The following is a 57,671-nucleotide window of genomic DNA, read 5'->3' as shown; positions in this document are numbered from 1 at the left end:
TCTATTTGCATGCAAATTACAAAAAGTTTCATGATTTGGGTAGGTAGTTTTCCTTTTGTCATATCTAAAAAGCCCCGGTTCAGTGACGAACCAGGGCTTGTAAGCTTTTATTGAATTGGTCTTATCGGAAATTAACCACCTCTATTTCAAATATCAGAATACTATTTCCTGGTACGGTTACTTTACCATTACCATCGTAGCGATCGGAGCTTCCGTAACACATTTGAGAAGGACAGTAGAATTTTGCTTTACTTCCTTTTTTAAGCAAAGGAACACCAACTTTCCACGCTTCAATTAAATTAGATAAAGACGCTCCACTTAATGTTCTCTCATCAAACACTTCGCCATCAAGGAAAGTACCTTTGTAACTGACATCAATTAAGGCTTCATCAGGAACATTTTCACCTTCACCATCTACAATGATTTCATAATATAATCCACTCTCGTCTCTTACAGCCTCAATTTGGTTTTCAGCAAGATAATCAGCGAGAATATCCTCGTCAATTTCCGATTGATCTCTAAGTGTGTTGATGTGGTAAATCATCACAGTATTTTCTTCGCCATAAATGTAACCATAGGCATCGCGACATAGTTGCGAGGGAGTATACAATATTATTTCACCCTGCTTATTTATTTGTGACAAACCAATTTGAAAACCGTAAGGTAAGGTACTCAGATAGGCTGTGTGGTTTTTATCATTCTCATAAAAATCTTTGCCGTTGATGGTTTTGCTGTTGAACGAAAAAGTAACCTTTGTGTCAGTGTTATCTTCATCACCAATCGGGTCGCCAATGCCCGGATTAATTACTTTATAATATAAACCAGACGAATGTCTTTCAGCCTCAATATTATTGGCAGCCAGGTATTCGCTGATAAGTTCTTCATCAAGCGCCGCGTAATCTACATAATCATCATCATTTAAACATCCTGCCAATAGGGGCAACAGCATTGCAAATAATAAAATCTTTCTCATCCTAATCACTATTCAATTATTGTTTTCAATTAAATTATAAACTACCATCAGGTACCAAATGGTTTTAAAAAACCATTGTACGGCTAATATCTTGTATAAGTTATTATCGGTTTTTCCCGATGCTGTTCGGTTGTTAGATACATTTTTGTATTAAGGGTTGCTTCATTTAAGAAAAAAAAGTGATTTTTTATTTCCAGCGTTGCTCAAGGTGGTGGTATGCTGATATTTATAGTTTATAACAACACATCGTTTTTCATTGAAAAATTCTTGAGGCCATTACAAAATCTATTAGATAATTCAAATATTTTACGTTAATTAAAGGAGTGTAATAAATCAAAAAATAATCACTATGGTTAAACTAAACTTCATTTCAAAGTTCATTAAGTTACTATTGGTCAATGATAAACACTTCAAGTGGGACAATAAGGTAAAGAAAGTCTTTTTACTGTTAATGAGTGTCTTCGTTATTGTACCTGCAATGGCAAAAGGATTTACTCCACCGGCAGAAGGGAATGCAGTTGTTTATTTTACCCGGGTTAGTTCCTTCGGTGGAGCTGCTTCCTTTGAATTTTTTCATAACGAAGAGTTTGTTGGGATTTTTAAAAATAAGAACTATATGCGTTATGAGGTAAAGGCTGGAGAACACCTTTTTTGGGCATCGAGTGAAAATAAACAATTTGTTAAAGCGAACCTTGAAGCCGGTAAAACATACATTGTTTTGGTCAATATAAAAATGGGTGCATGGAAAGCACAGGTTGGCCTGGAACCTCAAAATGTAGAAGATCCTCTGCAGGAAAAAGAACTTAAGAGAGCTATAGACTTGGTTAATTCAAAAGAACCAATTGTTACGCCTCAATCTTTAATTGATAAAACGACCAAGAAGTTACAAAAAAGGGGATTTGTTCAGAATATGATGAATCGGTATGAAAATGAGTGGCAATATAAAGATAACTACGTCAAAGTTTTAAATATTGATATGTTTATACCTGAAGAGAAGCTCATTAGTCTATAATCTCAACTTAATATTTAACTTTCATGAAAACGAAATTGTTGTTGTTATCTGTTTTGCTAATTATCTCAATGAGGATGTTTGCTCAGGAGGATATAGTTATAGATGTAAAACAGGAAGAGACTAAAAAGGTCAATTTTGGTATTGGCGTTGCATATGGTTTCTTCAATCCTAAAGAAATAAATGATCTAGTGGATAATGCATTTCCATCTGAAGATATGGAATATGGATTCAGCGAACTGATATTAAATATTGTAGGAAAAGTGAATCTAAACTATAATGTTTCTGAACGCTTCTTTATTACAACATATATGGAATATGCCTGGGCTCCCAAGTTTATGACGGATGAAAGTAGTGATGAAACGTTTTACTATTCATTTAACAGGTTTGCGCCAGGGCTGTCACCTAAGGTACTATTCCCATTCGGATCGGGTAAACATTCATTCTTTTTTTCTCCGGGAGTAAGTTACAACTTTATGAATTTTAAATTTGATGATGCCGATTTCGAATCTACAGCCAGCAACATTGGTATGAAAATACAAGGAGGAGTTAATCTGCAGGTGGGAAAAGTTAAGATGCAGCCTTATATGGCATATGATTATGCCAATTCAAAAGATGACAAGTACGATTTAGAATTGAACTATTCGGGTCTTCAAATGGGTATCGACTTTTTCTTTTAAGTACTAACAAAAAATGGCTGCTCAATTGAACAGCCATTTTTTGTTAGTTATTTGTTGCTTATTTCTTGTTGTCAAGAATTGCTTCTATTTCATCCATAATGCCATTCATAGCTTCAATGGTCTTATCAAATGGCTCTGACGATGTCATATCAACACCGGCATTTTTTAGTAGCTCAATAGGGTAATCTGAACCACCTGCTGAGATAAACTCAATATAACGCTTAGTGGCTTCTTTATCACCTTCAAGTACTTTGGCAGCCAGAGCCTGCGAGGCAACAAAAGAAGTACTGTATTGGTACACATAAAAGTTCATGTAGAAATGAGGAATAGCAGCCCATTCAATAGCAATGTTGTCCTCAACAGTGCAAATTCCCTTGTCATGACCATAATACTTACGTGTAATATCACCATACATCTGGGTTAACACTGTTCCGGTTAAAGGTGTACCTTTTTCAGCGGCTTCGTGAATGGCCAGTTCAAATTCGGCAAATTGAGTTTGACGGAACAAGGTACCTTTAAAACCATCAAGCATGCTCATTAATAATGAAAGACGTAAATCATCGTCTTTAAGTTTTTTCTGCATCATATCATTCAGCAAAACCTCATTAAAGGTCGATGCTACTTCAGCTACAAATGTTGCATAATCGGCCGTAGCAAAAGGCTGTGTTTTATTTGAGTAATAGCTGTGCATAGTGTGGCCCAACTCATGTGTCAGTGTGCTTACTTCGTTATACTGGTCGGTGTAGTTCATTAAAATATAAGGGTGAACATCATATGCAGCACCGTTTGAGTAGGCACCACTTCTTTTACCAGCATTAGGATATACATCAATCCAGCGGTTGTTAAAAGCGTGTTCAACTACCTCGATATATTCTTTACCAAGAGGCTTAAGCGATTTTAAGATCAACTCCTGAGCTTCTTCATATGTATATTTCAACTCAACGCCTTTAACAGTCGGAGCATACATATCAGAATACATTAGCTCATCAACACCTAACATGCGTTTTTTAAGCTCCAGGTAACGGTGGAATGTTCCAAGGTTGTTATTAACATTCTCAACCAATGATTTATATACTTCAACAGGAATATTGTTTGGTTTCACAGCAGCTTCAAGGGCTGAATTATAGTTACGAGCCTTGGCACGAAATACATTTACCTTTACTTGTCCGTTAAGCATTTCACCAAAAGTACCTTCATATTTCAGGTAGTTATCCCAATATAGTTTGGTTACTTCCTGGCGTAACTCACGATCGGCCGATGAACGTGCTAAGCTGAAGTTTGCTGAAGTCAGCTCTTTTTCTTCACCGTTAATTGCGGCTTTAACACGTGGCATTTCAGCATTGCTGAATACGCTGAAAGCCGAGTTGGCAGTTCCGGTAATCATACCTGTTTTGGCCATCACAGCTTCTTCAAGTTCTGACAATGTATGCATTTTCATGCGGTAAACATCCATCAGACCCATTTTATAGATTTCAAGCTTAGGCTCTTCATTAATGTATCGCTTCATGGTTGCTTCAGGAATGGCAGCCAGTTCAGGGGTAACAAACGATGCTTTTTGACCATAGTCAATAAACACCTGTCTGATCTCCTTAACACGACCCATATTTTCCGAATCACGTACGTCAGCATCTGATTTTAAAGAAGCATAAATGTACAGACGATAACCATCTTTCATTAACTGCTCAGAATATTGCATGTAGTCCAGTAATACAGCAGCCGATGAGCCTAACTTGCCTTTAAAGTCGGATACTTTTTTCATATCCTCTACAAGAACGTCCTTAGCAGCCGACCAGCTTGCATCACTTTCATACAGGTCAGTGAAATTCCATTTGTATTTGTCATCAATTTCTGATCGCTCTTTTTGAGCAAATGTAGTGCAAACCGTTGCCAGCATCATAACTAGCATCAGCAGTTTAGTAGATGTTTTCTTCATGGTTTAATTGTTATTGTATTATTAATTGTGTGCTGCAAAATAAAGAAGAAAACAGAAATTTTAAAAAAAAATGAAAAAAGGATAAGGGAAAACATTTATGTGACCTGTCCTTATGTTGACAATGCGATTAATAAACAGTTAAACCTACAATATCATGAAAGCAAACAGAAACATATTTAAAATCAAAACACGCTTTTTCCTACTTCTGCTAATTGGAATGATTTCATCCTCCCTTATGGCCAATGACGCCTTGAAAAAAGAAAAACGAGTATTTGAAGAGGGTACTTACAAAGAATTTAAAGGAAAAGTGGTAGCGGACGACAGTGGTGATGAATTGGTTTTCGCCAATGTTACTATTGAAGGTACAAACATTGCCACGGTAACTAACTCAGAGGGATATTTCGCACTGAAAGTACCGAATGACATGCTTAATAAGAATATTACTTTCTCTTACATCGGGTATCAGAAAAAATCAGTGCCAGTAGCTAAGCTGAAAGAGGATAAGAATAAAATTAAACTGGAGATCTTATCGGTATCCTTAGATGCGATTACAGTGTTTCCCAAGGATCCGGACCTACTTATAGAGGCAGTCTTAAATCAACGTAAGAACAATTACGTGCAGGATGAGAATATGATGACAGCCTTTTATCGTGAAACAATACGTAAAAGACGTGCATATGCGTCATTGTCAGAGGCCGTAGTTGAAGTGTATAAGCAAGGCTATAACAATCAAAAGAATGATGCTATTAAGCTATTAAAAGGCCGTAAGAGCGTTGACTATAGCAAGCTTGATACACTTTTATTTAAATTGCAGGGAGGTCCATACTCAACATTAATGCTTGATATCATGAAGAGCCCATATATGATATTGCGATATGACCTGCTTGATCAGTACGATTTTGAAATTGGTAATATTACCCGTCAGGATGACCGTATCCTGTATATCTTAAACTTCAAGCAAAAGAGCTGGGTTCCTGAACCATTGTTCTACGGTAGTCTTTATATCGATTCTGAAACCATGGCTATTGTTAGTGCATCGTACAATGTTAATACAGAGGATAAGAAAGCTGTTGGTGATTTATTCATCAAGCGCAAGCCAGCCGGCGCCGAAGTTTATCCAACCAAAGCTTCATACCTGGTTACCTATCGAGAAAAAGATGGCAAATGGATATATGGATATTCACGCGGTGAAATAACATTTAAAGTAAACTGGAAGAAGCGCTTGTTCAATACCTACTACCATACCGGCATTGAAATGGCAGTAACCGATTGGGAAAAAACCGACGCCAAGACATTCAGAGGTACCGACCGCATGAAAACCAATATTGTAATGAGTGATACAGAAATGGGATTTAGCGATGCTGACTTTTGGGGAGCTTATAACGTTATTGAGCCTGAAAAATCAATTGAATCAGCTATTAAGAAAATTCAGAAGAACATCGAAAAGTTAAAGAACTAACAATTTAACATCTGAACCAAAACTATATACTAATTGATTAAGCTGATAGCCTCTGTGTTATCAGCTTTTTTTATTTCCAACACACCATGTATTTTAACTAATGCCGAAGGGAATAAAGAAAATGGATCTTTATGTGCCGGCTGACTCAAGGCTTTGAAAGCACTATAAAACTTAGCTTGATAGGACTGGGGTACTATTCTTTTCTTTTTGCTGAAAGACAATTGCCTTATTAAGTCGTTTTAATTCACGTACCAGAAAAACAGAAGTGATAACTGCCGAAACAGTATCGGCAATGGGTCCTGCCAGCCATACGCCATCCAGCCCAATATGTTTGGGTAATATCAGCAAAATAGGCACCAGAACAATAACCTGCCTTAGAAGCGATATTAACGCAGACAGTCCAGCTTTTCCGGTCGATTGAAAATAGTTACCAGTAATAATTTGAAAACCGACAAGGGGCAAGGCTAGTAAAAACAAGCGTAAACCTCTTGTGCCTATGTCAAGCAGATCTGCACTGTCGGTATTAAACGCTTTAATAATTGTTCGTGGAAATATTTCACTGAGTCCAAAACCGATAATGGAAATGATGGTCGCAAATATAAGACCAATAACAAGCGTTTGTTTCACACGGCTATAGTCTTTAGCTCCATAATTAAACCCAATTATGGGTTGTGCAGCCATATTAATGGCAATTATCGTCATTACAAGCAGCATCGCAACACTCATTACAACACCCATTGCACCAACAGCCAGATCTCCTCCATATTTGACAAGCTGAACGTTAAAAGTACCAAAAACAAGACTTGATGCCATTTGCATTGAGAATGGTGCGAATCCAATGGATAAAATGTACCAGACTATATCCTTTTTCAGTTTAAAGTTGCGCAATCGCAGTCTGATTACCGATCGTTTACTTCTGAAGTGTGCGATCACCCACAACATTAATACAAACTGGGAAAGTATTGTGGCATATGCAGCTCCTGCAACACCCATGTCCAGAACAAAAATAAATATGGGATCAAGAATAAGGTTTAAACCTGCACTAATCAGCATAGAGATCATAGCCACATTGGCACTCCCCTCAGAACGTATCAGGTTGTTGAGGGAATATCCCACAATATTAAAGACCGTACCAAGTAGTATGATATTTAAATATTCATTGGCGTAGTCAAATGTTTCATTGTTAACGCCAAAGAAATGCAAGAGTGGGTCTTTAATAGCGAACCCTACCAGCATAATAAAGAGAGCTACTATCACCATCAGGACAAAAGCATTTCCCAAGACCTTTTCAGCTCTCACAAAATCTTTCTTTCCCAGGTTTAACGATACCCGAACACCGGCCCCCATGCCTATGAGCATTCCAAAGGCCATCATAATTACCATAATTGGAAAAACGGCACTTAATCCTGACAGGGCCATTGCACCAACTCCCTGACCAATAAAAATGCGGTCGACTATATTATATAAGGAGTTGATAATGACACCTGCAAAAGCCGGCAGGAAATATTTCCAAAGCAATTTTGGGATGTGCTCAAATTCAAGCTCTCTGACGTTTTGTGCCTGTTTTGACATGGAATGTGTTACAATTAGAAGGACAAAAGTATAAAAAGGTGATGATTCTATTGGTTAAAAGTGGTGATTTGGCAAAAATTAACATTCAGTTGTGAGTAGCAAGGCATATATCTCTTTGACATGAATTTCTTCTTAAGCATGCTTTTTTCAAATGAAATACATAATTTGGTAAAGCATTTTTAAAAACAAACCTCTCTTATGAGATTAACTCTGTTCTTATTATTTGTTTTATCTGTTTCACAGGTTTTTGCTCAGGATGCCCATTACTGGACCGAACAATATGGTACTAATTCGATGCTTTTGAGTAATTCAGTGACAGGTAGTGTTGAAGATCTGGGTGCCGTATTTTATAATCCAGCCCGTTTAAGTTTAATTAAAGACAATGCCTTTATAATCAGTGGAAAGGTATACCAGCTTAGTAGCTACAAGTTTAAAACCTCTGCAGAAGAAAAACGAACATCACCCAATAGCCAATCATCTTTTGGAGGTGCACCCAGTTTGCTTGCCGGTACATACCGTGTTAAAGGATGGGATAAACATTCCTTTGCCTATTCATTTTTAGGTCGCAACCGCATGGATGTCGATATTCAGGAAAGCAATAGTTCATATGGTAATATACTTCCCGGAATACCTGGTGAAGAGTATTTTAGTGGTGATGTTTATCTTAAAAAGAGATTTAATGAAGAGTGGTTGGGCCTGAGTTGGTCCTATACTCCAAACAACCGCTTTAGCATTGGAGTAAGTAATTTTGTATCCATTCGAAAGCAAAAAGCCACCGATGAGACCCAATTGTATGCTTATAGCGAGGCACAGGATGTTGAGTCCTTTAAGAACAACAATCAATACAGCTATTCGCATGCCGGTATATTATGGAAAATTGGCTTTGCCTGGGATCACGACCCGATAACATGGGGGATCACTGTTACTACACCAACTGTTTCATTAAGCGGGAAAGGTTCGTTTACATACGATTATGTGTATACGGGAATCAATAGTTCAAGCCCTACCTATGAACGCAATAAACAAACTGATCTGGATATGAAGCTAAAAACGCCCTTTTCAATAGCTGCAGGTCTGGGTTACAAAACCAAAAGGGGCTCACTGCATGCCAGTGCTGAATATTATGGACCTGTGAAGTATTATACTTTAATGAGCAGTGATCCTTTTATAGGACAGAGTACTAATAATGAATACCAGTCATTTTTGGTCAATGAACTGAATTCGGTATTTAATTTTGGGGTGGGTTGTAACGTTATTTTTAATGAGAACCTGTATGGTTATCTCAGTTATTCAACGGATTTCTCTGCTGCCGTAACCGGCTCTAATTCTGATGGTTTTTTTAAAGAAGAAATTTATGCATCCACATTTAACTCAGACATTAGTCACTTTGGTGGAGGAGTGGTATTACATCTGAAGAGGGCTGATATAACTTTTGGTGCAACGCTGGCAACAACTGAATACAGAGTTAACAGTGGCCTTGGCTTTCCCGAAGATGATAGTTCACATATCTTTGATCCTGATGCTTATACTGATGTACGCTGGAACCGATGGCGCTTTATAGTAGGTATATCCATCCCGTTTTTAGATGAATTTACAAAAAAATGGGAAGATAAATTGTTGAATAGAGAAGGAGAGTCAGGACAGTAATCAACGACAACGTTTCATTGCCGCCCTTGGCAGACTAATACTGCTATACTGCAGAAGTTTTTGAAATTGGTTCCGAAAAAACAAAAAAGGGGAAAAGAAAAACTTAACCCCTTAATAAAATTTTACTGCCTTGAAGTTTACTTTCAATATAGAAGACACCCTATTTATTATTAGAACTTACCGAATTTCATAACCAGCCCAAAATTGAATCCTCTGAGCATATCTTCTGAACCAATATTGCCTAAAGTCTCATCTTTATAAGACATATTGATATTGCTGGTGTAACGATAGCTTACAGATAGACCCATGCGCATGAATTTAACCATGTTAAACTCCAGTTCAACGCCTGGCTCCAGTACAAAGAAAGCATCGCTGTCCTCGTAATTTTCCTTGTATTCATTGTCCTCCTCATACTCTTGCCAATGTTGGTTGTAGGTAACACCTCCTGCACCAATTAAAATAGGAAAAGACAGGTGAACCGGTGATTTGGCTCCAACGATCGGTTCAATTAATATACCTCCGTAACCACCGCTGATCTGGTACTCCTCGAAATTTAAGTAAGCATCTTTCTTCGGATCAGTCATAAAGCCGTAACCACCAAGGCCTAAGCCAAAATTATGATCGATTACCCAGGCGCCCCGGGCACCAATTAAAATAGCATCACGGTTATTGATCTCGCTGTAATTAACCATCAGGGCCCCGTACCCGCCATGTGACTGGTCTTTTGAAGTACTGAAAATAGTTCGCACTTCATTATCATTATCTTGCGCACTGGTCAGTGATATGACCATGACTAGTGCTGTTGTCAGGATGATTGATCTCATATCTTTAATTTTTGATTTTTCAATTTTATATATGTGCTATAGCGTGTATTCTAAAAAACAAAAGCTGCCGTAACGGATACGGTATTCAAATTCACCCGAAAATACCCTGGTCCGAAAAATTCGAAATTGGGCATCAGGTCAGCCGAGACCGTGAAAGGATACTTTAAAAAACGGTACTCAAGCCCTAAATAGCCATCAATACCAGGTGATATAAAATGTCCTTCATGTACAATGGCAGGTGCAAAGGGACGAAACAGGTTGCGGTTCTTGATCTTTGTACGGTAAGCCATATGAACACCGTAACCATATGAAAAAAACCACTTGCTCGATGTTTCAGGAAAGGCAGGTGTTTCAAATACCCTCAATCCGGTAAGAATCAAACTGTTTTCACCATATTGAACAGAAGCCATGGCTCCCTGTTCCTGGTCAAACATGCGCTTGTATGAGATGCCCAGGTAGTTTCCATATGATAAGCGGATGGCATTATTATAGTCTTGCCCCATACTGTTTGATGCCAATGCCAGAAGCAATATCAGTGTCGTATACAGGTGAATGGATTTCATGGTCAGGTTATTTGTGGTCAATCTTTAAACTGGCATTATTGATGAGTATCTGCACCTTTTCTTTAGCTGATAAGTCATTGTAATTAAAGGTTATTGCTTCACTTTCAATCTTTTCTTGCCAGTCGGTTGTTTTTGCTTCTAATTCTTTAGGTATGCTTATTTCACCCTTGGGAGCCATAATGGTACATGTATAACTTTGTGGTTGCTTAAGTTCTACGGTACAATTGGCATATTTAGAGTTGATTTTTAACAGGTCAAATGCCGGGGCCATACTTAAATGCTTAAGTGCTCCATACTGCATGACCATGTTGAATTCTTTTTTCAAGTCCAAAACCGATAGCTTAGAGAAATAGGTTTCTCCAAATAAATGGCTCAATTCATCAATCTGGTACTCATCACGTTTTGACTGCAGTTTAATTAAATCGCATTTGTCAATTTTTACTTCTGATGATTTGGAAACAATGTCGAGCTGCTGGCCTGAGCTAATGGTAACTTTACTAAAGTTAAGGTTAAGGGTAGATTGCTGCATTGATTCAATCAGCACGTCACCAAAAGCTAGTGTAAGGTTATTGTTACCTGTGATTTTATTCGCCTGAAAATCGCCATTGGACAGATTGATATTCAGGTTGCCTGCAAAGTTGGGAATAAATATATTTCCATAGCGGTTGTTTACCTTCAGGTTAATATGCGCCGGTACTTTAATGAAGTAATCGATACGTGTACGTGAATTATCGGCTAGCTGCAGGTTGGTAGCTTCTTTGATGTTTTTAAAAAACGATGCATACTTACTGCCAAATACTGTTTCGGCAAGCATATAGGCCGAATTACCAGTTATTTTGAATGTCACATTGTCTTTTATCTTTTTAAAGCGAGCTTCATTCTTCTCTGAGATAAAAAAGTTAATGTTTATTTCCACCGAATCCTTATCCCATGTAGAAAAGTGGATGTTGCCGTATTTGTTATTTATTTCAAGCGTTGATGAGGGCAGGACATAAAAGTTTTCATGTCGTTTTATTTCATCGCTTATAATTTGCGCCTGAGTATTGATAAACAGCATTAAAAAGCCGGAAATCATGTATAATATTCTATAAGGCATATGATGTGTGTGTTTGTTCGTTATTCTCCTGTTGTTCTTCCAGGAACTGCATTATGTCTTCCAAAATAGACAACTTCATTCGGTAGTTCTGAATCATAGCTTCAACTACTTCAGCGTTATCAACATTGTCTTTTAGGTCTCTTTTTATTTCCGCCATAATGGTATCCAGCTCTGCCAGATCATTGTCCATTTCAGTTTGTAACTCTGGGTACTGGGCCGACATTTGATAAACAAGAGCTCTTTTCTGATTGACTTCTGTAGAATAATACAATTCTGTTTCATTCATGTAGCTCACTTCAGACACCTGGCTTGTATTACCTGGTTGTAATACGGCTACATAGATCATGATGCCTGCCAATGCGGCTGCTACTGCAATGCTACTGTAACGAAGGATTGTGAGGCGCTTATGTTTGTGCCCATTCAATTGTGTATCGATGGCATCCCAGGCTCGCGCAGGAGCGTCAAGGCTATCAAAAGCTTCTCTGTTTTGGTCAATGTATTCTTTTAGGCGATCTTTCATAACACATTAATTTAATTAAGCTTGTATTGCATTGAGCTGGCTTTTAATATTTCAGTTAATTTTCGTTTGGCCCTTGCCAATTGCGATTTAGACGTTGATACAGTAATATTCATTATCTCGGCAATTTCCTGGTGATCATAGCCCTCCAGCATGTAAAGTGTAAAAACAACCCTGTATCCGTCAGGCAACATACTCATGGCTAATTTTATATGTTCCACCTTTAGATTAAGTTCATCATCGTCTTCTTTTTCATCGCTATGGATATCCGGTGTTATCTCTTCATTTAATTCAAGGTTCAGTTTGCGTCTTTTTAATTCATTAATACAGCGATTGATCGTTATGCGTTTGATCCAGGCCCCAAAGGTTGATTCAAATCTGAAACTACCTAATCGTCTGAATGCTTCACAAAACACTTCCTGTAACATATCCTCAGCATCTTCTGTGCTATTCATCATGCGGAAGCAAATATTGAACATTGCTTTAGCATAGAGTTCATAAAGTTTCCTCTGCGCTTTAGCATTGCCTTTTGCCGCTTTCTCAATGATGGGTTTATGTATGTCAGTTATGTGTTGTGTCAATTTTTAGCTAATTGTCGGTTTAAAGACAGGGAGTGTTTAAAAAGGATGCATCGGACCAATAAAATTTCATTTCTTTTTTTCCAATGGAGGAGAGGAAAGGTGATAAATCTGATTTAAGCAGTTGTGAAACAGTTAAATAAAGATGAAGTATTTTTAGCTTTTTTCTTTAATTAAATTAAGGATTTTTTTTGCCCTGTTCACTTCACCTTTACTTCCATAAGGGAGTAAGTTCTCCAAAACGGCTTTTAATTCAGGAATAAGCTCAGGATATGGAACGCTAAGGTCATAGATTATTTGCATGCAGTGTGCCTTAACCGCTATTGGTGTTTCCTCTGTCTGTAGCCATTCAAAGCAACAGTCGAGCAGTTGTCCGTCTGCTATTTCAGCTAAGTCGTGTTGTGATAAAATACGCAGGTAATGGCGTTTAATGCTTTGATTGTTTAGCTTCGGCGTACGTTCCATGATTAATTCCAGGTAATCATTCAGAATGTCTTGTTTGATGTCATGGGCCAGGTCAAGTAAATAGGCACTTCGCCAGGCGATTTTAGGATCTGAATGTTCATTAAGCTCGAATAATATGCTAATATCTTGTGGTGAGTGGTGGAGTTCATTGGCCAGCTCCTTGAAGTTATCACTGCTCCATTCGCCATTAACATAGTCTATGAGTTGCTTTTTACGATCAGGCATAGGTTAATTGTTTAGTGCAAAGATAATAGCGACAGATCAGTAATGAAAATAGTGTGAAATTTAAATCGAACTCAGGCTATTGATCACAGGCAAAGAATCAATTTAACAAAAGAATGATCAGCCAAATGTTATATTTTTCTATCTTCGGAAAAAAATAGTTTATGCGACCATTATCCATTATTGTTCTGTTGGTACTTACGCAATTGGCTGGCATAGCACAGCAAAAATTGTCTCAGGAAGCTCAGATATCTCTCTTAACCTGTTCGCCGGGTAATGAGCTTTACTCATTATTTGGACACAGTGCAATACGAGTAAATGATCCTGTTGCAGGTTTTGATCTGGTATTTAATTATGGCACTTTCGACTTTGATACGCCTAACTTTTACATGAAGTTTGCCAATGGTAATCTTAATTATATGCTTAGGTATGGTAATTATCACACATTTCTGAGAAACTACGGGTATGAAAAACGTAGTGTATGGGAGCAGTTGATCAACTTCTCAGATAAAGAGAAGCAACAGTTTTTTAAAGCTTTAATGGAGAATGCCCAACCTGAAAACAGGTATTATCGCTATGATTTTCTGTTTGATAATTGCGCAACCCGCATTCGTGATATTATAGAGGATAATATAGATGGCGAGTTGCAATACAATGAAGCTGCAGCTGATAAATATACCTATCGTGAAATGTTGCATTTGTATGATTCCCACTTGCCCTGGATTGGAAATGGCCTTGATATAATATTGGGCATGAAAACGGACTACGATGCTAATTTGTACAATCAAATGTTTTTGCCCGATTACCTGATGAAGCATTTAATTGGAGCCTATAAAACTGAAACATCACAACCTTTACTGGGGGAAACTAAAACACTTCTGTCATTTGAAAACTCAACAGATAAACAATTTTTTACGCCTGCCTTGCTGTTTTATCTCTTATTCATTGTTTCCTTGATTTTTTCATACTTTGAAGTGAAGAGGAAAAAGGAATTTCTATTTATCAATCGCCTGTTTTTATTCCTGACAGGAGTAGTCGGATGTTTAATATTCTTTTTATGGTTTCTTTCGCGTCATAGTGTAACAGGTGAAAACTTTAATATGCTATGGGCTATTCCTTTTAATGTATTTGTAGCCTTTTTTGGAACATGGTTCTTTAAGGCCAGGACTTTTCATCTGTACCTGCTGTTCCTGATTACCTGCAGTGCTGTGCCACTGGTTTTTGGCTGGCTGATACCACAGTATTTACCTGCTGTTGTTTATCCCTTGTGTTTGCTTCTTATCAGTCGATATCTTAGCTGGTATTACATCTTAACAAGGCATTAACATCGGTCTTTAAACCAAATGCAATCATTTCTGTTTCACTTGTTATGAAGCAGATTACTTTATTCCTGTTCGCCTCAGTGATGCTTATAGCACCATTGAAATCTCAAGAGGTGGAAGATGTATCTATCAAGCAATTGCTCAATCGTGTTAATTTGTCAGAGGATACTGTTTATGTGGTTAATTTCTGGGCTACATGGTGTGCACCATGTGTAGAAGAATTGCCCGTTTTTGAGTCAGAAGAATTATTGCAATCCGAAAAAAACATAAAGGTATTACTTGTTAGTCTTGATTTTAAATCTCAGAAAGATAAGCAGTTATTGCCATTTCTGAAGAAAAATAAGATCAGTCAGGAGGTTTTGCTTTTGGATGAGCGCAATCCCAATGAATGGATCGATCAGATAGACAGCCAATGGACAGGAGCTATTCCGGCTACAGTAATCTATCATCAAAGCAAGAAGCAATTTCATGAAGGTGAGATTGATTTACCTCAGTTATTGAATTTATTATCAGGTATTAATCAATAAAAACAACAATTATGAGAAAGAACTTATTGTTATTGGCAATGATATTTGGTGTATTTGCATTGAAATCACAAGTAAAGGTAGGAGATACCGCACCGGATTTTAAACTCACCAATACAGATTACAAAATGGTCGCCTTATCTGACTATAGTGATCAGGAAGGTGTCATAGTAATCTTTACCTGTAACCACTGTCCCTATGCTAAGTTTTATGAAGAAAGGATTAACCTGTTGCATAAAAGTTATGCACCACAAAAATTTCCTGTTGTAGCCATTAACCCCAATGACTCGGTTAAATTCGAAACGGACGGCTTCTCACATATGGTTGCCAAAAATTATAAATTCCCCTATTTGCTGGATAATGAAGGGGTATACAAAGCTTATGGAGCGACAAAAACACCACATGTCTTTTTGCTCAACAATACCGGCAAGGGATTTAAAGTAGCCTACATTGGAGCCATTGATGACAGTCCCCAGGAAGCATCGCAGGTAAAAGTAAAGTACCTTGAAGATGCTATCAATGCTGTAAAAGCAGGGAAAGAAGTGAGTCCTGCAATGACCAAAGCCATTGGTTGCAGTATTAAACCGTTTCAATAAGATATATAACAAAAGTTTAATAATGGTTTCATCTAAGAAATGAAACCATTATTTTTGTACCTGTTATAGTAGAATGATGAAGTTTGTATATAAATCCCTTGCTGCAATTGCCATAACCGGAACCTTATGGATTACCTCTTCCATGGTTGATCCTGATTCTGAATCTTATGGTAGTGATTTTAATCCTCCAGGCACCAAAGCCAGTTCCTTTCATGTACCGGGATTTATGTCGGATAATCCGGAGTTTGAGTATCTTGAGAAGCAAATAGACCGCTTTATGCGTCGTGAGTTGCTCGAAGGAGGTTCAGTAGCGATAGCAAAGGATGGTGAGTTGGTATATGCCAAAGGGTTTGGAAATGCTGATAGAGAGACCGAGCAGAATGTAGAACCACATAATCTGTTTCGTATTGCCAGTATTTCTAAACTCATAACTGCTGCCGGAATAATGCGCCTTCAGGAACAGGGAGGTATAACACTCGACTCAAAGGTATTTGGACCATCAGGTATATTAAATGATTCCATTTACCTAAACTATCGTGACAAGCGCGTGGAGCAAATCACAGTTGGTCACCTGCTTGAACATAGTGGTGGATGGACAACACGTTGGGGCGATCAGATGTTTATGCCGACTATTGTATCCCGTTCTTTGAATAAGCCATTGCCTGTAACAAAAAGTGATATTATTCAATTTGTGCTGAACAAGCGCCTGCACTTTACTCCCGGGCAGGCCTCTTATTATTCTAACCTTGGATATATGATCCTGGGAGAGGTTATCACAAAAGCTTCCGGAATGGAATATGAAAAATATATCCAAACCAACCTACTATACCCACTTGGTATTTTTGATATGCGTATTGGGGGGAGTCACCTGCATGAACGTGCTGAGTTGGAGGTGAAATATTACGAGCCCACACCAACATTTTATGTGGCAGATTATAAAGGTGACACAACAGAGGTGCTGAGAACCTATGGTGGTAACGATATGTATGCACTGGGGGCTGCAGGTGGCTGGATAGCTTCTTCCACTGATTTGATGAAATTAATGCTCGCTATTGATGGATTTGATACATATCCTGATTATTTGAATGAAGAAAGCATTGACAGGATGGTCAGTAAAGAAGATAACAATTACGGACCGCTTGGCTGGAGAAGGATTCGTTCTAATACATGGTATCGAACCGGTACTTTAGCAGGTACCTCGGCGTTAATGGCACGTAAAGATAATGGCATATCATACGTGGTCCTGTTCAATACCGGAAGCTGGAAAGGTCCTGCATTAGCCAATGATATTTCAAAGGTGATGGAAAGAGGTATCAAATCAATTGAAAACTGGCCTGAGTACAATTTATTTGAAATGGACCATACATGGGCTTCAACGCGCCGGCGTCCGCAGGTTATTTATTAAGCATACAACAATAGCAGGTGTTTGTAAAGGCTATTCTGAACACTCTTTAACTTTATTGAACACATCATAGTTTCGGATTGGATCGATTTTGGTGAATTTTATCAGTGATAATAAAAACCAAAGTATGAATTCAATAAAGCTCCTATTTATTACTATTTCAATGGCTATGTTTACTGCATGCGTTCAAACGCAATCAAGTACAGCTCCATTGATCCCTCTGCCAAACAGTATTAACAGTAACTCTGGTGTTTTTTCACTAACTGACAAAACAAGCATTGTTGTTGAAGATAATTCTCTGCTGCCTGGTGTCTTGGTGTTTAATGAAACGATTAAAAAACACAGTGGAAACGCCTTGAGTATATCTGAAAAAAGTAAGGTAAAAGATGCAATAGTTGTAAGTCTCAACAATAAATTGCCCAAAGAAGGATATATATTAAACATCAATGAAAAGTTAATTGAAATAGAGGCATCGGAAGCAAATGGTGTCTTTTATGCTTTGCAGTCACTCTTGCAACTTTGTTCACCTGAAATTCATGTACCGGCTAAAAAGAAAAACTTTGTTTTTCAGCTGAATGGAGTATCTATAGAAGATGCTCCTCAATTTAAATGGCGGGGTATGATGCTTGATGTTTCGCGTCACTTCTTTTCCAAAGAAGAAGTCAAGGAGCTTATCAATTACCTGGCATTTCATAAGATTAATGTCTTTCATTGGCATCTGGTAGACGATCAGGGATGGCGTATTGAAATAAAAAAATACCCTAAACTGACCGAGGTAGGCGCATGGCGCGTTGACCGTGAAGACCTTCCATGGGATGCCCGTCCACCTATGAAGCCAGGTGAAGAAGCAAGTTATGGAGGATTCTATACCCAGGATGATATACGTGAAGTTGTTGAGTATGCTCAAAAAAGATTTGTGACAGTGGTCCCTGAAATAGAGATGCCAGGACATACTACGTCTTCATTAGCCGCTTATCCTGAATATTCATGCACTGGTGGTCCTTTTAATGTGATGCCGGGCGGTTTATGGCCAATAACGGATATCTATTGCGCAGGTAATGATGATACATTCACATTTCTTGAAAATGTGTTAACGGAAGTGATGGAGCTCTTCCCATCCAAATATATACACATTGGAGGCGATGAAGCCAATAAAGCTGAATGGGAAAAATGTTCAAGATGCCAGGCTCGCATACAAGAAGAGAATCTGGCTGATGAGCATGCGCTGCAGAGTTACTTTATTAAGCGAATTGAAAAGTTTTTAATGGCCAATGATCGCATATTAATTGGCTGGGATGAAATATTGGAAGGTGGTTTGGCACCCAATGCAACGGTAATGAGCTGGCGAGGTTTCAAAGGAGGCATTGAAGCGGCGAATGATGGTCATGATGTTATCATGTCACCTACTTCGCATTGCTATCTTGATTATTATCAGGGACCTATTGATTCGGAGCCCATAGCCTTTAATGGCTTTATTCCCTTGCAAAAGGTGTACGAATTTAATCCTGTTCCAAAGGAATTGAGCCCTGAAAAAGCCAAACATATACTTGGAGGACAAGGAAACTTATGGACTGAGCAAGTGCCGGATAAAGGTCATATGCAATACATGGCATTTCCGCGTATGGCAGCAATGGCAGAGGTGCTTTGGACAAACCAAAGAAATCGTGAGTGGAATGATTTCAGTCAGCGAATCAGGCAGATCGGCAGTACCTACGATGCCATGGGTTTAAACTATGCACGTAGCATGTATACTGTGCAGTTTGAAAGCGTATTCAATGAAAAAGAGAAACAGATCGGCCTTGAGTTAAGCACGGAAATGCCGGGCATGGATATTTACTATACTACTGATGGAACTGAACCTTCAACTTCATCAATAAAATACGATGGTGTAATTAACATTGATTCGTCAGTTGCCATTAAAGCAAGCAGTTTTGAGAACGGGAGAAAGGCCGGTCATTCTTCCGGAATTAATTTAAGTATCCATAAGGCTACGGCCAAACCGATCAACTACTCCAGTAAGCCAAGTGAGAGATATAAGGGCGATTCAGAGATTACCCTTGTTAACAGTTTGCGTGGCAGTCGTAATTTCAGTGATGGTAATTGGCAGGGGTTTCAAGGAGATGACCTGGAGATAATAATTGACCTTGAGGAAGTGAAAGAGTTATCTCAAATTACAGTCGGAAGTCTTCATCAAACCGGGTCATGGATATTCCTGCCGCAGGAGATAAAGGTGCATACTTCACTGGATGGTAAGCAGTACGCACTTGCTGGCTCCACTATAAATAATATCCCTTTACAGAGCGAAGCTTTGGTAATGGATTATAATGTTGATATTTCTGGCACAACAGCTCGTTTCGTAAAAGTAACAGCTGTTAACCAAAAAGAAATACCTCAATGGCATTCAGCCGCCGGTAACAAAAGCTGGTTGTTTGTTGATGAGGTTATTGTTGATTAATTGGATGAAAAAAAGCGCAAATACAACGGTGTTTGCGCTTTTTTCTTTTGCTTTTATCAGAATAGACTTCCCTGCACAGCCTGGTCAGTTACATCCACAATCTCATCCTTCTCGCGCAGATACCATAAGTAGCCTTTTACATTGTGATAGCCCATTTTCTTAAGCAGATCCATGTAGCGCTTTACCTGTAAGGCATATTTTTCCTGTTTTAGCTCACCAAATTTATAATCCACAATAATTACCTTGTCATCGCTGATAATAACCCGGTCGGGACGATAAGTACCTGTGGGAACCATAATAGTTCCCTCGTTGATAATTTTATTTCCTGGTTGAAACCAGTCCTGAACCTGTTCCTGGTTTATCTTCTGCTCAATGAACTGCTTAACGCTTTCTTTTTCAGAGGTCTTTAGCTGACCATTTAATACCAGTTTGGTAATGGCTGTATCAACGTCATCAATTGTTTCAATCAATTCAAATAAACGGTGCATCAGTTTACCATGCCTCAGGTGTTTTAAACTGTCAGGAGAACTCATAACCACACTTTCGGGGTGGATCTTTATACGTGAGCCTAATTCGGTGGTTTTAAACTGATCCAATGTCTGGGCTTCGGGATGTTCTTTAGCTTTCTGTGAAGGAATTGAGCCAAACTCAAAAGTGTGTTCCTCATCATTCCAGCCTTCAATCAGCGTTTCCATAAGGTTTTCATCAAGTCCTGAAAGCATATTGAACTGGTTGATCAGGCGGAACAGCAGGTGCGAAACATTTTTTAAACCGCCTGTTTTAGCAGGCTTTTCCGCCATAATGATCAGGCTTTCTTCAGCTCGTGTTAAAGCAACATACAATAAGTTCAGGTTGTCTACAAACTGGTGCAGGCGTTCGCTCAGGTAATCTTCAATAAAGATAGAGTGCAACAACGTGTCAGAATAATTAACAGGTACCAGTTCAAGTTCATTGAAAGGTTCTTCTTGGGGTTTACTCCATATCAGACTGCCACGTCCCTTGTCATCAATATTCCAGTTGCAATAGGGTATGACGACTGCTTTAAACTCCAGACCCTTTGATTTATGAATGGTCATGACATTAATGGCATTCTGCCCCTCCGGTACAGAAATAGCAGTGCTTTGTCCTTTATCGTCCCACCAGGTAATAAAATCATGGGCATTTACCGAATAGTTTGTAACATAATCACGCACAGCATCAAGCAGACCCTGCAGGAATACAAATTGATCATGATGAAGGTCATCGGGTAGCTGTCGTACCAATGCCTCGGTCATTTCAAATAAAGGCTGACCTTTAAGAGCTAATAGCTGTTCCGAAAGTTCTTCATACCAGGAAGTGTTGTCGTCATGCAATATATTGGTGTCACAATAAATAGCTTCGTCACTTGCGTCGCTCTGGTAAAAATGGCTGTATAGTTTAATAAATGCCTCAAAAACAGCATTGTCGGGCTCCTGAATGTATTTAATCTGTTGAATTACCAGGTTAACAGCCGGAGAGCTGCTTAACAATAGTGTTTCGTTTGAAATAACAGGATGTTTACGCTCACTTGGTGAATAATTACCAGAAAGCAGGGCTTCCGTTATTTCCTGACCTTCGCTTTTACGACGCACTAGTATGCATATGTCCTGATAGTTATATCCTTTATCCAGTAGTCGTTCAATTTGTAAAACGGTTTCTTTAGTGGCATTGGCTCTGAACTCCGCATTTTTACCATCTGTAAATCCAACATGAATAAAGCCTCCCGATCCAATGGATTTCGATGAAACCTGCTGAATGGTATCATCATAAGCCATACTTATTTTTGTATGAAGATCGCCGGGTATGCTGTCTTCTTCAACGGCTTCTTTTGATGAGTTAATAAACTCTGTTTGCAGCATTCTGGAAGCATTGGCAAACACAATATTATTAAAGGTTATTATATTCTCGGTACTTCGCCAGTTGGTGTCAAGTGTCATGGGGTTAATGCCATGACTTGCAAAATCAATATTGACCTGATCACTCAATAACTTCCAGTCCGAATTTCGCCAACGGTAAATAGACTGTTTCACATCGCCAACGATCATCGCCATATTGCCATCACTCACACTGTTTTGAAGTAATGGCTTAAAGTTATTCCACTGCAGACGTGATGTATCCTGAAACTCATCGATCATATAATGTTGAAAACGGGTGCCTGTTTTCTCGTAGATAAAAGGGGTGTCGTTTTCGTCGATAATTTGTTGCAGCAATCTGTTGGCGTCGGCCAAAAGAAACAAGTTCTCATTGCGTGCCAGTTCATTAACTTTCAGCGCAATGTCGGTTGTGATGCCTAGGGCGTTCAGATTAGAAAGGATGGCCTTAGCCGTGAAATAATTGGTTCTTTGCTCAGCAAATGTAGTGCCAAGCTGTAATAAGGCATCGTTAAGTCCACCATTAAAACAGTCGATTATCAGGCTGTTATCCGACTCCGTGTTTTTACTGTGAAAACATATCTCCGGATTATTGGCCAGGGCTTGCAACTTCAAAACCTCAAGGTAGTCAGCCGCTTTTGTTACATTTGCCAGTTTCTCAAGTTTTTTTAGCGGCGAACGCGATTTACCTTGCAGTATGTCCCAATTCACCGCAAAAGTTTTTAATGCATCCAGGCCTTTTTGCGCAGCTGCTTGAATGTTTTCCTCAAAAGCATCGGTAATTTTCTTTAGTGTATAACGATAACTATTGAGCAGTTTCTTATCGCGCAGCTTTTGCAACACTTCAGGTTTAAGGCTTTGAAACTCCTCCTTAAATACTTCCCGGCCAAGTGTATTGAGTTCCTGGGCGATGTTCCAGTCCTTTCCTTCTTCAATTTTTGACAAGGTATGCTTGATCAACCATTCCTTAAGGTCCTCATTGCCCTTTAGCTCCAATTCACGCAATAGGTTATCAACGGCCTGCGATAATATACGCTCTGAGTCCAGTTCAACCTTGAAGTTGGCGGGCAGGTTAGCTTCATAGGCGAAGGAGCGTATTACTTTTTGAAAGAAGCTGTCTATTGTATTAATGGAGAATTTGGAAAAGTCATTAAGGATATTGATCAACAGGCTTCTGGCCACTTTTCTAATGTAGGCCTCAGGCTTATTGTGGATTTTCATTAAATCATCCAGGTAATCGGGTTTGGATGCTGTTGCAAGGGCGAATAAATTCTCCAGGATACGGTTTTTCATTTCGGCCGTTGCCTTATTGGTAAAGGTCACAGCCAGTATGCTTTTATAACTTTGTGGTTCGTTAAACAGTAGCTTAATAAACTCGCCCGACAGGGTATAGGTCTTACCAGAGCCGGCCGAAGCACGGTAAATCTTTAATTCCGACATGTAAACTTTTTCTTTGTAATCAAAAGTAATGATAAATTGTCGAATTGTTTCTACTCACCGGAAGACAAGAAGTCATCCGGTGAGTGATGCTTTTTAATTATGGTTCTCAAGTGTCATTAAGTGAGAGTTGTTGCTTCCCAGAACACCCGCCCCGCCTTTGATATTACTGTATACCCGAACGGGCTCACTAAAGGCATAATCTTCATAATAATCACGCATTTGAACGGTGTTGTAATACCTGTATAGGTTCTCATCCAATTGAATGATCTCAATATCTGCATCATCAGTCTTTTCACCCCGGATAGAAAACTTTAGTTCATATGTTTCCCCATCAAATAACTCATCATCAAATAGCAGGTAAACATTGTCGGGGTAATCGGTAAAAGAGTCTTCATCAATTATCCTGTTAAAACTCAATACCGGGTCCTTAGTAGAGACGCTGTGGTAGCCAAGATATGTACACCCTGTCTCATTAACACCGTTAATGGTTTGATAGTCATAACATCCCTTAACCCTTAAGCGATAGAAGTTCTTACCTGGTTCGTCCTTAATTGCAACAGTGTAATTGAGGTTTCCGTTTTCACTTTCAATATTTTTTATCCAGGCATCAGCCTTTGAAGGTACCTGTGTACTTGCACTAATGTCATTATAATCGGAATGCTTTATTTTTATTGTGTAGGTTGAACCAGCTTTTACCGATTCAGTATTGTATAAATAATAATATGCTTCTCCACTATAGTGTTCTTGATTGTAATTTGGAGCATCCTTGAAAAAATTATAAGCTTGTAGTGTTTCAACATATTCACCGTCTATAAACAATTGCACATCTGCATCGCCTATAGTTTTAATAGCCTTGTTTTCAAAAATAGTGTTGCTACGAGTTAGTTCAATGCGAATAGTTTCTCCTTCAGTCAGTTTTGCATTTAGTACTAAAAAGTTATTGAGCTCTTTACCTTTGTATTCGATTTCTTTTTCGCAGCTGCTTAACGTACCAAGCAACATGACCAGTAATAGTGTATTTCGTAACATAATTTAAAATTTATAAGTGTATGATACAGATGGTAATATTGGAAACAGTGTTATCTGCTTAAGTACTTTATTCCCCTCATCATTATGTCCCGCATAGAGGAAGAAGGGATTTTGCCTGTTGTAAACATTATAAACACTGATGTTCCAGGTGCGCATACCTCTCTTTTTCTGTTTATGGAAATTTATACCAAAATCAAGCCTGTGATAGTCGGGCATGCGATAGTTATTGCGATGTTCAAAGTAGGGTATGTTTGATTCATACCACACTCTGTCATGTTCTGCTGCTGGTAAAAGCCGTATCTCATGTGTAGGAAGGGTAATGGCATTACCTGTTCCGTATACCCAGGTTGCACCAATATCTATTCTATCATTGAACTTGTGGCTGATGACAATGCTGGCATCATGCCGGCGATCGTATCGTGCCGGAAACCAGTTGCCGAAATTAAGCTTATCGAACTGTCTGCTGGTTTTAGACCAGGTGTAACCAAGCCAGCCTGTTGTTTTGCCAACCTCTTTGCGCAGCATCAGCTCCAGACCATAAGCCTCACCACGACCTGTCTCTACCATGTCTTCCCAGCCAACTGAGGAGCCAAAGAATGAAACGCCTTCTTTATACTCAATCAGCTTATCCATTGTTTTATAAAACGTTTCGGCCGATAATTCAACATTTTTAATGCCGTCATAAACCGCGCCCAAGGCATACTGATCCGACACTTGTGGTTTGATGCGTTTGGTGGCGGGTAGCCACAAATCTGTTGGTAGGCCAATGGTTGAATTGGATAACAAATGCAGGTATTGCTGCATTTTAGAATAGGCCGCTTTTAAGGTAATATCATCTGTTATTAAATAGCGTATACTGGCTCTGGGTTCAATGGAATGGTACCAGGTGTTTTCGACATAAAAAGCAGAGGTGTGTATTCCCAAGTTGGCCTTTAGGAGAGGGGATAGGCTAAAGTTATCCTCAATATACATATTCATTTCACTGGCATAAGTGTTATTGCCGCCAAATGTTTTAATAATATCATCGGCCGTGCTATCAGTTTCTTTTGTTGTTTCTACTCCGGGCTTAAAGGTGTGGTAGGTATAGTTGGCGCCAAACTTAAGTTCATGCCCGGGAGTTGGATACCAGTCAAATTCGACTTTAGCACTCCAGTCCATTATACCTGAACTGTATTCATAAATAAATGCATTGCTGTCAGTTTGATCATTTTCCTTATAATGTGAATCGACATTAAAATTATAATCACTGTATGTTACAGTTGCATTCATAAACAGTTTGTTGCTAAACATATAATTCCAACGAAGGGCTGTTGTTAAATTGCCCCAATACATATAATCGTTATAGCTGCTTGAGTTGGCTTCCCATTCATCATCGTATTCGTTGTAGGCCTTGTCGCGCCCCGTATAGACACTAAGATATAAGCGGCTCCTGTCAGAGAATTTATGGTTGAGCTTAGCATTTATGTCGTAAAAAAAGTAACCGGTGGTTTCTTCTGTGCTCATAAAAGGCCGGGCCAATAAATCGATATACGTGCGACGAGCCGATAAATGAAAGGCTGTCTTATCTTTTTTTATAGGGCCTTCTATGAAAAAGCGCGATGAGATAAGACCAAGTTGTGCACCGCCGTGTATTTTTTTCTCATTACCTTCTTTCATGCGAACATCAATAACTGACGACAATCGACCTCCAAAACGAGCAGGAAAGCCGCCTTTGTAAAGTGACACATTTTTTACAGCATCCGTATTGAATACAGAAAAGAAACCAAAGAGGTGATTGGCATTGTACACGGGCACTCCATCGAGCAAAATAAGGTTTTGATCGGGACCACCACCGCGCACATATAAACCACTTGAACCTTCGCTGCCCGATTGAACACCGGGCATCAGCTGAAGGGTTTTCATTATATCGGCTTCTCCCATAAAGGCAGGTAAGCGCTTAATGGTTGATACACTGAGTATTTCTTTACTCATTTGTGAGTCTTTTAGCTTGTTGTTGACAGCACCACCTAGTACGGTTACTTCTTCAATGGCAGAATCGTATTCTAACGCGACATTTAGCTGAATATCAGCATTGAGTTCAATGGTTTTAACCTGACTTTTAAAGCCTACGTAAGAATAAATGATCTGATAGGTACCTGCCGGCAGGGTAAGGCTGTAAAAGCCATATAAATTAGTGGCTGAACCACGATAATCAGCCGGTTCGTAAACATTGGCATTGATTAGTTTTTCACCTGTTCCACCATCGCTGACATAGCCACTGATAGTGTACTTGTTTTGTGCTTGTAGTGGCCCGTAATATAAAGTCAGGCATAAAAGAAGTAGTGTTAATCTTATGGCTTTATTCATTTGTAAAGGGTTTAATGTTCTTATTGATGTCCACTGAAGGCACCGAACGATACAGAAAGATTGTTGGCTATAATCCCAACGTATGCAATGCATTCAGTGGATAACTAATGAGTTTTAAATTTGCCGGTACAAGCATCAATACCTCAGATACCATTTTAAACCAGCCTGTACCTGAAAAGCATACAGGTCATAATCCAAATTCTGTTTGGTGGGAGATTCGTAATAAACAACATTCCCTTGTATCCATTCCTCTATTTTAAGCTCGCGGTGGGTATTGCTGGTGTTGTTACCCATTATTGAAATGTTGCAAAAAGGCACCAGGGGCCTTGATCTGTTCATTGATGGTCGTGGCAACAATTCCAAATATATATTACCACCGTACACCAGGCTGGGGTTCAATTCATAAATATCTGTACGAAGTGCTCGTTTATTATAATTGACATATTGCCCCTGGGGAATAATGGAAGATTGAGATTTAAACGGTTCCGTTTCTATGCCCCTGGCTTTTGCCATTATCCTTATTGTGAGACGTTCAAATAGTTTGTTTTTATAGCTTAAACCGCCATAATACTGGGTTATTCCAATATTTTCTTCCGCATACTCATTATAATGATAACCATAGTTATCACTTTCAATAGTCACTGAATGTATTGCTGTGCTAATGCCTGCCTCCAATCCAAAATTTCGAAAAAAAGTATAGTTCAGTCTTCCTCCTAAGTAATTAAATCCAAGATCGATGCTTGCCTCCGTGTTTTTGTGTTGGGCATACAAACCCACCAATTGCGGAATAGGGGTAATAGAATAGATATAATCGTTTTGGGCGTTCTGATCTATGCTTTGAATTTGAAGAGAAGCTGTTAACCCAAACCGGGTATTAAGTTCCTGCTGTTTCTCCTGTGCATTGTACACATATCCATGATTGTGCAGGGGTAGTACACGATTTTTTTTGCTTTTATTCATAATGTTAAGGTTGTCACCCAAGGGTGGATTATTCTCTGGAAACCTTATCCTTTAGCAGAAGTCTTTCATTGTTTTCAATGAAGATTTACTCCATGAAAATAATATGTAGCCTCTGTCAATTTGGACTTGTTTCAGTGTCGCAAATTAGATACTAGGATTGATTTTTATATGGGAAAAACTACTACCTTTTTAAGGAAATTTCACCTATTTAACTACGTATTATTAGTAGTGTGAAATGGCACATTTAGGCTTATGTTGCACAAATACAGTGGGATATGGCGTTTGGTATCAAGGTATGACATCTTACCTTGTGATCAATTGCGTTTCAAACGATGTTACAAGATATTGGCGACCCAATGACATCAAATGAAGGTGGGAAAATCGGCAGGGAAGGACTTTGGCTTATGTTTTTTTTAATGCACATCTGGAGTGCTTTCCAATTGCCATTGAAAAAGAGTAAATGGGAAACCATTAAGGCTATTACTACCTATAAGCTCGAATGTTGTGACAATAAAAAAGCCCGGCAAACAGCCGGGCCTTCAATATCATAATCTGCCAAACGGCAGTATGTGTATGTTTAGTTCTTTAGCGAGCGGTTAAGGGCAACCATTTTAATAGCCGTTACTGCTCCCTCATCACCTTTATTACCATGCTTTCCGCCACATCGATCCAGCGCCTGTTGCTGGTTTAAGGTTGTTAAAAGACCAAAAATAAATGGGATAGGATACTGAACGTTCAATTGCGTAACGCCTTGTGTAACACCATGACATACAAAGTCGAAGTGTGGAGTGTCACCTTGAATTACACATCCCAGGCAGATAACTGCATCAACGTCTGTCATTTCAGCCAGGTACTTGGCGCCGGCTGTTAATTCAAAGCTACCCGGCACATATTTCTTTAAAATATTATCTTCTGATGCGCCATGCTTTATCAATGTGTTATAGGCTCCTTCATATAGAGCTTCAGTAATTTCAGTATTCCATTCCGATACTACAATGCCGAATTTCATGTCGGCAGCCGATGGAACATCTGCTATATTATAATCCGATAGGTTTTTAAGACTTGTTGCCATTGTTTTATATTTTCTGCAAAAATAAAAGAGGTTGCCTAAATAGACAACCTCTTTCAAGTATTTTAGTTCAAATTACTTTAATTGTAATTCTGCTCTTGTCAAATATTTATCAACCTGACGAGCTTCAGCTGAACTCGCATATTGATCTTTAATTTTCTTGTATGCCTCAACAGCTGCTTTGTAATCACCTTTTGCTTCATACATAACACCTAGCTTCATTAGGTAGGTAGGAGCTGTTAAAGTGTTATCATATGATGCAGCATCTTTGTATTGAGAGATAGCGTCATCGTTCTGCCCCAATTCAGCATAAGCATCACCCAATGCACCTGCAGCAGTTGCAGCAACCATTTCTTCACTTGTTGAGAATCCTTTCAGTAATTCAACAGCCTCGTTGTAGTTACCAAGGTGAAGGTTTGAAACACCAGCATAGTATACAGCTAAGTTACCGGCAGTAGTCGAACCATAATCTTCAATAATTTCAAGGAAACCGAGATTTTGTCCGTCTCCATTCAAGGCAATATTGAATGAATCTTTCTCAAAATACTGCTGAGCATAAAAGATTGATTTCTGTGCTTCCTGCTCTAAAGGCATGAAATAGAACTTCTTTAATCCCCAGTATCCGGCTACTATAATAATGATTGCCAATGCAATCATACTTAATCGATTCTGATTTTCTTCAATAAAGTGCTCCGTCTTACTCAATGCGCTCTCTACATTCTCGAAGCTATCGTCTTGATGCGTATGTTTCTCTTTTGACATTTTAAGTAAATTTTTATTCGAATGCCAAAAGTAATCGTTTTGGCCTAAAAACAAAAGATGGATTATTACTTTTTGTGCCTTATTGATAAATTATTTCAATGTTGTTTGCATAAACTGTTTTGATTTAATAAAAAACAGGTGAGGAAGATGGGAAATGTTTCTGCCAATTGCCTCCTAAATAAATATATGTTGCCTGATGATTTTGTTGATTTGGGTGATCATCAAAATTTAGTATGTTGTTTGTCAGGTTCTAAGCCTTGAGTTGAAATAAATACTCAATGAGCTTAAATGTAAGGGCAGGTAAAATTATAGACCTCATTTTTGAACAATCGCCACCGGATAGTTACTTTTGCACAAAACCAAAGCACATGCACATCAGGCATCTCAATCTTATTAATTTTAAAAATATTCAACAGGCTGAAATTGAGTTTTCACCTGGAATCAACTGTCTTGTTGGTGAAAATGGAGCCGGAAAAACCAATGTGCTGGACGGTCTTTATTACCTTTCATTTTGTAAAAGCTACTTTAATGCCATTGACAGCCAGAATATCACACATGAGCAAGAGTTCTTTGTGGTTCAGGGGCAATATGAGCGACAAGATGAAGAGGAACACATTTATTGCGGATTAAAGAGGTCGCAGAAAAAACATTTTAAGCGCAATAAAAAGGAGTATGGCAAGCTGGCCGATCATATAGGCCTTATTCCTTTGGTAATGATTTCACCGGCCGATGAGCAACTGATAAACGAAGGAAGTGAGCAGAGGCGTAAATATATGGATGGTGTGATATCGCAGTATGATAAACCTTTTCTGGATGATTTGTTACGCTATAATCGCTCCTTAATGCAGCGTAATGCCACCTTAAAGCAGTTGAAAGAGAGTGGATCACGCGATTATTCAATGCTCGACTTGTGGGATGAACAACTGGAGCAGCTGGCCGATCGTATTTACAGGAAACGGATTGATTTTATTAAAGAGCTGGTTCCCGTTTTTCAGAAATACTATGCTTACATATCAGATGGAAAAGAAGAAATCGCCTTGAATTATACCTCACATCTGCATGAAGGCTCATTAAAGGAACAATTGTTGGCTGTGCGTCCAAAAGACACGATTGTCGGATATACTACACGAGGGGTTCATAAAGATGATCTGGAGTTGTTATTAGGTGGTTATTCAATTAAGAAAATTGCATCGCAGGGCCAAAAGAAGACATTTTTGATTGCCTTGAAGCTGGCCCAGTATGAGTTTATCCAGAAACATAATGGTATAAAACCTATCTTGTTGCTTGATGATATATTTGATAAGCTGGATGATGCACGCAGTAATCGTCTGCTACAGCTGGTTTCAGAAGATGTTTTTAACCAAATTTTTATCACCGATACCAATAAACCATACCTGGTCGATATAGTTAAACGAACCGGAAAGGATTATAAAGTCTTTGATGTTGCCGGAGGGCAGGTGATCGATTCAGTTTAGTGTAAACTGTTTATTTAAGTTGGTTATTTGTTAACGCGTTAATTGATAGCTTGTAAATCAACAGATAATCAAATCAACAAATCAACAATAAAAAAATGCGCCGTAAGAAAACACAATCAATAAGTTCAGTCATTAAGGAGGTGCTGAAGCAGCAGGATCTTAACAAGGGTTTGTTAGAGAGTCGTGCTGTCAACTATTGGGAAAAAGTGCTTGGCGGAGCTGTTGCACGTGCCACTCACCGCATTTATATCAAAGATGGTGTGTTGTATGTTGAAATGACCTCTTCTGTGTTGCGCAATGAGTTAATGATGTGGAAGGATAAAATAATCATTAACCTTAATCAGGCCATTGGCGATAATATTGTTAAGGATATTGTTTTCAGATAGGAAGGCAGATTCACAAGTCACGGATAAACCTACCATTAACGGACTATTCAGGGTATATTAACCATTTTAGATATAAAAAATGCCGGTCACATCTTGTAACCGGCATTTTTTATGTCATTATATCATCAACTAAGGATGCTTCTCCAATAGTTCTTTATCACTAAAAAAGAAATGGCTCTCACGATCAGCGCTGGCGTCGCTATCGGAGCCGTGAATAGCGTTTTTAGCTTTACTTTCGGCAAAAAGCTTACGAATGGTTCCATCTTCGGCCTCGGCAGGGTCGGTGCTTCCAATTAGCTTACGAAAATCCTCAACTGCATTTTCCTTTAAAAGAATAGCTGCAACAATTGGCCCCGATGACATAAAGTCTACCAGGTCAGGGAAGAAAGGACGTTCTTTATGCTCCTCATAAAAAAGTTCGGCATCTTCTTTTGATAGTTTTAATGATTTGATTGCAGAAATGCGGAAACCGCTTTCCTCGATCATATTTAAAATGGCGCCGATGTGCTTGTTGTTTACAGCTCCCGGCTTAATCATGGTGAGTGTTTTAAATCCTGCCATATTTAGCTGATTAATTAGTGTAAGGTAAAAAATTATAAATCCTAAAATACAAAATTTTTAGTCTCTCAAAATCTATATCTTTGTAAATCCAACAAAAAATTAAGATGAATATTAAAGACAAGTCACAAATAGATTTATTTAAGACCAAAATACACAACAGTCAAAAGGTAATAATTGTTCCGCATAATAACCCTGATGGTGATGCATTGGGCTCTTCGTTAGGCCTTTATAATACACTTAAGAATATGGGTAAGGAAGTGACGGTTATAACACCGAATGAATTTCCTGACTTTTTAAACTGGATGCATGGTGTTGAGGATGTGATTATTTACGACAAGAATATAAAAAAAGCAAAGAAGCTGATCAGTGATAGTGAACTGGTGCTTTTTGTAGATTTCAATGCTCTGTCGCGCATTAAGCTGATGGGTGAGGTGTTTGAAAGTGATGAAACACCCCGTATCATGATTGATCACCATCCCTTTCCCGAAGCTAACACAGCCGATATTCAGATCAGTGTACCTGAGGCGTCTTCAACATGTGAGTTATTATTTCATGTTTTGAACGAAGCTGGTTTTAAAGAATATATAACCAGAGAGGCAGCAGAATGTATTTATGCTGGTATAATGACAGATACCGGATCTCTCAATTATAACTCAAGCAGACCTGAAACTTATCTGATTGTTGCGGAGTTATTACGAATGGGTATCGACAAAGAACATATCCATCATATGATATTCCATAATAACTCCTTTGACCGTATGCGCCTGCTGGGGCATGCCTTGGGTGAAAAGATGGAGCGTATACCTGATCAAAATGCTGCCTTTATTTCATTGAGCCAGGATGAGTTAAAGCAATTTAATTTCAAGCCGGGCGATACCGAAGGGTTTGTTAATCAGGCTTTGTGGATTGAAGGTGTTAATCTGTCGGCCTTATTCACTGAGAAAAAGGATCTGGTGAAAATCTCTTTTCGCTCCCGCGGTGGTTTTCCGGCCAATAAATTTAGCGAGACATATTTCAACGGAGGTGGACATTTTAATGCTGCCGGCGGTGAGTCAAAATTAACGCTTGATGAAACAGTAAAGCGATTTAAGACGGTATTAAAGGAATTTTGTGAAGCCAATGAATTCAATTAAAACAATAGCACTAAGCATTCTTCTGGCATTGGTTTTATTGTCTTGCGGACAGAAGCCACAGGAAAAGAAACGTGTTACAAAGGACATGCTTCTGGAAATGAATAAAAAACTGGTTGGTGCAGAATCGGAAATCATTGAAAAATACATTGAGGATAAAGGCCTGCAGATGGAGACCTCTAAAACAGGTTATTATTACTCCGTAAGCAATGCATCATCAGGTGACACCATACGCATTAACGACCATGTTATTCTGGCCTATACCACCAGTCTGCTCGATGGAACCATTTGTTATTCATCGGCAACCGAAGGCTTAATGAATTTTACGGTTGGTAAAGCCCAGGTGGAAGCAGGCCTGGAGCAGTTTGTCCAGCAACTGGGCCCCGGGTCAATAGCCAAACTTATCCTTCCGCCGTATCTTGCACATGGAGTAGCCGGCGATGGTAATAAAATACCTAAACTAGCCATCCTGGTAATGGATATAGAAGTTGTTGAAGTGCACCGTGTGCCTGCTGAATAACTAAAATGATTTGAAGATTAAGCAAAAATGATTTTCTTTGTGCTTTCGTCGAAAAGACAAAAAATGAAATAATGGATAGAAGAAAGACTTTCAACCTGACTATACTTTGCGCGATTGCATTATTTATCAGCTTCGCCGCCTGTGATGACAATAACAATTACTTTAATGTTCAAGAGGCTATTGAAGCAGAACAGGAATTGTTGGATCGCTATTATAACGAAGAAATGGATAATGGCATGAGTCGACTGGATTCGACGACCGCAGTGGTACTCGATACTATCGATAATCGATTTCAATCAGGTTTGATGTTGTATCATACTCACATTGGTGAAGGAGATTCAATAGGAGCCTATCGAACAGTTGGTTTTAGATATAAGCGATATCAGATCGCCATTGACACAACCGATAATGCTGACAAAACAGTTGAAGTGTTGATGGAGAGTAATGAATTCTCTATTTCACCCTTTACATTCACAACCTATCCGGTTGGTGGTTCACCTGTTGCCGGAACAAGTGTTTTTCCCGGTATAAACGAAGCCATTTTGGAAATGCGCTTATTTGGAAAAGCGAAGGTTGTTTTACCATCTTCAATTGCTGATGGTCAGTATTCGCCACATATTTTTGAATTGGAAGTAACCACTGTAAGACGATAAGACTACAAATACAATATTCTATAAACCACCTTCATATGCGAGGGTGGTTTTTTTGTTTTAAAGCTCGCCTGTAATTTAAAACAAGTTTTTATTAGTGTATTTTTTATGTCATTTGTCAGATTTGAACTTATTAATGTTATCTTGCTTTCCGTTTTGAATATATGTTTTTGCTAACTCAACATGGTTGATCTGCAGCCGAAAACAATAAAACGAAACTAAAATTGTCTTTTTAATTATTTTATACACAAACTAAAATGGGAGATAGGTCATTATCTCTGAGAATTAACGAATCAAAATTATGAATCAGCAGAAGAATTATGCATTGCCGATTTTTATGATGTTCTTACTATTTGGTATGATATCATTTGTGACGAATCTGGCAGCACCGATGGGTGTGGTTGTAAAGGAGCAGTTTCAGGCTTCTAACTTTTTAGGAATGTTGGGTAACTTCGCCAACTTTTTAGCTTATGCTTTCATGGGTATCCCTGGTGGTAAACTATTGGAAAAGGTAGGTTATAAGAAAACAGCATTATTAGCAATTGTTTTAGGATTTGTTGGTGTTGGTATTCAGTTCTTTTCAGGTGTTGCCGAAAGCTTTTTCGTATACCTGTTAGGAGCATTTGTAGCTGGTTTCTCAATGTGTTTATTAAACATTGTGGTAAACCCAATGTTGAACACCCTTGGTGGAGCCGGTAAAAAAGGTAACCAGTTAATTCAGGTTGGAGCAACCTTCAACTCTTTAATGGGAACACTAGTGCCATTGCTGGTAGGTATGTTAGTAGGTGAAGTAACAAAAAACACTTCCATTAAAGATGTTAATCCGGTGATGTTCATTGCAATGGGAATCTTTGCAACGGTTGGATTAGTTCTTTACTTTGTTAATATTCCTGAGCCTCACATGAATAAAGGCGAGGAAGTTAAAGAAAAATCAAACTACAGTGCATGGTCGTTCCGTCACTTTGTTTTAGGAGCCATCGCCATTGGTATTTATGTAGGTGTTGAAGTAGGTGTTCCGGGAACTTTATTCTTCTTCCTTGCTGATGCAACTGCAGGTGGTGTAGGTGCGGCAACTGCAGGTACAGTTGTGGCAACATATTGGTTGTTGATGCTTGTAGGTCGTTTTGTAGGTGCTTCTATTGGCGGAAAAGTATCAAGTAAAACCATGTTGATCGTTGCTTCTGCTGTAGGTGCTGTTTTGGCATTGATGGCTATTATTGCTCCAACATCAACAACTGTTTCTATACCTGTATTCCAGAGTACGTCGGCAGGTTTATCATTCGGATTGGCCAGTGTGCCAATTAATGCAATGTTCCTGGTGTTGATCGGACTTTGTACCTCAGTAATGTGGGGTGGTATCTTCAACCTTGCGGTTGAAGGTTTAGGTCGCTTTACGGCTGCTGCTTCAGGTATTTTCATGACAATGGTAGTAGGTGGTGGAATTTTACCACTTATTCAAAATGCCGTTGCCGATGGTATGGGTTATATGGTTTCATACTGGGTGCCATTCTTAGGTTTAGTATTCTTGTTATACTATGCTTTAATCGGTAGCAAGAATGTAAATACGGATATTCCTGTAGAGTAATTGTAGAAAATATAGTAATTTACACCATGACTTTCTGTGATTCAGAGAGTCATGGTTGTATATAAGAACATAACAATTTAAAAACTAATCATATGAAAAAAGTATCTGTTGGCGTGGATATAGGTGGTACTAATACTGCCATTGGTGTTGTTGATGAGTTAGGACATGTTTTAACGAAAGATAGTATTTCAACACCTTCGCATGGAGATATCAATGTATATATAGATGATTTGGCTACGGCAATTAATAAGTTAATTACCAATGCCAAGTTTATGAATGAGGAAATCGAAATTGTGGGTATTGGTGTAGGTGCCCCTAATGGTAACTATTACAGTGGTACTATTGAATTTGCTCCAAACTTATCATTCAAGGGTGTTGTTCCTGTGGTTCGTCTGTTGCGAGGTCATTTCCCAAATATTGAGGCTATTGCATTAACAAACGATGCCAATGCGGCTGCGATTGGTGAAATGATTTATGGTGGTGCCAAAGGCATGAAAAACTTCGTCATGTATACACTTGGTACTGGTGTTGGTAGTGGAGTGGTTGTTAATGGCGACCTTGTGTATGGACACGATGGCTTTGCAGGCGAGTGCGGACACACTACCTTGGTTCCGGGCGGTCGTTTATGCGGTTGTGGTGCCAATGGTCACCTTGAGGCTTATTGTTCTGCACCGGGTATGAAGCGTACAGCCTTTGAGTTGTTGGCCAAGTACAATGCTGTTGACAGCCCGTTGGCTAACCACACATACAATGATCTGACTTCTAAAATGATTTATGACGCGGCAGTTGCCGGTGATAAAGTAGCATTGGAGGTTTTTGAATTGACAGGTAAGTACTTAGGCCAGGGTATAGCTGATACTATTCACCACTTAAGTCCTGAAGCTATCTTCTTATTTGGTGGTCCAATGGCGGCTGGCGACTTAATTTTAAAGCCAACCAAAGAAAGTATTGAGAACCATGTGTTGCCAATATTCAGGGATAAAATTAAGCTATTGCCATCACAGCTTGATGCTGGTGATGCTGCTATCGTAGGAGCAAGTGCGCTGGCATGGAAAGAGCTTGAAAAGTAAAATAAATAAACATAATAAAACTGCTTTCATTTGTTTTGAGAGCAGTTTTTTTTATGCCTGCACTTTATATATGCCGTTTGACAATAAACCTTGACTTCAGCGCGTTTAACTTCATTAAATTTTATCGCAATTTTCTTTCTCAAACAAAATTATGACTTGCCAATCAACTTTTTAGCTCAATCTCATGCGTTAAAATAAAAACGAATTCAGTTTTTATTTTAACTTCGTGGGGCAATTTTTAAAAAACTATGAGTAAAAAGAACGATATATATAAGGGAGCCATGGAGCTTTTTGTGGAAAAAGGCTTTGCTGCTTCAGTCAATGAACTAATTGAACGAATTGGTATTGCAAAAGGAACTTTATACCACCATATCAGTAATAAGGAGCAATTAATAATAGATATATACAAACAACTGATGTTTGAGGTTGAAGAGCAGTGTGTCAACGTTCTGACTGAAGATCAGAAAGAAAATACCAAGCAGGTGTTTAGTGGCATTGTGAAGTGGTTTATTACGCATCCGGTCAAGTTCTATTATATCAATATCTTCGAATCCAGTCCTTACATGAAGTTGCACTTTGAACTGGTGGAAGATACCAAAGAAGGACCACGTCGTTTTATTATGCAGAAGGTGAACATGGGAATTTTGAAAGCCTATAAAACGGATATGATCGCTTTCTTTGATTTTGCTTTTACCCGTGCAACAGCTAACTATTTTTTATCGCTGCCTAAACCCTTAAAAAGTTTCTCTGAAGAGTTTGATGCTGCCTTTGATATGTATTGGGATGGGGTGGCTAAAAAGCAGGCAGCAAGCGTCAGTGGCTGAATTGCCTGATGTTTTGAGTTTTTGAATAAATACCCACACATAGTACTTGTTGATAACTTCTTAAAAAATGTTAATTACTTCTTGGGATAATTTTAGTCTATTCCTAAGAATTAACAGATTTTTAACATTTAGAAAACCGACCTATTGGTCTAGTTTTCCATCTTTGCAGAAAATTTATTAATAATCTATAATTGGAAACAGTATTTATTTACTAACCAAACACATCAAAATGAAAAAACATGTTTTAACAGCGTTATGCTGTTCTTTAATGATGTTAAATGTTACGGCGCTTTTCGCACAGGGCAAAGTAACAGGTAAACTTATTGATAGTGATACCAATGAAGCCTTAATTGGTGCCGCTATTTACCTGAAGAGTAATAACTCTATAGGTACAGTTACAAATTTGGATGGAGGATTTGAACTTGAACTGCCTAATAGAGAAGCAACATTAATGTTCAGTTACCTGGGGTATCTGGACTTGGAGAAAGATGTACTTGTAAACGGGGAACTTGATCTTGGTGAGATTAAACTTAAAACAGCCTCTGTAGGTATTGTTGAAGTATCAGTTGTTGCATCGATTGCAAAGGATCGTGAAACACCGGTAGCGATGTCTTCGATCAAACCACAATTAATTGAAGAGAAATTAGGAACACAGGAATATCCTGAGATTTTGAAATCTACTCCATCTGTTTATGCTACAAAACAAGGTGGTGGTTACGGTGATAGCCGTATTTACCTGAGGGGATTTGATTCAAACAACATTGGTGTGTTAATTAATGGAGTGCCGGTAAACGACATGGAAAGTGGAAAAGTGTACTGGTCTAACTGGGCAGGCTTATCTGATGTTACTCAAACAATGCAGGTGCAGCGTGGTTTAGGAGCTTCAAAGCTGGCATTATCATCAGTGGGAGGTACAATAAATATTATTACCAAATCAACCGATGCTGTTAAAGGAGGATCTTTTTATACAGGAGTTGGTAATGATGGTTATTCAAAACAAGCCTTGACTTTCTCAACCGGATTGCTTGAAAATGGCTGGGCGGTAACAGCTTCAGGTTCGCGTACAGTTGGTGATGGTTATATTCAGGCAACTAACTTTGAAGGATGGTCATACTTTCTTAATATTTCAAAGATCATTAATGAGAAGCATCGTGTTTCTTTAACTGCTTTTGGTGCTCCACAGTGGCACAATCAAAGAGGAAATCAACATTTAATTGAAGATTACCGCGCTCATAGGGAAGAAGACAGATGGAACTCTGACTTTGGATATCGTAACGGTAAAATCTATAACGGTGCCTACGCGTATAACTACTATCATAAACCACAAATCTCATTAAACCATTATTGGAATATTGATAACAATACAATGTTGGCAACTTCAGTGTATTTGTCAAAATCTCAAGGTGGCGGACGACGTATATATGGTGAAAATGATGACTGGTTGAAAATCAATTATGATGATGGTAGGCCGACAGAAGAAACAAAATTAACACCAGAAGGTTATTTGGATTTCGATTATGTGATCAATGAAAACGCCAATGCTGAAAACGGATCAACAGCTGTTGTTGCCAATAGTATTAACTCTCACGATTGGTATGGTATTCTATCTACTTTGACTAAGAACATGGGAGCATTGACTGTTACTGGTGGTATTGATGGTAGATACTACAAAGGTTATCACACTTATGAAATTGATGATCTGTTAGGTGGAAGTTATATGCTTGACGATAGTAATGTCAACAGAGATGAAACAACCAGATTAAAAGTTGGTGATAAAGTAAACTACTATAACCTTGGTGAAGTGTTATGGGGGGGAGTATTCTTACAAGGTGAATACAAAACCGACCGTTACTCCGCATTCTTGTCAGTGTCGGGTGCGCAAAACAGCTACAGAAGAACTGATTATTTCCAATATACTCCTGAAGAAGGTCAGGTAACAGATTGGTTATCATTCTATACTTATACAGTAAAAGGTGGTGCTAACTTAAATATCAATGAGAAAAACAATGTTTTTGTCAATGCGGGTTACATTACTAGAGCTCCTTATTTTAGAAACGCTTTCTTAGGCTATACTAATGATTTCAATGAGGACGCTAAAAATGAGAAGATCATGACTGGTGAATTAGGTTATGGTTTCAGAAGCAGTACTTTAAATGTAAAGGCTAACGTTTACTATACCTTATGGCAAGACAAAGGTTTGGTTAAGTCATTCGGTGATCTGACAGCAAATATTCCTGGTATCAATGCTCAGCATTATGGTGTTGAAATTGAAGCTAAATATCGTCCTGTCAGAGGTTTAAATATCGGAGCGATGTTGTCGGTAGGAGACTGGCGCTGGACAGATAATGTAAAATTTGAAGCATACGATGAAGATCAGAGTCTGATAGGGACCTTCAATGCATATATTGAGGATGTTCACGTTGGTAACTCAGCCCAAACAACAGCTTGGTTAGGTGTTGACTATGAAGTGCTTCCTAAATTAAAAATTGGTGCTGATTTAAACTTCTTCGGAGATAACTACTCAGACTTTGATCCAACAAACAGAACAAATCCTGAAGATCAGGTTGATGCATGGCAGTTACCTGATGCTACTATCTTAGATGTAAACTCAAATTACAAGTTTAAGATTGGTAGTTTGGATGCTACTCTTTATGGTAGAGTGCATAACTTGTTAAACACAGAGTATATTACAGATGCAACTGATGGTAACAAGCATGATGTTCATACTGCAACTGTGTATTATGGATTTGGTACAACATGGTCGGCAGGCCTAAAGGTTAAGTTTTAATTGTAACATATTAAAGATTAAACAGTATCCTTAAAAAATATTGAAATGAAAAAGATATTAAAATATATACCTGTTCTGTTGGTGCTTCTTTATGCATGTGATCCAATGGATGATGTCTATACTGACTTAGACAAAGCAAGAGAGCCATATAATGAGGCTGTTGAATTTATGATGACGGCTGATGACTATAAGACTGTTAGTAAACAAGCATTAAAAGATGCAACAAATGCTGAGGATACAGCCTATGCAAAGGCTGTAGAGTCAGATATGTCTTTTAACCAAAAGTATACTGATTTAGACTATATGAAGTATGTGCTGCATGCCAACTATATTGCATTAGGGAAAAACTCGGTTGCAAACGTTGAATATAATTCAATGGATAAACCAGAAGACTTGATGGTTTTGGAAGGAGCAGAGCAATACAGATTATCTAAGGATGATTATGCCCTTGTTGAGGAAGGTGTAGTGGCTGCAGGAGAAGGATTTTATCCAGGTTACGAAGCTGAAACATACCTGCCGGCTATTTTAGCTGCAGGAATTGAGAGCCCTGAAGAAGGAGATATCGTTCGTGCAAATTACAAATACTATTTTGAAGAGCCACAGATTGGTTATAAAGCTGTATTCACTGAAACTTTTGACGATGAAACCTTAGGTGAGTTTACTTCATTCAATATTGCAGGTGAAGATCTGTGGTTTGCCGGAGAACGTTACGGTGATTTTGTAGCTGAAGCCAGTGGTTATGGTAAAGGTGCATGCGAAGACTGGTTAGTGTCTTCAGAAATTGACTTGTCTGATTCGGAAGGAGTTACTTTCCAGATCAACCAATACGTTAACTATTTGACATCATGGGATGATATTGCAATTCTGATTTCAACAGATTACAGTGGTGATGTTAATGCTGCAACCTGGGAAGAAATTGTGGTAACAACGAAGCCAGAAGGTACAAATCATGATTATGTTTTATCTGAAATGGTTGACATCTCGGCTTATGAAGGACAAACTTGTTTTATCGCATTTAAATATGTTTGTTCAGCTGATGCCGCTTTGCGTTGGAGATTAAATGATATTAACGTATTTGAGAAAGGTATTTCAGGCGAATATGATACGCGCGAGATATTTTATGAGTACAATGGTGGAGAATGGACTGTATTAGATGACAGTCAAATTATTTCATATTCTGAATATGAAATGTTTGGTTCTCCTGGTAAATACCATAATTTCAGTACTTCTGATGAACCTGAAAATTATTTACCAACTTACTTACAAAGTAAATATCCTTATGCTCAGGAAGGTGATGTTCAGTTTGTAGGTTATAAGTATTACTACAGCGGCAGCACAGGATTCAAAGTTAGTAAGTATATGTTTACTGAAGGAATGTGGTCTTCAGAATCAAGCGGACCATTTGTAACCGTTACAAACCAGTTTGTACACAATGGAACAACATGGGTTTTTGATCCAACTATTGCATTTACAATGGGTAAATCAGATTATCAATTAGTTGTAGACTATGTAAGAGATAATATCAGTGAAGATTATGCCCCATATTCTGATGGTGAATATTACTATGGTGCCAGCGGCAGATATACTAACTTCGATCTAAGAATTAAGAACCGTACCAAGTATGATATCCCTACCGGAATAGAAGGTAAAACTTTTGAAGATCTATCAGAAGAGGAAGCTTTAGAAGTTATTTGGGATCGTTTGCCAGAAGGTATTATCGAGATGTTAAAAGCTAAATATCCGGAAGCGACAACTCAGGTTGGTGGAGTAGATGTATATTATGAAGTAGAGTTTAAGACCTACGAAAATGATTTATCGTCTAATTTCTATACTTATAAGTTTAAGTGCACCAAGTCAGGACCAAATCCTGAATTTGATTTCATAGAAGATATAACACCTGAAAACTAATTTTTACTCTAAATAAAAAAGGAGTCTCTGCCTACCTGGTAGGGACTTTTTTTTACCTAAACCGCATGCTATGTTTAGAAACTTTACACCAAAAAAATTACTTTCCATAATACTGTTTTGTGGATTATCTACATTATTATTCGCTCAGGAGCCACCAAGCGATATCAACGGGGAGGAGTTAAAGCTATGGCTAAAAACTAACTGGTATAATGGTAAACATACCGAGCTTGGTTATTCAACAGCCCGACTTAAAATGTATCAGACCATTGATAATACAGATAACACAATAACTTGTGTGTATTCTGGCTATGAAAAATCCTGGTCGTCAAGCAATACAAGTACAAACCCGCAACCAATAAACTGTGAGCATACCGTACCACAAAGTTTTTTTGGTTCGGCCGAACCAATGAAATCGGATATTCACCACTTATTTCCAACCTATGGAAACTGGAACTCCGTTCGATCAAATCACCCATTTGCAGAAATAAATGATGATCAAACGACCAATTGGATGTATTTGGCAACTTCCTCGTCAACTATACCAACTAGCGATATCGACTTTTACAGCGAGTATGCAAGTTCTCAATTCGAACCTCGTGAAGACCATAAGGGTAATTGTGCAAGAGCCGTATTTTATTTCTATACGATGTATGCATCTACAGTTGGTGATATTTCAACCGTCGGTAACCTGGAAACCTTGTACCAGTGGCACCTTGCAGACCCTGTGGATGCTGAAGAGATTAAGCGTAACGACGATATAGAAACTTTTCAGGGAAACAGAAACCCTTATATAGATTATCCGGAACTTGTAGAACGGGCATTTGTAAACTTTTCATCGGGTCCTCTGGCACCAAGTGCTTCTATTCAGGCCAATGAGTCAGAAATTACATTGTCATGGACCAACGTAGCCAATGAAACAGGCTATAAGATCTACAGGTCAACCGATAATGTTAATTATTCGATAGTTGAAACTCCTCTGGCAGATGTGCTGCAATATGTTGATCAATCTGTTGTTGAAGGTACAAACTATTATTACTATGTCATTGCGTTCAACGATGATGGTAACAGTGCTGCTAGTAATATTGTAAGTGCTACCCTTGTCAGTGCCGGAGGCGGCGGTTCTAATGAGTTATTCTTTTCAGAGTATGTTGAAGGTTCGAGCTACGATAAAGCTGTTGAAATAGCTAATTATACTGGTGATGCTGTTAACTTGTCTGCCTATTCTATTATGAAGCAAACCAACGGAGCAGGCGAATGGAAAGATGAACTAACGCTTTCCGGCAGCCTGGCCAATGGAAGTGTATATGTTGTGTGTCATAATGATGCCAGCGCAACAATAAAAGCTGTTGCCGATTATGTGGTGCCTTCCAGTTACTGGACAATATCATTTAATGGAAATGACCCGGTTGGCCTATTTAAAAATGGTAGCCTGATCGATGTTATTGGAACTTTTAATAGTACTGCTAAGTTTGGCGAAAACGTTACATTGATCCGTAAAGCATCTGTAACTGGTCCAAACACCACTTTTAGCATGAGTGAGTGGGATAGTAAGTCGAGTGGAACAATTTCCAATTTAGGACTCCATACGATCAATTCTCCAACGGATATCGATGACGAATTAACAAGCCTTGATTTTGGCCTAAAAGTATATCCGATCCCTGCAGAGAATCAGATCACAATTGAATTGGTGGAGGCAGAGAGATTGAATGAATATACTGTTTCAATTGTTGAACTTTCGGGTAAAGTAGTTTATTCTAAAGCTCACAATGCAATGAATGATGGTAGTAAAACAGAAGTAAACGTATCGGCCTACAGTAAAGGAATTTATTTTGTTACTGTTCAAACAGGGGCATTTGTTACCAATAAAAAGATAGTCATTCAATAAGTAAGATTGATGGCACAATAAAAAAGGCTGCTTCATTCGAGGCAGCCTTTTCTTATATTATTCTCAGACTCGTTTAAAACTTCTCATCGTATTTGGTCCAAAGATCATCGCCCAACTGCCAGGCTGTATTAACAACACGATTACCCCAATTAATGGTGTAGCGGGTTAAATGAGCTATCGTTTGCTTTTTACCCATGCTCATGGCTGCCAGTTCAGTTTCTTTCTGCTTCGCAAATATTTCTTTTTGCAATGGTAATAGTACCTTATCCACATCGTGACGAGCATCATTCCACCTTAGTCCTGCCAATGTACTCATGCGGTTAAATGCCCACCAGGCAGATTTGCGGCTAAATCCATTACGTCCCGGAGCCTTATAGGATTCAGGTAAATCACTTACACTGCAATAGATTGGGATATAAACCGAGGTGGCAATATTATCTTGTGCCATCCATACCAAACCGCCAATTTCATCAGGCAGCCAATCGCGGCTTTGAGTAATGGTGCCATACATGGTGTACCAACGGGCAATGGTGCGTTCGCCCAATTTGCCCCAACCGCCATGTATATTGTGAAGGTCGTATTTATCGTAAGGCATAAACGGATTGGCATATGGATGAGGGATGGTATCGCCTTCTTCTGTCACTTTTTTCAGGTGGCCAACCATATCATATGGCGTGTGTTCGTAATAATCCTTAAACACCTCGATCATTTTCTCCAGTGTCACCTTATCATCGGGTTTAACCGAGAACGGATAATCTGTCGCTTCAGGATCCAGGTCCAACGAAGGAGCCATCATGCTTAGAGCACGCCATTCGCGACGACGAGCTGCCATTGACTCACGTCCTTCAGGTGCATAAGCGTAAGCAAATTTAAAAGCTTCTTCTTCAGGATTCCACCAGGCACTGTCCCTGGCTAAGTCAAACAGGTTATCGGAGTACAGGAAGTTATTGGCATCAGCAGTGTCCACCTCTAAAATACGAGCGGCATTGGCGTTGACACTAACATGGTTGTCGGGCACACGTTGTGCGACCCAAATGGCACCTGTTTTTCCTTTTCCAGGGCCAACTATTTCAAGATGCCAAACCTCTTTTTTATCAGCAATGGTCAGGCACTCACCCCAGTCTCTGTAGCCATACTCTTTCGTTAGTTCATCTGTTAATAGAATGGCTTCGCGAGCTGTGGTGCATCGTTCAAGCATCAATTGTATCAAACGCTGACAATCAATTAAACCTTCTTCAGAAACCAGTGATTCGCGACCACCAAAAGTTGATTCACCAATGGCAAGCTGTTTGGTATTCATACAAGGATAGGCCGAGTTGATATAGCCATAGGTATTACGAACCTGAGGAATACTGCCCACAGGTGTATGTTTGTATGCCGGCATTTTACGCGTGTCATCTTTTTCACGTGAATACATGGTTACCTTATCACGTCTTCCGTGTTTACCGGCCGGAATAATATTCATCCATGATCGTGTACGGTGGCTGTCATCGGTGTGGGAGGTCATCACCGAGCCATCAAAACTGGCTTGTTTTCCTACGGTAATGGTTGTACATCCTTCTGGTACGCCGCCTTCCCAGTCGGCCTTAATTTGAGCGGTCAGCCACTGTGTTGTTCCTATCAGCATCAGGGCAAAAGCTATTCTAATATTCATTGGCAATTTTTTTTCGAGATGTACAAAAATATAAAAATGAATGAGGTCATAGCTTGATTTAAGGTCTTTTATCATTTCGAATAGTTGTGACAGGATTATTACCTTATCAAAATTCTACTTCGCAATGCTACTATGTTTCAACAAAAAAAAGATGTTTACAGGTTTTGTATATAACATAATGCGCTACACCTCTTTATTTTTCGGGTTTCTTCCCCTTAAAATTTGTTCCTTTTAACCAAAAGCCTGAAAGGTACTGTCCAAGGGGCATACAGGGGTTCGCTTCGGATCAACCTCGCTGCCGGCGAGGTTGATCCGAAGCTGACCCGAACAAATACCGAAGAAGCCTCGAAGAAATACCGAAGCCAATTGGGGGTGAAATCATGGTAAAATAGTGTACTGGATTGAATAAAACAGGAGCTAATTGAATAAATTATATTAAACAAAGGGTGGCTATCGGGAGTCGAATTGTCTTACTGTCGAGCTGATAAATTGTTCAAACTAGCTCCAGGAATAGTGAAGCAGCATCATGGATCATTGTGTAGTGACAGTCAATGTCCTGAAGCCGCTGGTAGCCTTAACCACCTGCCATCAGCCCTGACGGGCTTGAACTGTAACTAGTATGCTGGTATTGCAGAATTTAAGGTTTAGGGCTAAGCTCTGAGTTGTTCAGAAAGACCTTAAGGTTTTCAAAACCTTTGGTCTGGTACCTGATTGAAGACTTGTTAACTGATAAACTCTTGAATCTTCGAATTGTAAATTGTCTAATTGTTGAAATCGATCTATTGCACCCTTAAGCCATGTACCCCTGAACGATTCAAATTTCATATTATAAATTTATATTGATAAGCTGTCTGAGCCAGGAATTCAATGCGACTCAGTTTAGTAGTAAACAAATAAGTCCGCAGCATCACTTGGATGTCTAAAAAAATATAGCTTTTTTTATGATGAGTAAAGAATTCATGTCGGACCTTATCTGCAAAGAGTCGAAGAGTATCCCGCTCATTTATTCCGGGATTCAGGTGTTGAGTGTATTGATAACAGAAGAAGCAGAAAGACATAGTGTGTAGCAGTGATACAGACAAATTAGAATAAAGCTTACCCACAACTGTGGCTAGATAAAGCGTATGGCGATTTAACGAACCAAACCTACCAAAACTCTAGTGAGCCAAATCTTTTATTTGTTTTTATTTTTCACTTCTAAAGCCAATTGAAAATCATGAACACCTATAGAAACAAACACTTTGTTCATAAATCAAAGATTTGGCGTTGATTGATAGTGCTGAGCTACTTCAAATTAAAACGAACCCCTTTTGCGTTATTGCAGCGTGTTGTGCCTATATGCTTTTATTCTTTATTTTATAATCTAATGACTCCATTAATCAGGATAGCAAGACTAAATAAAGCAAATAGAGCATAGGCTATAAGTATTAAATGATATCTGAATTTCGTTTTGTTTAGTACTACTGATGTACTGGGATTTTCAGGATCGAAATAGACTGGGATTTGTTGCTGGGGTTTATTGTTATCTACAAAATCTTGTAATTTCCCAATCCAACTTTGACTATTTTCTTCATCTAGATATCTACTATTCGAAGTATATATTATACCATTAACTTGGTACGTGTATTTAAAGTCAAGTTGATACATTTTCGTATTCTCTTTGTCCTTATAACTAGTAACCCTGGAACTTAAAATTATCCCATCTGTTGTTGGCCAATATCTACATGCCTTAGCTTTTTTTACATTTATAAATGCGTTTTTAATAAGTCTTGATAATGTTAAAATAGCAAGTAGTCCAGTAAAAATATTGGAATATGGGCTATTAATTATTTCTAAAACTCTATCCATACTATCTTAAAACTAAAATAATACCCACATAGCATTAGGCACAACGGTTTGTGCATGATGCGGTAGCAGATTTTCGGTACTGATTGTCCGTTCGGAAGGACAGACAATCGAGGCGGGAATCTGCCCACCCAAAGCACACTGCTGCCTGCTATGCATTATGTGCGGCATGTTGGCAGTAGTATTTTATACATTATTTGAGTGATAATCCACAACTTCCTCCTTAATTATCTCAGAAGTCAATTCCTTAAACTCATTTTTATAATTATTTCTTTCGCATTTCTCAATCACGAATTTAGATGTTAGCTCCCAATTCGTCCAGGTATATTTTTCAATATTAACGACCTTTTTCTTGTTTGAATATAAAGCGACTTGTCCTGGAGAGGCTTTATAAGTTATCTGGTCAATATGAAAGGATTTAGTCTTTTTTGTATAAAATGTGAATAATAAAGAGTTATTCTCTTCATCAATTTCAACTGAAATAACTTTGTTCTTAAATTTTAATATTAGAATATAAAATGTTACCAAAGTTATAATTGAAAGCAGACCCAACCACGAAAATATTGGAAACCATAATATTCCTATGACGCCAAGTATTCCTACTGCTTGATAAGTGAAATTGAGTCGTTTTAGGTTTTTAAAATTGGAGTTGATTGAAGTCATATTTGAAATTTAATATTAATAATCTGTTACGTTATGTGCGTCTATAATACTGTCAACTGTTGGCCGTATGGCGTCGTGAGGTATTTTAACCTTACAGACTTTCCAAGTTGAGCTGAGCCAAAGCGTTGTATCTGTTTTAATTTTTCATTTTAAGCCAATTGAAAATCATGAACTCCAAAAGAAACAAACCCTTTGTTCATAAATCAGCGATTTGGCGTTGGTTGCCGAAATCAAGGACTTACCAAAAAGCTACGACTCCCGAATGGGCTATTGCAGCGTGTTGGTAACCGTTATTTATCTTGTTCTAGTTTCTCAATTCGTTCTTCAATCTTCTTCAATTCTTTTAATAAAGAGTCTTTCTTATTTAGGTCACCTTCTGTAATCTCGATTAGGTCTTTACCAATTGTCATAAATGTATTTACAATACTCGAATCTTCAATAATTCCTTGCTGTATTTCAGTCAATACAATCGGTTCAATGTCTGGTTTTTCGTTAATACCAATTGCTTTAGTTCCAAAAATATTCTGTGAGAACAAAACAAATTCAACCTTCTCAGGTAGTGTTATTTCTTTTGAAATACCAATATCAACTAGTAAACTTCCGTCTTGTGTAATTTCAACTTTGTCAACATTACCAATTTTAACTCCTTTAAACAGCACATCTGCATCAACTGAGAGTCCATGCAATTCTTCAAATTCTATAGTAATAGTTTGTTTGGGCGTACAAGATGAAATACCAAGTACTAAAAGTGCTAAAAATATTTTTAGGTTATTCATTATTAGTCTGGGATTTTAATGGTTAACGGTTTGGCCATATGAAGTGACCCGGTTTGCGTATGGTATATTCGCTTTCTTGTTTTTGCCAAAGCTGGCGCGGGAGCCGAACTACCAAATCCCACCAAAGCCAGGGCTACTTAATGATGGCTTGTTAGCGGGCGTATTTTTTCATTTTATCTTGACTAAATTCAAAATAATAACTCCCCAAAAAACTATAAGGCTTTCCATCCCAATAGTATGTTCCCCAATTAGGAATTAAGCGGATAATTCTTTCAACCTCATTATCTATTTCATAGCCACCACTAGACTCAAAATCCAATTTCTCAAGACTACCTGATTCATTAGCTTCAATATAAATCGACGCACCTAGTAATGATTTATTATTAGGATCAAGAATGCTCCAATCGAAATTCTTATAAACAAAATCCTCAACTTTATCTTCATTGATGGAAAACTCAATATCCTTTGCATCAAATTTCTTTATTTCTTCAAGTTCTCCATTATTAAATTTTAAGAGCCTTTCCTTTTCATATACTATGTAGAACATACAATGCAAGTATCTTCCATATCCTCCTATAAATTCTCCGGAGTACCAATCCGCTTTTAAACACCCATTTTCAAACTTCCTATCTAGTATCTTTTCAACTCTTCTATTTATTTTCTTTCCTGTAAAATGACTATAAATATTTTGTAAGTACAAAGTATTATCGATGATTATCCATTCTGCTATAAATCCATTCCAACATCCAGAACTTATGCCTTCCTCTTTTTCTCTTATTTTTTGGTAGACATCTGGAAGACTTTCAAATGGTGACTTATTCAGATATAGAGTGTCTGAATTCCAAATTAAGATATCTGTTTCTTGCAAGGTTGCAAAACTACTTATTTGTATTACAGAAGTAAAAACTAATACTACTACTATTGATTTCATTCTTTTAACTCTAATGAATATTTTGGTATACCATTGGTAAATTGATGTGTTCGTTAAGATACAACGGTAAATTGTATGAGTAGTGGCAGATTGCGTGACACTTACCTGTCAAACCGCTACGCAGTTTGAGTGGGCTACAAGCCTTGATATTTAACACTTTACCTGCCATTACTTATACAAAATGTTATAGGGCGTTTTTATTCATTTTCCAATATTGAAGCTTCCCAACCAATTATGGCTTTCTTTCTTGTCGGATTCCAATGATAGCCTCCAAATTTTCCTGATTTTTGAATTACTCTATGGCATGGAATCAGGTATGCTATCGGATTGTTTCCTATTGCAGTTCCCACTGCTCTCGATGCTTTTGGATGCTGAATCGCTTCTGCTATTTCTCCATAAGTAGAGAGATTTCCATAAGGAATGGATAACAATGCTTCCCAAACTTTCAATTGAAATTTTGTTCCTTTCAAATGTAATTTTATTTCATTTAGATTAGTCCAGTCGTTACGGAAAATAAACAAAGCGTCTTGTTGAAATTTATCTACTTTTTGATTGAATATTGCATTCGGGAAAATAGCTTGTAACTCCTCGAATGCTAATACATTATTCTCGCTAAATGCCATATGGCAGATTCCTTTGTTGGTGGCTGCTACTATGATTTCGCCAAAAGGAGTTTCTGCAAAACTATAATTGATTATCAGGCTTGAACCACCGTATTTATATTCTCCAGGAGTCATGCCCTCTATTGTTACAAACATGTCGTGAAGCCTTCCTGTTCCAGATAAACCCATTTCAAAAGCAGTGTCAAATAGATTGCTTTCTTTTTTCCTTAGCAAACTCTTTGCATAATTTGAGCTGATAAATTTCAAGTATTTTTTTGGACTAATTCCTACCCATTCCTTGAATAGACGCTGAAAATGAAAAGGACTTAAGTTAACATGCTCAGCTATTGCGTCTAAAGATGGCTGTCCTTTATGGTTATCATCTATAAAAGCAATAGCCTCTGCAATTTTATTATATTGGTATGTTTTATTGTCCAACATAGGATGTTACTTCATCATTTAGTTCATCAACCAATTCATCGATTTCCTTTTCAGTAGTGTTATAGTTTGTAATACAAGCCCTAAAAGTAGGTATTCCATTTATAGGATAAACAGATAACCATGATTTACCTTTTGCCAAAATCTTATCCAATATTTCTTTCGGGAAATTTGAATCTGTTTCAAATTCAGATTTTGCAAAGCATACAACTGGCAAATCTGTATTATTTTTGATTTTCCAACCATTTTCTATCAGCTGATTTTTTAAATATTACCCCATCTTTGCCTGATGATTTATGGTTTGTTCATATCCCTGCCAACCATAGAATAGTAGAGAAAGATATACTTTTAAACCAATGAATCTTCTCGACCATTGAATAGAATGTGTAAAGGGTTCAGTAATCGTGAGTTTATCAGCTTCCTTTGGCATGTATTCCGTTGTAATTCTGAACGTTTTTCCGAGAATATCATTTCTCGATGTCAAAAATATACTTGTTCCCATTGGTACCGACATCCATTTATGAGCATCAAAAGTAATAGAATCAGACTTTTCGATACCTATTAATTGGTGCTTCAAATCCTGACTTAAAATTGCTCCTCCTCCATAAGCTGCATCGACATGAAACCAAATGTTGTTCTTTTTGCAAATGGAACTTAGCTGATTCAATTCGTCAATTGTACCTGTCCCAGTAGTTCCAGCAGTTCCAATAATCATTAATGGCGCATAAATTGATGAGTCAAGTTCATTTAGTTTTTGCTGTAAAATCTCCGTATCCAGTTTTAATTCATCTGTAATTGGAATTGATTTTACAAGATTATATCCAATCCCAACAACTTTTGCGGCTTTTTGAATAGAGTGATGAGCCTCTGCTGAACAAAATACAACAGGTTTTTTGTCTAAACCAAATACTCCATCCTTAGCAAAATTTTGGTATTTATGGTTCAAAGCACAGAGCATTGCTGTAAGATTGGCTTCAGCTCCTCCTGTTGTGAAAACACCATCTGCATTTTTATCGTATCCAAATTTATTTGCAAATTCCCTAATTATTAACTCCTCTACTTCAACGGCAAAAGGGGCATGGCTCCAAGCAGCTAATTGAGGGTTATAGGTAGCTGTGATTAGGTCAGCGATAATTCCTGCATAATTAGAACGTGGATTGAACAGACCAAAATATTTAGGATGTGGTGTATGAACACTAAAGGCTTCAAGTCCATTTGTTACGTGTTGGATAGCTTTATCTGGTTTGATTCCATTAACTAATTCAGTGGTAAGAAGCGATTCTCTAATTTCATTAATATTCAAATCGGGATTGGTTCGAAAATCTTTTGTTGAGCTATAATAGCTCTCCAACTTTTCAAATACTATTTCGAGTATTTCTTTTCTCTGTTTATTGTCAAAATCAAATTGCATATTAATTCCTTTTAAATGTTTTGACAAAATTCTTAATTCTCAAAACGTAATGAAACCCGATTCTTGCGGTTTTTCAAATGCCCTATAACGGTGGCTGCATGGCGCTGTAGCAGATTTGCGTTGAGATTGTCCGTCCGAGAGGACGAGACTATCGAGGCGGGAATCTGTAGTACCAAAACCCACCGAATTGCTATGCGCTATGTACGGCGTGTTGTGCGTTTGTACTTTTTCCTCTTTAAAATTAGTTTAATATCAATAAAAAAATATCCAATTCCGAATATAAGTCCCGCAATACCAGCACTTACACCTTTAGCACTTGCAGGTTCGGAAATTGACTTTAAACTTATTAAGACAATAAAAAGCAAGAAAGGATAGATTAATAGTCTTTTAATCGTCTTTTGTGTTGTCCATTCTTTCTGTGGAATCAAATAGTCTTTGTTCTCCTCTTTATTGTTTAAAACATCTTTTAAATGCTTCACAAAAGTCTGGATATTGTCTTTGTCCCAAGTGGAAATAAATGGCACAGACCGCTTTCTAGGGTCTGAAACACTATTAATTAAAAAGCCTTTTTCGATTGGTATTATTGTAATAAGATTACCCCCATAATAATTGAATGGGTCACCTGAATATGCTTGTAAATATTTTTCATTTGTTTTTTCAATCTTCCATTCCAGTTCATTAGTTGTCCTGAATAGAGAATTCTTTAAATGTTCAATATTGCAATTTGCCTTAAATTCTTTAAATCGAAGTCTTTTTCTCTGTATTAGATAAGCGATTATTGAAACAATGCCGAAAATCCATATTCCAAATCCATATATGCTTTCTGGCTCATTATATATCATTAGCCCCATTGGGAATAATGGAATCAGCACTATAAAGTAATGTTGAAACGCTTGACTTGGTGATAAAACAAGTCGCTTAGTTTTTAGTATTTTATCTATTTGATTATGGGTTCTCATTTAAATCAATTTATTATTCACGCAGACTATATTGTAAAGGATGTCCCTTAAACGTACCTGCATTACACACAACGGTCCCGGTGCAGGGCGTCGTGAGGGATTTTATCCTTACAATCATTCCAAATTGAGCGGAGCCAAAGCGTTGTATTTGTTTTTAACTTTTCTTTTTAAGCCAATTGAAAATCATGAACTCCAAAAGAAACAAACCCTTTGTTCATAAATCAGCGATTTGGCGCTGGTTGCCGAAGCTAAAGACTTACCAAAATGCTACGAATCCCTAATACGCTATGCAGTGTGTTGGCGGTATGTGCTTTATTCACAATTATACTTCTTTCTCTTAATCAAATAATATTCTCTTTCTTCCCCATACATATTTGTCGGTCTAAAATCACTTCTTGGAAGTTCTTGACCCAGTTCTTCCTCTATTTTTCCTCTAATAGAATCTGTAAAAACTGGCATTTGAAGCTTCAAAATGGTGTCACAGAGAAAGTACTTTTGAAATGAATTTAAACTGTCCTGATAAAAAAGATATAAAGTGTCTGATTTGAAGTTCCATATTCCTTCGGACTTATTTATTATTTGTTCATTTCTTCTTTCAATAATAAATGTTGAATCACATTGAATAAATAAATACTCAGAAGAAAGTCCATATATTGAAAAGTTTGATTGAAATTCACCCTCGATCTGTGAGTAAATGTTTGAACTAGAATAAAGTGTTCCGAGAAATAAAAGTATGTATTTTAATTTCAGAACATTATAGAATAGATATCTAATCCGTTTATTCAAACTTTTCTGCACGTCGTGAATTTTTTTTAAGTCTGCATTTTATTCTTTCAACCAGGACTTGTCCTTGTCGTTTTTATTTAATGTCAAGTTTATGATTTTTGCTTGCATGTTCGTAAAGGCACATGGTTTACAAAAGTTAAACATTAGGGTTTACACTATATTTTGACTCAGCCTTATTGATGTTTCTTTATTTCTAATGTTTTTTTCGTCAAAGTATCCTAAAAATACGTTTCTGTAAAACACTCTCCAAATTCCGTTACCCATTTCCATTACACCAACATATTTACCCTTCAGTGATGCTGTCAAATATACCCAGTGATAGGCACCCCATCTCATCGCTCCGTTCTGGGTAACTTTGAGTACTTTCATTTTTAAATCATAGTCAAAATCAGGTATTCGTTCAGGAAATGGTCGTGTGGAAAAATCATGCACTGAAGCTGGTGTTTCCATATCCAAGGCTTCATGCGGACGTACATGATTATACTCTTTTACAAATGCGTTGAGTCGGCGTTGCTGTGTCCGCAGATTAGCTGATGCGGGCTTAGCGCATGCCGCCTTTAGATCGAGATGCATGCGCTCGTGTCTGCCATTCTGCTCTGGATGAGCCGGGTCTGAAAATACCGGCTCAATACCGAGTTCGATAAACCAATATGAAAGCCTGGTAAATCGTTGAATGGCCGCCACTGAACCAAATGGACTACCATTATCTGTATGTATTTGTTTGGGTATGGCATACGTTCTAAAAACCTTTGTAAATGTAGCTTTTGCTGACTTTAAATTTTCATGGTAATGACCTTTAGCTACAAAAAGAAATCGGCTTTTTGAGTCGGCTATTGTTAAAGGATGACAGTAGATCTTATTACCCATTTTGAACTTGCCTTTGTAATCAGCACTCCATACTTCATTGCATTCTTTGGGGTCAAAGATTGGGTAAATTGGTTTAACTCTTCTAACTCGCTTTTGCGGCTTAACGAAGCCATGATTTCGTAGAATATTATGCACAGTTACAACACTTGGAATATCTTTTTCAGGACAATCGTTAAACAACAATTTCTTTATCTTTTTAGCTCCCCAAAGTTTATGTTTTCTCTTCAAATCAAGGATTCTTTTCACAATATAATCCTTGGTTTGATTAGGGTGTTTTTTGGGGGGGGTAGTCTTGTCAATTAAGCCTTCAATACCAAAAGTCTCATAACGATGTATTAATTTGTATGCAGTTGGCCTGGATATTTCAAAGGCCTTACAAAGTTCTGTGATGCTATACTTTTGTGTTCGCCATTCACAGATAAATTCCATTTTCTGTTCCATAATCGTCGTTTCTTTCCAAGGCATAACAATCTGATTTTTCAATCAAATTTCGTCCTAAAAAGTGTAAACGATGTCCCTTTAACTTTGTAAAGGATGTCCCTTTAACGTACCTAATGGGTGGCAACGGTTTATCCATATGAAGTGGCCCGATTGGCGTGTGGTATATTCGCTTTCTCAATTTTACTGCTGCTCGCGCGGGTGCTACACTTTCAAATCTCGCCAATGCTTGGGCTACTTTATGATGGCTTGTTATGGGTATTTTTATTCATCTTCTAGATATATTTTTAGTCTTAAACTTCTAGAGTATTGATCAATATGCAAATATAACTCAGCAATTACACCTTCATCTGTTGCCCACTCTGTTTTAATCCCTTTTTTATTTTCTAAAATATTACTCGGTAGACCAAGAGTTTTATTCAAGAATTTTTTAATAAACTCATGTTTAGTTCTAAAATCACTTTCAATGTTATAATAGTCTCTGGATTGCCATCCTTCTATCCATTTTTGTCGCCATTTGAAAACTACAAATTTTATGTTTCTTTCCTTTTTTGTATAGAAATAAGCTACTTCCCTTTCTAAATAAGGGCATTCTGTTATTTCGAAAACTAATGGTTCAGCAATTTTTCTACGCTTAATATAGGTGCCAATTAATCTATTATTACTGTCTATAATATTAAGTGCATCGCCCCATCCCCAGGCAGATGTAGGAATAGACTTAATGGAATCTTCATACTCTTTAATTCTAGCAATTCCTTTCGCTTTTTGCTTAGAAACTAGATCTAATATTAAAGTTAACTGTTCATTTAAAAGAATATTCCCTCTCTCAATATCATAGTCACTTTTGCATATAGTATCAATTTTCTCCTGTTCCAATTGATATTCTTTGATTTCAGCCTTACTAAACTCTACGAATTTTAATGAATAAATATTATGTGGCCACATTTCAATTGATGGTATATTTGGATACAATTGAATTGTTGAAGTCTTCTTGTATTTCTCTTTGCCTTTTGTATCAATTAATATGGAATAGTCTATAGGAAATTCATGACCGCTTTTTATTAATAATAATGTACTATTTGTGTTTCCAAACTTACCAAATCCAAAAATTCCTTGAATTTCATTATTCTTCAAAGAGTCATCGAGTAGTTTTCGTGCAGAACTCGTTTCAAGTTCACTATTAAAAATCTCTGTGGAAATAACTTTATAAGAATATTTAGAAGAATCTAATTCTATTAACTCAAGTCTAAATTTAGTATTCAATTTAATAGCTTCCAAATTCTCAATTCTCTGTGACATTGAAAACTGTGAAATCATTAGAAGATTAAATATCAGTGTAAAAACTCTCATGATGTGGATTTGATTATTACCCATAACGTTTGGCTGCATGGCGTCGTGAGGGAATTTACCCTTACAATCTTTCCAAGTTGAGCGGAGCCAAAAGCGGTGTATTTGTTTTTAACTTTTTGTTTCTAAAGCCAAATCACCGATTTGGCGCTGGTAGCCTAAGCTTTGAACCGCCCAAAATGCTCCGAGTCCCGAATGCGCTATGGCAGCGTGTTAGCACCAGTTTTTTCAATTATATAATCTTGATAATCTATAATTCTATCAAGTTGCCACTGGGATGTTTCACCATTACGTTTATTCGTTGTCGTATAGTAAATAATTCCAAGCTTACTTCCATATATAGATTCACCTACAATTTCAAATGAACTATTGACACTAGCAAAAAACTTGTGTTTATTCGTTATTTCAAAGTTGTCTTTATATCTGATGCAGTTAATGTTCTTACCATTATAGTCAAAGACTAATGTCGTATCAAAAACAGAAGTGTTAACTAATTCCGTAATAATATCTTTACCAAATGCTTCTGAATACTTTATTGTCGATTTATGATTGTAATCCGTATTTAGCCAATCTTCAATCTTGCCTTTGTGTGCTTTTTCAATTTTGGTTTCTTTGTCTGGTATTATTTTATAACATTCACTCAGTATTGGATTGCCATTCACAATTTCAAAAATAGAAGAATCTCTAACGCTCTGTCCTAAACTGCATTTCAGTGTAGGTCTTCAGCTTAATTTGGACAGATTGGTATAAAAGTTAAGAGATGAATTCTTAATTTATCAACCAATAAAAGTTCAATAATGAAACAGAAGAAGCAAAGTGCCGAATCAAAGATTAAGGAGA

The 57,671-nt window shown here is 37.9% G+C and carries 50 protein-coding genes; 21 read left to right on the top strand and 29 right to left on the bottom strand.

Annotation, left to right across the window (positions count from 1 at the left end):
- Positions 1-121 precede the first annotated feature (121 nt).
- On the bottom strand, positions 122-973 hold the full coding sequence (locus ACRD69_RS15485) for an FKBP-type peptidyl-prolyl cis-trans isomerase (protein ID WP_430816018.1): 852 nt from the start codon (positions 971-973) through the stop codon (positions 122-124).
- A gap of 349 nt (positions 974-1,322) precedes the next feature.
- Here ACRD69_RS15485 and ACRD69_RS15480 point away from each other — a divergent pair, with 349 nt between their 5' ends.
- Both ACRD69_RS15480 and ACRD69_RS15475 read left to right on the top strand, forming a co-directional pair.
- Complete coding sequence (locus tag ACRD69_RS15480; RefSeq protein ID WP_430816017.1) at positions 1,323-1,985, top strand: DUF2846 domain-containing protein; 663 nt, start codon at positions 1,323-1,325, stop codon at positions 1,983-1,985.
- Between the two features lie 23 nt (positions 1,986-2,008).
- Positions 2,009-2,662: a hypothetical protein gene (locus ACRD69_RS15475; protein WP_430816016.1), complete on the top strand. Its 654-nt coding sequence runs from the start codon at positions 2,009-2,011 to the stop codon at positions 2,660-2,662.
- A 58-nt stretch (positions 2,663-2,720) separates the two neighbouring features.
- Here ACRD69_RS15475 and pepF read toward each other — a convergent pair whose 3' ends face one another.
- The gene (gene pepF, locus ACRD69_RS15470) at positions 2,721-4,595 is read right to left on the bottom strand and encodes an oligoendopeptidase F (protein ID WP_430816015.1); all 1,875 of its coding nucleotides are present in this window, start codon (positions 4,593-4,595) and stop codon (positions 2,721-2,723) included.
- 154 nt (positions 4,596-4,749) lie between these two features.
- Here pepF and ACRD69_RS15465 point away from each other — a divergent pair, with 154 nt between their 5' ends.
- A complete protein-coding gene (locus ACRD69_RS15465; RefSeq protein WP_430816014.1) occupies positions 4,750-6,054 on the top strand; it encodes a carboxypeptidase-like regulatory domain-containing protein in 1,305 nt (434 codons plus the stop codon).
- A 171-nt stretch (positions 6,055-6,225) separates the two neighbouring features.
- Here the strand turns inward: ACRD69_RS15465 and ACRD69_RS15460 are convergent, their stop codons facing one another.
- Positions 6,226-7,626, bottom strand: a complete 1,401-nt coding sequence (locus ACRD69_RS15460) for an MATE family efflux transporter (protein ID WP_430816012.1) — start codon at positions 7,624-7,626, stop codon at positions 6,226-6,228.
- A gap of 198 nt (positions 7,627-7,824) precedes the next feature.
- On the opposite strand from ACRD69_RS15460, the gene ACRD69_RS15455 reads away from it, so the two are divergent.
- The gene (locus tag ACRD69_RS15455) at positions 7,825-9,273 is read left to right on the top strand and encodes a hypothetical protein (RefSeq protein ID WP_430816011.1); all 1,449 of its coding nucleotides are present in this window, start codon (positions 7,825-7,827) and stop codon (positions 9,271-9,273) included.
- A gap of 170 nt (positions 9,274-9,443) precedes the next feature.
- Here ACRD69_RS15455 and ACRD69_RS15450 read toward each other — a convergent pair whose 3' ends face one another.
- From ACRD69_RS15450 to ACRD69_RS15425, 6 genes are all read right to left on the bottom strand, one after another.
- Positions 9,444-10,097: a hypothetical protein gene (locus tag ACRD69_RS15450; protein ID WP_430816010.1), complete on the bottom strand. Its 654-nt coding sequence runs from the start codon at positions 10,095-10,097 to the stop codon at positions 9,444-9,446.
- A 50-nt stretch (positions 10,098-10,147) separates the two neighbouring features.
- Positions 10,148-10,660, bottom strand: coding sequence for a hypothetical protein (locus ACRD69_RS15445; RefSeq protein ID WP_430816009.1), 513 nt, complete (start codon positions 10,658-10,660; stop codon positions 10,148-10,150).
- A gap of 7 nt (positions 10,661-10,667) precedes the next feature.
- Positions 10,668-11,756: a hypothetical protein gene (locus ACRD69_RS15440; RefSeq protein WP_430816008.1), complete on the bottom strand. Its 1,089-nt coding sequence runs from the start codon at positions 11,754-11,756 to the stop codon at positions 10,668-10,670.
- Positions 11,746-12,276 (bottom strand): hypothetical protein, encoded by a 531-nt coding sequence (locus ACRD69_RS15435; protein WP_430816007.1) that lies wholly within the window; start codon positions 12,274-12,276, stop codon positions 11,746-11,748. The genes ACRD69_RS15440 and ACRD69_RS15435 overlap by 11 nt, the downstream gene beginning before the upstream one ends.
- Before the next feature lie 11 nt (positions 12,277-12,287).
- The gene (locus tag ACRD69_RS15430) at positions 12,288-12,854 is read right to left on the bottom strand and encodes an RNA polymerase sigma factor (RefSeq protein ID WP_430816006.1); all 567 of its coding nucleotides are present in this window, start codon (positions 12,852-12,854) and stop codon (positions 12,288-12,290) included.
- 153 nt (positions 12,855-13,007) lie between these two features.
- On the bottom strand, positions 13,008-13,541 hold the full coding sequence (locus ACRD69_RS15425) for a hypothetical protein (RefSeq protein WP_430816005.1): 534 nt from the start codon (positions 13,539-13,541) through the stop codon (positions 13,008-13,010).
- Between the two features lie 161 nt (positions 13,542-13,702).
- Between ACRD69_RS15425 and ACRD69_RS15420 the strand changes: the two genes are divergently transcribed.
- From ACRD69_RS15420 to ACRD69_RS15400, 5 genes are all read left to right on the top strand, one after another.
- Positions 13,703-14,863 carry an Lnb N-terminal periplasmic domain-containing protein gene (locus ACRD69_RS15420; RefSeq protein WP_430816004.1) on the top strand — a complete coding sequence of 387 codons (1,161 nt, stop codon included), beginning with the start codon at positions 13,703-13,705 and terminating at the stop codon, positions 14,861-14,863.
- A 44-nt stretch (positions 14,864-14,907) separates the two neighbouring features.
- Positions 14,908-15,387 (top strand): TlpA family protein disulfide reductase, encoded by a 480-nt coding sequence (locus ACRD69_RS15415; protein WP_430816003.1) that lies wholly within the window; start codon positions 14,908-14,910, stop codon positions 15,385-15,387.
- Between the two features lie 11 nt (positions 15,388-15,398).
- Entirely contained in the window at positions 15,399-15,980 is a 582-nt protein-coding gene (locus ACRD69_RS15410; protein WP_430816002.1) for a thioredoxin family protein, read from the top strand.
- Between the two features lie 76 nt (positions 15,981-16,056).
- On the top strand, positions 16,057-17,385 hold the full coding sequence (locus ACRD69_RS15405) for a serine hydrolase domain-containing protein (RefSeq protein ID WP_430816000.1): 1,329 nt from the start codon (positions 16,057-16,059) through the stop codon (positions 17,383-17,385).
- Between the two features lie 124 nt (positions 17,386-17,509).
- A complete protein-coding gene (locus ACRD69_RS15400; protein WP_430815999.1) occupies positions 17,510-19,837 on the top strand; it encodes a beta-N-acetylhexosaminidase in 2,328 nt (775 codons plus the stop codon).
- A gap of 56 nt (positions 19,838-19,893) precedes the next feature.
- Here the strand turns inward: ACRD69_RS15400 and ACRD69_RS15395 are convergent, their stop codons facing one another.
- From ACRD69_RS15395 to ACRD69_RS15380, 4 genes are all read right to left on the bottom strand, one after another.
- Positions 19,894-23,166 (bottom strand): UvrD-helicase domain-containing protein, encoded by a 3,273-nt coding sequence (locus tag ACRD69_RS15395; RefSeq protein WP_430815998.1) that lies wholly within the window; start codon positions 23,164-23,166, stop codon positions 19,894-19,896.
- Between the two features lie 93 nt (positions 23,167-23,259).
- The gene (locus tag ACRD69_RS15390) at positions 23,260-24,195 is read right to left on the bottom strand and encodes a DUF4249 domain-containing protein (RefSeq protein ID WP_430815997.1); all 936 of its coding nucleotides are present in this window, start codon (positions 24,193-24,195) and stop codon (positions 23,260-23,262) included.
- 3 nt (positions 24,196-24,198) lie between these two features.
- Positions 24,199-26,541, bottom strand: coding sequence for a TonB-dependent receptor (locus ACRD69_RS15385; RefSeq protein WP_430815996.1), 2,343 nt, complete (start codon positions 26,539-26,541; stop codon positions 24,199-24,201).
- Positions 26,542-26,676: 135 nt separating this feature from the next.
- Positions 26,677-27,501: a hypothetical protein gene (locus ACRD69_RS15380; protein WP_430815995.1), complete on the bottom strand. Its 825-nt coding sequence runs from the start codon at positions 27,499-27,501 to the stop codon at positions 26,677-26,679.
- Positions 27,502-27,833: 332 nt separating this feature from the next.
- On the opposite strand from ACRD69_RS15380, the gene ACRD69_RS15375 reads away from it, so the two are divergent.
- A complete protein-coding gene (locus ACRD69_RS15375) occupies positions 27,834-28,052 on the top strand; it encodes a hypothetical protein (protein ID WP_430815994.1) in 219 nt (72 codons plus the stop codon).
- Positions 28,053-28,078: 26 nt separating this feature from the next.
- Here ACRD69_RS15375 and ribH read toward each other — a convergent pair whose 3' ends face one another.
- Positions 28,079-28,573: a 6,7-dimethyl-8-ribityllumazine synthase gene (gene ribH, locus ACRD69_RS15370; RefSeq protein WP_430815993.1), complete on the bottom strand. Its 495-nt coding sequence runs from the start codon at positions 28,571-28,573 to the stop codon at positions 28,079-28,081.
- Between the two features lie 72 nt (positions 28,574-28,645).
- Positions 28,646-29,332: a tetratricopeptide repeat protein gene (locus ACRD69_RS15365; RefSeq protein WP_430815992.1), complete on the bottom strand. Its 687-nt coding sequence runs from the start codon at positions 29,330-29,332 to the stop codon at positions 28,646-28,648.
- 278 nt (positions 29,333-29,610) lie between these two features.
- On the opposite strand from ACRD69_RS15365, the gene recF reads away from it, so the two are divergent.
- Positions 29,611-30,807 carry a DNA replication/repair protein RecF gene (recF, locus tag ACRD69_RS15360; RefSeq protein ID WP_430815991.1) on the top strand — a complete coding sequence of 399 codons (1,197 nt, stop codon included), beginning with the start codon at positions 29,611-29,613 and terminating at the stop codon, positions 30,805-30,807.
- Between the two features lie 95 nt (positions 30,808-30,902).
- A complete protein-coding gene (locus ACRD69_RS15355; protein WP_430815990.1) occupies positions 30,903-31,193 on the top strand; it encodes a DciA family protein in 291 nt (96 codons plus the stop codon).
- A 129-nt stretch (positions 31,194-31,322) separates the two neighbouring features.
- Here the strand turns inward: ACRD69_RS15355 and ndk are convergent, their stop codons facing one another.
- Complete coding sequence (gene ndk / locus ACRD69_RS15350; protein ID WP_430815989.1) at positions 31,323-31,754, bottom strand: nucleoside-diphosphate kinase; 432 nt, start codon at positions 31,752-31,754, stop codon at positions 31,323-31,325.
- Between the two features lie 104 nt (positions 31,755-31,858).
- Between ndk and ACRD69_RS15345 the strand changes: the two genes are divergently transcribed.
- The 9 genes from ACRD69_RS15345 to ACRD69_RS15305 all read left to right on the top strand — a co-directional run bounded on the left by ACRD69_RS15345 (position 31,859) and on the right by ACRD69_RS15305 (position 44,114).
- Complete coding sequence (locus ACRD69_RS15345) at positions 31,859-32,887, top strand: DHH family phosphoesterase (protein WP_430815988.1); 1,029 nt, start codon at positions 31,859-31,861, stop codon at positions 32,885-32,887.
- Positions 32,874-33,404, top strand: a complete 531-nt coding sequence (locus ACRD69_RS15340) for an FKBP-type peptidyl-prolyl cis-trans isomerase (protein WP_430815987.1) — start codon at positions 32,874-32,876, stop codon at positions 33,402-33,404. The genes ACRD69_RS15345 and ACRD69_RS15340 overlap by 14 nt, the downstream gene beginning before the upstream one ends.
- A 71-nt stretch (positions 33,405-33,475) precedes the next feature.
- Complete coding sequence (locus ACRD69_RS15335) at positions 33,476-34,057, top strand: FKBP-type peptidyl-prolyl cis-trans isomerase (protein WP_430815986.1); 582 nt, start codon at positions 33,476-33,478, stop codon at positions 34,055-34,057.
- A gap of 298 nt (positions 34,058-34,355) precedes the next feature.
- On the top strand, positions 34,356-35,639 hold the full coding sequence (locus tag ACRD69_RS15330) for an MFS transporter (RefSeq protein ID WP_430815985.1): 1,284 nt from the start codon (positions 34,356-34,358) through the stop codon (positions 35,637-35,639).
- Between the two features lie 92 nt (positions 35,640-35,731).
- Positions 35,732-36,709, top strand: a complete 978-nt coding sequence (locus ACRD69_RS15325) for an ROK family protein (RefSeq protein WP_430815984.1) — start codon at positions 35,732-35,734, stop codon at positions 36,707-36,709.
- A 248-nt stretch (positions 36,710-36,957) separates the two neighbouring features.
- Complete coding sequence (locus ACRD69_RS15320) at positions 36,958-37,533, top strand: TetR/AcrR family transcriptional regulator (RefSeq protein ID WP_430815983.1); 576 nt, start codon at positions 36,958-36,960, stop codon at positions 37,531-37,533.
- Positions 37,534-37,762: 229 nt separating this feature from the next.
- Entirely contained in the window at positions 37,763-40,321 is a 2,559-nt protein-coding gene (locus ACRD69_RS15315) for a TonB-dependent receptor (protein ID WP_430815982.1), read from the top strand.
- Between the two features lie 45 nt (positions 40,322-40,366).
- Positions 40,367-42,229, top strand: coding sequence for a choice-of-anchor J domain-containing protein (locus tag ACRD69_RS15310; RefSeq protein WP_430815981.1), 1,863 nt, complete (start codon positions 40,367-40,369; stop codon positions 42,227-42,229).
- Positions 42,230-42,299: 70 nt separating this feature from the next.
- Positions 42,300-44,114, top strand: coding sequence for an endonuclease (locus ACRD69_RS15305; RefSeq protein ID WP_430815980.1), 1,815 nt, complete (start codon positions 42,300-42,302; stop codon positions 44,112-44,114).
- A gap of 73 nt (positions 44,115-44,187) precedes the next feature.
- On the opposite strand, the gene ACRD69_RS15300 is transcribed toward ACRD69_RS15305, so the two are convergent.
- From ACRD69_RS15300 to ACRD69_RS15240, 13 genes are all read right to left on the bottom strand, one after another.
- Positions 44,188-45,768, bottom strand: a complete 1,581-nt coding sequence (locus ACRD69_RS15300; protein ID WP_430815979.1) for a dipeptidase — start codon at positions 45,766-45,768, stop codon at positions 44,188-44,190.
- A gap of 1,356 nt (positions 45,769-47,124) precedes the next feature.
- Positions 47,125-47,616: a DUF3592 domain-containing protein gene (locus ACRD69_RS15295; protein ID WP_430815978.1), complete on the bottom strand. Its 492-nt coding sequence runs from the start codon at positions 47,614-47,616 to the stop codon at positions 47,125-47,127.
- A gap of 183 nt (positions 47,617-47,799) precedes the next feature.
- Complete coding sequence (locus ACRD69_RS15290) at positions 47,800-48,276, bottom strand: hypothetical protein (RefSeq protein ID WP_430815977.1); 477 nt, start codon at positions 48,274-48,276, stop codon at positions 47,800-47,802.
- A 290-nt stretch (positions 48,277-48,566) separates the two neighbouring features.
- Positions 48,567-49,052, bottom strand: a complete 486-nt coding sequence (locus ACRD69_RS15285) for an MlaD family protein (protein ID WP_430815976.1) — start codon at positions 49,050-49,052, stop codon at positions 48,567-48,569.
- A gap of 151 nt (positions 49,053-49,203) precedes the next feature.
- Complete coding sequence (locus tag ACRD69_RS15280; protein WP_430815975.1) at positions 49,204-49,983, bottom strand: hypothetical protein; 780 nt, start codon at positions 49,981-49,983, stop codon at positions 49,204-49,206.
- 197 nt (positions 49,984-50,180) lie between these two features.
- Positions 50,181-51,026 (bottom strand): bifunctional helix-turn-helix domain-containing protein/methylated-DNA--[protein]-cysteine S-methyltransferase, encoded by an 846-nt coding sequence (locus tag ACRD69_RS15275; RefSeq protein WP_430815974.1) that lies wholly within the window; start codon positions 51,024-51,026, stop codon positions 50,181-50,183.
- Positions 51,013-51,240 (bottom strand): hypothetical protein, encoded by a 228-nt coding sequence (locus ACRD69_RS15270; RefSeq protein ID WP_430815973.1) that lies wholly within the window; start codon positions 51,238-51,240, stop codon positions 51,013-51,015. The genes ACRD69_RS15275 and ACRD69_RS15270 overlap by 14 nt, the downstream gene beginning before the upstream one ends.
- A 54-nt stretch (positions 51,241-51,294) precedes the next feature.
- A complete protein-coding gene (locus ACRD69_RS15265) occupies positions 51,295-52,434 on the bottom strand; it encodes a pyridoxal phosphate-dependent decarboxylase family protein (protein WP_430815972.1) in 1,140 nt (379 codons plus the stop codon).
- A 197-nt stretch (positions 52,435-52,631) separates the two neighbouring features.
- Positions 52,632-53,393, bottom strand: a complete 762-nt coding sequence (locus ACRD69_RS15260; protein WP_430815971.1) for a hypothetical protein — start codon at positions 53,391-53,393, stop codon at positions 52,632-52,634.
- A 312-nt stretch (positions 53,394-53,705) separates the two neighbouring features.
- Positions 53,706-54,191 (bottom strand): hypothetical protein, encoded by a 486-nt coding sequence (locus tag ACRD69_RS15255; protein ID WP_430815970.1) that lies wholly within the window; start codon positions 54,189-54,191, stop codon positions 53,706-53,708.
- 138 nt (positions 54,192-54,329) lie between these two features.
- Entirely contained in the window at positions 54,330-55,511 is a 1,182-nt protein-coding gene (locus ACRD69_RS15250; RefSeq protein ID WP_430815969.1) for an integrase core domain-containing protein, read from the bottom strand.
- Between the two features lie 237 nt (positions 55,512-55,748).
- Entirely contained in the window at positions 55,749-56,783 is a 1,035-nt protein-coding gene (locus tag ACRD69_RS15245) for a hypothetical protein (protein WP_430815968.1), read from the bottom strand.
- A gap of 248 nt (positions 56,784-57,031) precedes the next feature.
- Positions 57,032-57,493: a hypothetical protein gene (locus ACRD69_RS15240; RefSeq protein ID WP_430815967.1), complete on the bottom strand. Its 462-nt coding sequence runs from the start codon at positions 57,491-57,493 to the stop codon at positions 57,032-57,034.
- Positions 57,494-57,671 lie beyond the last annotated feature (178 nt).

The organism is Carboxylicivirga agarovorans (assembly GCF_050589845.1).
In the GTDB taxonomy this organism is placed as follows: Bacteria; Bacteroidota; Bacteroidia; order Bacteroidales; family Marinilabiliaceae; genus Carboxylicivirga; species Carboxylicivirga agarovorans.
This window is presented reverse-complemented; position numbering and strand designations above follow the sequence as displayed.

Bases quoted from the DNA above. Each gene is read 5' to 3' on its own strand.
- ACRD69_RS15485 (WP_430816018.1), bottom strand. From the start codon at position 973: ATGAGAAAGATTTTATTATTTGCAATGCTGTTGCCCCTATTGGCAGGA.
- ACRD69_RS15480 (WP_430816017.1), top strand. From the start codon at position 1,323: ATGGTTAAACTAAACTTCATTTCAAAGTTCATTAAGTTACTATTGGTC.
- ACRD69_RS15475 (WP_430816016.1), top strand. From the start codon at position 2,009: ATGAAAACGAAATTGTTGTTGTTATCTGTTTTGCTAATTATCTCAATG.
- pepF (WP_430816015.1), bottom strand. From the start codon at position 4,595: ATGAAGAAAACATCTACTAAACTGCTGATGCTAGTTATGATGCTGGCA.
- ACRD69_RS15465 (WP_430816014.1), top strand. From the start codon at position 4,750: ATGAAAGCAAACAGAAACATATTTAAAATCAAAACACGCTTTTTCCTA.
- ACRD69_RS15460 (WP_430816012.1), bottom strand. From the start codon at position 7,626: ATGTCAAAACAGGCACAAAACGTCAGAGAGCTTGAATTTGAGCACATC.
- ACRD69_RS15455 (WP_430816011.1), top strand. From the start codon at position 7,825: ATGAGATTAACTCTGTTCTTATTATTTGTTTTATCTGTTTCACAGGTT.
- ACRD69_RS15450 (WP_430816010.1), bottom strand. From the start codon at position 10,097: ATGAGATCAATCATCCTGACAACAGCACTAGTCATGGTCATATCACTG.
- ACRD69_RS15445 (WP_430816009.1), bottom strand. From the start codon at position 10,660: ATGAAATCCATTCACCTGTATACGACACTGATATTGCTTCTGGCATTG.
- ACRD69_RS15440 (WP_430816008.1), bottom strand. From the start codon at position 11,756: ATGCCTTATAGAATATTATACATGATTTCCGGCTTTTTAATGCTGTTT.
- ACRD69_RS15435 (WP_430816007.1), bottom strand. From the start codon at position 12,276: ATGAAAGATCGCCTAAAAGAATACATTGACCAAAACAGAGAAGCTTTT.
- ACRD69_RS15425 (WP_430816005.1), bottom strand. From the start codon at position 13,541: ATGCCTGATCGTAAAAAGCAACTCATAGACTATGTTAATGGCGAATGG.
- ACRD69_RS15420 (WP_430816004.1), top strand. From the start codon at position 13,703: ATGCGACCATTATCCATTATTGTTCTGTTGGTACTTACGCAATTGGCT.
- ACRD69_RS15415 (WP_430816003.1), top strand. From the start codon at position 14,908: ATGAAGCAGATTACTTTATTCCTGTTCGCCTCAGTGATGCTTATAGCA.
- ACRD69_RS15410 (WP_430816002.1), top strand. From the start codon at position 15,399: ATGAGAAAGAACTTATTGTTATTGGCAATGATATTTGGTGTATTTGCA.
- ACRD69_RS15405 (WP_430816000.1), top strand. From the start codon at position 16,057: ATGAAGTTTGTATATAAATCCCTTGCTGCAATTGCCATAACCGGAACC.
- ACRD69_RS15400 (WP_430815999.1), top strand. From the start codon at position 17,510: ATGAATTCAATAAAGCTCCTATTTATTACTATTTCAATGGCTATGTTT.
- ACRD69_RS15395 (WP_430815998.1), bottom strand. From the start codon at position 23,166: ATGTCGGAATTAAAGATTTACCGTGCTTCGGCCGGCTCTGGTAAGACC.
- ACRD69_RS15390 (WP_430815997.1), bottom strand. From the start codon at position 24,195: ATGTTACGAAATACACTATTACTGGTCATGTTGCTTGGTACGTTAAGC.
- ACRD69_RS15385 (WP_430815996.1), bottom strand. From the start codon at position 26,541: ATGAATAAAGCCATAAGATTAACACTACTTCTTTTATGCCTGACTTTA.
- ACRD69_RS15380 (WP_430815995.1), bottom strand. From the start codon at position 27,501: ATGAATAAAAGCAAAAAAAATCGTGTACTACCCCTGCACAATCATGGA.
- ACRD69_RS15375 (WP_430815994.1), top strand. From the start codon at position 27,834: ATGTTACAAGATATTGGCGACCCAATGACATCAAATGAAGGTGGGAAA.
- ribH (WP_430815993.1), bottom strand. From the start codon at position 28,573: ATGGCAACAAGTCTTAAAAACCTATCGGATTATAATATAGCAGATGTT.
- ACRD69_RS15365 (WP_430815992.1), bottom strand. From the start codon at position 29,332: ATGTCAAAAGAGAAACATACGCATCAAGACGATAGCTTCGAGAATGTA.
- recF (WP_430815991.1), top strand. From the start codon at position 29,611: ATGAGCTTAAATGTAAGGGCAGGTAAAATTATAGACCTCATTTTTGAA.
- ACRD69_RS15355 (WP_430815990.1), top strand. From the start codon at position 30,903: ATGCGCCGTAAGAAAACACAATCAATAAGTTCAGTCATTAAGGAGGTG.
- ndk (WP_430815989.1), bottom strand. From the start codon at position 31,754: ATGGCAGGATTTAAAACACTCACCATGATTAAGCCGGGAGCTGTAAAC.
- ACRD69_RS15345 (WP_430815988.1), top strand. From the start codon at position 31,859: ATGAATATTAAAGACAAGTCACAAATAGATTTATTTAAGACCAAAATA.
- ACRD69_RS15340 (WP_430815987.1), top strand. From the start codon at position 32,874: ATGAATTCAATTAAAACAATAGCACTAAGCATTCTTCTGGCATTGGTT.
- ACRD69_RS15335 (WP_430815986.1), top strand. From the start codon at position 33,476: ATGGATAGAAGAAAGACTTTCAACCTGACTATACTTTGCGCGATTGCA.
- ACRD69_RS15330 (WP_430815985.1), top strand. From the start codon at position 34,356: ATGAATCAGCAGAAGAATTATGCATTGCCGATTTTTATGATGTTCTTA.
- ACRD69_RS15325 (WP_430815984.1), top strand. From the start codon at position 35,732: ATGAAAAAAGTATCTGTTGGCGTGGATATAGGTGGTACTAATACTGCC.
- ACRD69_RS15320 (WP_430815983.1), top strand. From the start codon at position 36,958: ATGAGTAAAAAGAACGATATATATAAGGGAGCCATGGAGCTTTTTGTG.
- ACRD69_RS15315 (WP_430815982.1), top strand. From the start codon at position 37,763: ATGAAAAAACATGTTTTAACAGCGTTATGCTGTTCTTTAATGATGTTA.
- ACRD69_RS15310 (WP_430815981.1), top strand. From the start codon at position 40,367: ATGAAAAAGATATTAAAATATATACCTGTTCTGTTGGTGCTTCTTTAT.
- ACRD69_RS15305 (WP_430815980.1), top strand. From the start codon at position 42,300: ATGTTTAGAAACTTTACACCAAAAAAATTACTTTCCATAATACTGTTT.
- ACRD69_RS15300 (WP_430815979.1), bottom strand. From the start codon at position 45,768: ATGAATATTAGAATAGCTTTTGCCCTGATGCTGATAGGAACAACACAG.
- ACRD69_RS15295 (WP_430815978.1), bottom strand. From the start codon at position 47,616: ATGGATAGAGTTTTAGAAATAATTAATAGCCCATATTCCAATATTTTT.
- ACRD69_RS15290 (WP_430815977.1), bottom strand. From the start codon at position 48,276: ATGACTTCAATCAACTCCAATTTTAAAAACCTAAAACGACTCAATTTC.
- ACRD69_RS15285 (WP_430815976.1), bottom strand. From the start codon at position 49,052: ATGAATAACCTAAAAATATTTTTAGCACTTTTAGTACTTGGTATTTCA.
- ACRD69_RS15280 (WP_430815975.1), bottom strand. From the start codon at position 49,983: ATGAAATCAATAGTAGTAGTATTAGTTTTTACTTCTGTAATACAAATA.
- ACRD69_RS15275 (WP_430815974.1), bottom strand. From the start codon at position 51,026: ATGTTGGACAATAAAACATACCAATATAATAAAATTGCAGAGGCTATT.
- ACRD69_RS15265 (WP_430815972.1), bottom strand. From the start codon at position 52,434: ATGCAATTTGATTTTGACAATAAACAGAGAAAAGAAATACTCGAAATA.
- ACRD69_RS15260 (WP_430815971.1), bottom strand. From the start codon at position 53,393: ATGAGAACCCATAATCAAATAGATAAAATACTAAAAACTAAGCGACTT.
- ACRD69_RS15250 (WP_430815969.1), bottom strand. From the start codon at position 55,511: ATGCCTTGGAAAGAAACGACGATTATGGAACAGAAAATGGAATTTATC.
- ACRD69_RS15245 (WP_430815968.1), bottom strand. From the start codon at position 56,783: ATGTCACAGAGAATTGAGAATTTGGAAGCTATTAAATTGAATACTAAA.